The organism is Pseudomonas sp. RP-B7 (genome assembly GCF_059803535.1).
The window spans coordinates 1-56758 of the sequence record NZ_JAPFHC010000023.1 but is presented as its reverse complement, the minus strand read 5'-3'; the positions used below and the strand labels follow the sequence as shown (position 1 = coordinate 56758).

53 protein-coding genes (1 of these 53 cut by a window edge) are annotated in these 56758 nt (G+C 60.7%); 34 read left to right on the top strand and 19 right to left on the bottom strand.

The window, feature by feature from the left end:
- The 3 genes from OPU96_RS19970 to gcvH form a co-directional block, all read left to right on the top strand.
- On the top strand, positions 1-1120 hold the 3' portion of the coding sequence (locus tag OPU96_RS19970; RefSeq protein ID WP_226454613.1) for an ABC transporter permease. The gene continues 497 nt to the left of window position 1, outside the view; 1120 of the gene's 1617 nt are visible here — the last part of the coding sequence; the start codon falls outside the window, past its left edge; the stop codon is at positions 1118-1120.
- 156 nt (positions 1121-1276) lie between these two features.
- Positions 1277-2359, top strand: coding sequence for a glycine cleavage system aminomethyltransferase GcvT (gcvT, locus tag OPU96_RS19965; RefSeq protein ID WP_226454612.1), 1083 nt, complete (start codon positions 1277-1279; stop codon positions 2357-2359).
- Positions 2360-2412: 53 nt separating this feature from the next.
- On the top strand, positions 2413-2796 hold the full coding sequence (gcvH, locus tag OPU96_RS19960) for a glycine cleavage system protein GcvH (protein ID WP_192297917.1): 384 nt from the start codon (positions 2413-2415) through the stop codon (positions 2794-2796).
- 51 nt (positions 2797-2847) lie between these two features.
- On the opposite strand, the gene OPU96_RS19955 is transcribed toward gcvH, so the two are convergent.
- From OPU96_RS19955 to OPU96_RS19925, 7 genes are all read right to left on the bottom strand, one after another.
- Entirely contained in the window at positions 2848-3987 is a 1140-nt protein-coding gene (locus OPU96_RS19955) for a DegT/DnrJ/EryC1/StrS family aminotransferase (protein WP_226454611.1), read from the bottom strand.
- Positions 3988-4143: 156 nt separating this feature from the next.
- A complete protein-coding gene (locus OPU96_RS19950) occupies positions 4144-4626 on the bottom strand; it encodes an outer membrane protein (protein ID WP_498559546.1) in 483 nt (160 codons plus the stop codon).
- 142 nt (positions 4627-4768) lie between these two features.
- Positions 4769-5083: a DUF2388 domain-containing protein gene (locus OPU96_RS19945; protein ID WP_003176799.1), complete on the bottom strand. Its 315-nt coding sequence runs from the start codon at positions 5081-5083 to the stop codon at positions 4769-4771.
- 69 nt (positions 5084-5152) lie between these two features.
- Positions 5153-5599, bottom strand: coding sequence for an NfeD family protein (locus OPU96_RS19940; RefSeq protein WP_192297914.1), 447 nt, complete (start codon positions 5597-5599; stop codon positions 5153-5155).
- Positions 5600-5609: 10 nt separating this feature from the next.
- On the bottom strand, positions 5610-6530 hold the full coding sequence (locus OPU96_RS19935; protein WP_010207363.1) for an SPFH domain-containing protein: 921 nt from the start codon (positions 6528-6530) through the stop codon (positions 5610-5612).
- A 66-nt stretch (positions 6531-6596) separates the two neighbouring features.
- Positions 6597-8276 (bottom strand): GspE/PulE family protein, encoded by a 1680-nt coding sequence (locus tag OPU96_RS19930; RefSeq protein WP_498559545.1) that lies wholly within the window; start codon positions 8274-8276, stop codon positions 6597-6599.
- 86 nt (positions 8277-8362) lie between these two features.
- Positions 8363-8698, bottom strand: a complete 336-nt coding sequence (locus tag OPU96_RS19925; RefSeq protein ID WP_305391706.1) for an ACT-like domain-containing protein — start codon at positions 8696-8698, stop codon at positions 8363-8365.
- Between the two features lie 127 nt (positions 8699-8825).
- Here OPU96_RS19925 and OPU96_RS19920 point away from each other — a divergent pair, with 127 nt between their 5' ends.
- Positions 8826-9296, top strand: coding sequence for an Lrp/AsnC family transcriptional regulator (locus tag OPU96_RS19920; RefSeq protein WP_192297911.1), 471 nt, complete (start codon positions 8826-8828; stop codon positions 9294-9296).
- A gap of 114 nt (positions 9297-9410) precedes the next feature.
- Here OPU96_RS19920 and OPU96_RS19915 read toward each other — a convergent pair whose 3' ends face one another.
- On the bottom strand, positions 9411-10778 hold the full coding sequence (locus tag OPU96_RS19915) for a CYTH domain-containing protein (protein ID WP_192297910.1): 1368 nt from the start codon (positions 10776-10778) through the stop codon (positions 9411-9413).
- Between the two features lie 158 nt (positions 10779-10936).
- On the opposite strand from OPU96_RS19915, the gene argE reads away from it, so the two are divergent.
- The 10 genes from argE to OPU96_RS19865 all read left to right on the top strand — a co-directional run bounded on the left by argE (position 10937) and on the right by OPU96_RS19865 (position 21503).
- Positions 10937-12085 carry an acetylornithine deacetylase gene (gene argE, locus OPU96_RS19910; RefSeq protein WP_226454608.1) on the top strand — a complete coding sequence of 383 codons (1149 nt, stop codon included), beginning with the start codon at positions 10937-10939 and terminating at the stop codon, positions 12083-12085.
- Between the two features lie 135 nt (positions 12086-12220).
- Positions 12221-13522 (top strand): amino-acid N-acetyltransferase, encoded by a 1302-nt coding sequence (gene argA, locus OPU96_RS19905; RefSeq protein WP_192297908.1) that lies wholly within the window; start codon positions 12221-12223, stop codon positions 13520-13522.
- A 721-nt stretch (positions 13523-14243) separates the two neighbouring features.
- Positions 14244-15578 (top strand): OprD family porin, encoded by a 1335-nt coding sequence (locus OPU96_RS19900; protein ID WP_498559544.1) that lies wholly within the window; start codon positions 14244-14246, stop codon positions 15576-15578.
- 277 nt (positions 15579-15855) lie between these two features.
- Positions 15856-16494 carry a peroxiredoxin gene (locus OPU96_RS19895; protein WP_498559543.1) on the top strand — a complete coding sequence of 213 codons (639 nt, stop codon included), beginning with the start codon at positions 15856-15858 and terminating at the stop codon, positions 16492-16494.
- A gap of 331 nt (positions 16495-16825) precedes the next feature.
- Complete coding sequence (gene ssuE / locus OPU96_RS19890; RefSeq protein WP_159960795.1) at positions 16826-17419, top strand: NADPH-dependent FMN reductase; 594 nt, start codon at positions 16826-16828, stop codon at positions 17417-17419.
- Positions 17420-17516: 97 nt separating this feature from the next.
- On the top strand, positions 17517-18485 hold the full coding sequence (locus OPU96_RS19885) for a sulfonate ABC transporter substrate-binding protein (RefSeq protein WP_192297905.1): 969 nt from the start codon (positions 17517-17519) through the stop codon (positions 18483-18485).
- 25 nt (positions 18486-18510) lie between these two features.
- Positions 18511-19659 (top strand): FMNH2-dependent alkanesulfonate monooxygenase, encoded by a 1149-nt coding sequence (ssuD, locus tag OPU96_RS19880; RefSeq protein WP_192297904.1) that lies wholly within the window; start codon positions 18511-18513, stop codon positions 19657-19659.
- Between the two features lie 8 nt (positions 19660-19667).
- Positions 19668-20456, top strand: coding sequence for an aliphatic sulfonate ABC transporter permease SsuC (gene ssuC / locus OPU96_RS19875; RefSeq protein WP_192297903.1), 789 nt, complete (start codon positions 19668-19670; stop codon positions 20454-20456).
- Positions 20453-21259 carry an aliphatic sulfonates ABC transporter ATP-binding protein gene (ssuB, locus tag OPU96_RS19870; RefSeq protein ID WP_498559542.1) on the top strand — a complete coding sequence of 269 codons (807 nt, stop codon included), beginning with the start codon at positions 20453-20455 and terminating at the stop codon, positions 21257-21259. Before ssuC ends, ssuB begins: the two co-directional genes overlap by 4 nt.
- Before the next feature lie 28 nt (positions 21260-21287).
- Positions 21288-21503, top strand: coding sequence for a TOBE domain-containing protein (locus OPU96_RS19865; RefSeq protein WP_003176783.1), 216 nt, complete (start codon positions 21288-21290; stop codon positions 21501-21503).
- A gap of 120 nt (positions 21504-21623) precedes the next feature.
- On the opposite strand, the gene OPU96_RS19860 is transcribed toward OPU96_RS19865, so the two are convergent.
- Positions 21624-22253, bottom strand: coding sequence for a TetR/AcrR family transcriptional regulator (locus OPU96_RS19860; protein WP_226454606.1), 630 nt, complete (start codon positions 22251-22253; stop codon positions 21624-21626).
- A gap of 231 nt (positions 22254-22484) precedes the next feature.
- Entirely contained in the window at positions 22485-23861 is a 1377-nt protein-coding gene (locus tag OPU96_RS19855; protein ID WP_003213894.1) for a glutamine synthetase family protein, read from the bottom strand.
- Positions 23862-24469: 608 nt separating this feature from the next.
- Here OPU96_RS19855 and OPU96_RS19850 point away from each other — a divergent pair.
- The 7 genes from OPU96_RS19850 (at position 24470) to OPU96_RS19820 (ending at position 32798) form a co-directional block, all read left to right on the top strand.
- On the top strand, positions 24470-25828 hold the full coding sequence (locus OPU96_RS19850) for a glutamine synthetase family protein (RefSeq protein WP_226454605.1): 1359 nt from the start codon (positions 24470-24472) through the stop codon (positions 25826-25828).
- Between the two features lie 58 nt (positions 25829-25886).
- Complete coding sequence (locus tag OPU96_RS19845; protein WP_192297899.1) at positions 25887-27251, top strand: aspartate aminotransferase family protein; 1365 nt, start codon at positions 25887-25889, stop codon at positions 27249-27251.
- A 193-nt stretch (positions 27252-27444) separates the two neighbouring features.
- Positions 27445-28539 carry a polyamine ABC transporter substrate-binding protein gene (locus OPU96_RS19840; protein ID WP_192298238.1) on the top strand — a complete coding sequence of 365 codons (1095 nt, stop codon included), beginning with the start codon at positions 27445-27447 and terminating at the stop codon, positions 28537-28539.
- 156 nt (positions 28540-28695) lie between these two features.
- Positions 28696-29790 carry a polyamine ABC transporter substrate-binding protein gene (locus tag OPU96_RS19835; RefSeq protein ID WP_498559541.1) on the top strand — a complete coding sequence of 365 codons (1095 nt, stop codon included), beginning with the start codon at positions 28696-28698 and terminating at the stop codon, positions 29788-29790.
- Positions 29791-29857: 67 nt separating this feature from the next.
- Positions 29858-31000 carry an ABC transporter ATP-binding protein gene (locus OPU96_RS19830; RefSeq protein WP_192297897.1) on the top strand — a complete coding sequence of 381 codons (1143 nt, stop codon included), beginning with the start codon at positions 29858-29860 and terminating at the stop codon, positions 30998-31000.
- Entirely contained in the window at positions 30997-31917 is a 921-nt protein-coding gene (locus tag OPU96_RS19825) for an ABC transporter permease subunit (RefSeq protein WP_065902286.1), read from the top strand. The genes OPU96_RS19830 and OPU96_RS19825 overlap by 4 nt, the downstream gene beginning before the upstream one ends.
- Positions 31914-32798, top strand: coding sequence for an ABC transporter permease subunit (locus OPU96_RS19820; protein ID WP_056860728.1), 885 nt, complete (start codon positions 31914-31916; stop codon positions 32796-32798). Before OPU96_RS19825 ends, OPU96_RS19820 begins: the two co-directional genes overlap by 4 nt.
- 135 nt (positions 32799-32933) lie before the next feature.
- Here OPU96_RS19820 and OPU96_RS19815 read toward each other — a convergent pair whose 3' ends face one another.
- Positions 32934-33572, bottom strand: coding sequence for an HD domain-containing protein (locus OPU96_RS19815; RefSeq protein WP_226454604.1), 639 nt, complete (start codon positions 33570-33572; stop codon positions 32934-32936).
- Positions 33573-33840: 268 nt separating this feature from the next.
- Between OPU96_RS19815 and OPU96_RS19810 the strand changes: the two genes are divergently transcribed.
- Positions 33841-34806, top strand: a complete 966-nt coding sequence (locus OPU96_RS19810) for a GlxA family transcriptional regulator (RefSeq protein ID WP_226454603.1) — start codon at positions 33841-33843, stop codon at positions 34804-34806.
- Between the two features lie 144 nt (positions 34807-34950).
- Here the strand turns inward: OPU96_RS19810 and OPU96_RS19805 are convergent, their stop codons facing one another.
- On the bottom strand, positions 34951-37305 hold the full coding sequence (locus OPU96_RS19805) for a penicillin acylase family protein (RefSeq protein ID WP_498559540.1): 2355 nt from the start codon (positions 37303-37305) through the stop codon (positions 34951-34953).
- A 30-nt stretch (positions 37306-37335) separates the two neighbouring features.
- The gene (locus tag OPU96_RS19800; RefSeq protein WP_498559539.1) at positions 37336-37911 is read right to left on the bottom strand and encodes a DUF6436 domain-containing protein; all 576 of its coding nucleotides are present in this window, start codon (positions 37909-37911) and stop codon (positions 37336-37338) included.
- A gap of 99 nt (positions 37912-38010) precedes the next feature.
- Between OPU96_RS19800 and bipL the strand changes: the two genes are divergently transcribed.
- Complete coding sequence (gene bipL / locus OPU96_RS19795; protein WP_498559550.1) at positions 38011-38934, top strand: phospholipase BipL; 924 nt, start codon at positions 38011-38013, stop codon at positions 38932-38934.
- 120 nt (positions 38935-39054) lie between these two features.
- Here bipL and OPU96_RS19790 read toward each other — a convergent pair whose 3' ends face one another.
- Entirely contained in the window at positions 39055-39807 is a 753-nt protein-coding gene (locus OPU96_RS19790) for a DUF2059 domain-containing protein (RefSeq protein WP_192297892.1), read from the bottom strand.
- A 132-nt stretch (positions 39808-39939) separates the two neighbouring features.
- Here OPU96_RS19790 and OPU96_RS19785 point away from each other — a divergent pair, with 132 nt between their 5' ends.
- Both OPU96_RS19785 and OPU96_RS19780 read left to right on the top strand, forming a co-directional pair.
- Positions 39940-40572, top strand: a complete 633-nt coding sequence (locus OPU96_RS19785) for a 2OG-Fe(II) oxygenase (RefSeq protein WP_192298236.1) — start codon at positions 39940-39942, stop codon at positions 40570-40572.
- A 2-nt stretch (positions 40573-40574) separates the two neighbouring features.
- The gene (locus tag OPU96_RS19780; RefSeq protein WP_226454599.1) at positions 40575-41069 is read left to right on the top strand and encodes a 2-thiouracil desulfurase family protein; all 495 of its coding nucleotides are present in this window, start codon (positions 40575-40577) and stop codon (positions 41067-41069) included.
- A 1-nt stretch (position 41070) separates the two neighbouring features.
- On the opposite strand, the gene OPU96_RS19775 is transcribed toward OPU96_RS19780, so the two are convergent.
- A complete protein-coding gene (locus tag OPU96_RS19775) occupies positions 41071-41565 on the bottom strand; it encodes a transporter substrate-binding domain-containing protein (RefSeq protein WP_226454598.1) in 495 nt (164 codons plus the stop codon).
- A 135-nt stretch (positions 41566-41700) separates the two neighbouring features.
- Here OPU96_RS19775 and OPU96_RS19770 point away from each other — a divergent pair, with 135 nt between their 5' ends.
- On the top strand, positions 41701-42141 hold the full coding sequence (locus OPU96_RS19770; protein ID WP_192297889.1) for a DUF4399 domain-containing protein: 441 nt from the start codon (positions 41701-41703) through the stop codon (positions 42139-42141).
- A 64-nt stretch (positions 42142-42205) separates the two neighbouring features.
- On the opposite strand, the gene serA is transcribed toward OPU96_RS19770, so the two are convergent.
- Entirely contained in the window at positions 42206-43435 is a 1230-nt protein-coding gene (gene serA, locus OPU96_RS19765) for a phosphoglycerate dehydrogenase (RefSeq protein ID WP_192297888.1), read from the bottom strand.
- A gap of 204 nt (positions 43436-43639) precedes the next feature.
- Here serA and OPU96_RS19760 point away from each other — a divergent pair, with 204 nt between their 5' ends.
- The 4 genes from OPU96_RS19760 to OPU96_RS19745 all read left to right on the top strand — a co-directional run bounded on the left by OPU96_RS19760 (position 43640) and on the right by OPU96_RS19745 (position 47945).
- On the top strand, positions 43640-45034 hold the full coding sequence (locus OPU96_RS19760) for a D-2-hydroxyglutarate dehydrogenase (RefSeq protein ID WP_192297887.1): 1395 nt from the start codon (positions 43640-43642) through the stop codon (positions 45032-45034).
- Between the two features lie 22 nt (positions 45035-45056).
- The gene (locus OPU96_RS19755; protein WP_226454597.1) at positions 45057-45722 is read left to right on the top strand and encodes a fumarylacetoacetate hydrolase family protein; all 666 of its coding nucleotides are present in this window, start codon (positions 45057-45059) and stop codon (positions 45720-45722) included.
- A gap of 267 nt (positions 45723-45989) precedes the next feature.
- The gene (locus OPU96_RS19750; RefSeq protein ID WP_498559538.1) at positions 45990-46916 is read left to right on the top strand and encodes an SdiA-regulated domain-containing protein; all 927 of its coding nucleotides are present in this window, start codon (positions 45990-45992) and stop codon (positions 46914-46916) included.
- A gap of 120 nt (positions 46917-47036) precedes the next feature.
- Positions 47037-47945, top strand: coding sequence for an SdiA-regulated domain-containing protein (locus OPU96_RS19745; protein ID WP_192297884.1), 909 nt, complete (start codon positions 47037-47039; stop codon positions 47943-47945).
- On the opposite strand, the gene OPU96_RS19740 is transcribed toward OPU96_RS19745, so the two are convergent.
- Both OPU96_RS19740 and rpiA read right to left on the bottom strand, forming a co-directional pair.
- Positions 47946-49892: an autotransporter domain-containing protein gene (locus OPU96_RS19740; protein WP_498559537.1), complete on the bottom strand. Its 1947-nt coding sequence runs from the start codon at positions 49890-49892 to the stop codon at positions 47946-47948. It abuts the gene before it with no gap.
- 279 nt (positions 49893-50171) lie between these two features.
- The gene (rpiA, locus tag OPU96_RS19735; protein ID WP_017736692.1) at positions 50172-50843 is read right to left on the bottom strand and encodes a ribose-5-phosphate isomerase RpiA; all 672 of its coding nucleotides are present in this window, start codon (positions 50841-50843) and stop codon (positions 50172-50174) included.
- Positions 50844-50982: 139 nt separating this feature from the next.
- On the opposite strand from rpiA, the gene ilvA reads away from it, so the two are divergent.
- Together ilvA and OPU96_RS19725 are read left to right on the top strand one after the other, a co-directional pair.
- Positions 50983-52497 (top strand): threonine ammonia-lyase, biosynthetic, encoded by a 1515-nt coding sequence (gene ilvA, locus OPU96_RS19730; RefSeq protein WP_192297882.1) that lies wholly within the window; start codon positions 50983-50985, stop codon positions 52495-52497.
- Positions 52498-52538: 41 nt separating this feature from the next.
- Complete coding sequence (locus OPU96_RS19725; RefSeq protein WP_226454593.1) at positions 52539-52952, top strand: DUF2269 family protein; 414 nt, start codon at positions 52539-52541, stop codon at positions 52950-52952.
- A 113-nt stretch (positions 52953-53065) separates the two neighbouring features.
- Here OPU96_RS19725 and OPU96_RS19720 read toward each other — a convergent pair whose 3' ends face one another.
- Positions 53066-53722 carry a histidinol-phosphatase gene (locus OPU96_RS19720; protein ID WP_226454592.1) on the bottom strand — a complete coding sequence of 219 codons (657 nt, stop codon included), beginning with the start codon at positions 53720-53722 and terminating at the stop codon, positions 53066-53068.
- 143 nt (positions 53723-53865) lie between these two features.
- On the opposite strand from OPU96_RS19720, the gene OPU96_RS19715 reads away from it, so the two are divergent.
- On the top strand, positions 53866-54345 hold the full coding sequence (locus OPU96_RS19715) for an RNA pyrophosphohydrolase (protein ID WP_003176750.1): 480 nt from the start codon (positions 53866-53868) through the stop codon (positions 54343-54345).
- 22 nt (positions 54346-54367) lie between these two features.
- A complete protein-coding gene (ptsP, locus tag OPU96_RS19710) occupies positions 54368-56647 on the top strand; it encodes a phosphoenolpyruvate--protein phosphotransferase (protein ID WP_192297879.1) in 2280 nt (759 codons plus the stop codon).
- Positions 56648-56758 lie beyond the last annotated feature (111 nt).

The window sequence follows — 56758 nt, the reverse complement described above, 5'->3', positions numbered from 1 at the left end:
GATGGAAGCGGCGCGGGTGTTGGGGCAGTCACCGTGGCAAGCATTCTGGCGCGTGGCGTTGCCCATGGCGCGGCCGGCGATTGGTGCCGGCGTGGCGTTGGCGCTGATGGAGACGCTGGCGGATTTCGGCGCGGTCTCGGTGTTCAACTTCGATACCTTTACCACCGCCATCTACAAGACCTGGTACGGTTTTTTCAGCCTGTCGAGTGCGGCGCAACTGGCCAGCCTGTTGCTGTTGGTGGTGATGCTGGTGCTGTACGGCGAGCGCCGTGCCCGGGGCGCCAGCCGGCCGAGCAACGAGCGGCCACGGGGCAAGGCGCTGTATCACCTGCGTGGGCTCAAGGCGGCAGCAGCCAGCAGTTGGTGTGGGTTGGTGTTTGCCTGCGCGTTTGTCATCCCGATGCTGCAACTGGTCGCCTGGTTCTGGCAGCGCGGTCGCTTCGACTGGGATGAGCGTTATTCGGGCCTGATCGTGCATACGCTCTACCTGGGCGGTATCGCTGCGCTGATAACCGTCAGTGTGGCGCTGGTGCTGGCGTTCGCCAACCGGCTGGCACCTACCCGGGCGATTCGCTCCGGCATCAGCCTGGCCAACGTCGGCTACGCCTTGCCGGGCTCGGTGCTGGCGGTGTCGATCATGTTGGCGTTCAGCTACCTGGACCGTGAGCTGGTGGTGCCGCTGTCGGGCTGGCTGGGCGGTGCGGGCAAGCCGTTGCTGCTGGGCAGCCTGTCGGCGCTGGTGCTGGCGTATCTGGTGCGCTTTTTGGCGGTCGCCTACGGGCCGCTGGAAAACAGCCTGGCGCGAATCCGACCCTCGTTGCCGGAAGCGGCGCGCAGTCTTGGCGTGAGCGGGCCACGACTGTTTTGCAAAGTGTATCTGCCGTTGCTGCTACCGGGGACGTTGAGTGCGGCGTTGCTGGTGTTCGTCGATGTGCTCAAGGAAATGCCCGCGACCCTGCTGATGCGTCCGTTCGGCTGGGACACTCTGGCCGTTCGGATCTTTGAAATGACCAGCGAAGGCGAGTGGGCGCGGGCGTCATTGCCGGCCCTGACGTTGGTGTTGGTCGGCCTGTTGCCGGTGATCGGGCTGATCCGGCGCTCTGCTCGGCAAATCGGCTAGGTGCCAGTCCTACGGCTTGCAGCTACAATGCGCGGCATTCGGTGCGCTCCGCCTTTCTGGCCGGGTTGCTGTAGGTGGTTGCCGGCCTTGTAAATCAAGGCGTTCAGCACGTACGACAACGCTGCGCACCTTCGCCAAGCCCGGAAGGAGAAACCCATGGGACAGCGTACGCCTCTGTATGACCTGCATCTCGCCCTCGGCGCGAAAATGGTCGATTTTGGCGGTTGGGATATGCCTCTGCACTATGGTTCGCAAGTCGAAGAACACCATCAGGTGCGACGCGACTGCGGGGTGTTCGATGTATCTCATATGACCGTGATCGATGTCACCGGCCCCCAGGCCAAGGAATGGCTGCAGCACCTGCTGGCCAATGATGTCGAGCGCTTGCATGGCTGCGGCCGTGCGTTGTACAGCGCCATGCTCAACGAAAAGGGCGGCGTGGTGGACGACATGATCGTCTACCGCACCGAGAGCGGCTACCGGCTGGTGGTCAACGCCGCTACCCGCGACCAGGACATCGCCTGGATGCAGGCGCAACTGGGTGGCTATGGGGTGCAACTGCACGAGCGGTCCGAGTTGGCCATGCTCGCCATTCAGGGCCCCCATGCCCGGCAGAAGATCGCCGAGTTGGTCACCCAGTCCCGCGGCGCCCTGATTCATCAGCTCAAGCCGTTTGAAGGCCTGGCCGATGGCGACTGGTTTATCGCACGCACCGGTTATACCGGCGAGGACGGTTTGGAAATCGTGCTGCCCGCCGAACAGGCCCCGGGCTTTTTCAACGACCTGGTGGGCGCGGGCATTTCTCCCATTGGCCTTGGCGCCCGCGATACCTTGCGCCTTGAAGCGGGCATGAACCTGTATGGCCAGGATATTCACCAGGATGTTTCGCCGCTTGCGGCCAACATGGCCTGGAGCATTGCCTGGGAACCGGCCGAGCGCAATTTCATCGGCCGTACCGCGCTGGAAGCCGAGTTGGCGGCCGGTGTGCAATTCAAATTGGTCGGGTTGGTGCTGGAAGAACGAGGTGTTTTACGCGCTCACCAAGTAGTTCGTATCGCCAATGTTGGCGAAGGGGAGATCACCAGTGGTAGTTTCTCTCCTACGCTGAGCAAATCCATTGCCCTGGCACGTGTACCGACGGCGACAGCTGATCGTGCCGAAGTGGAAATCCGCGGCAAGTGGTATCCGGTTCGAGTGGTCAAGCCGACCTTCGTGCGCCATGGTAAAACCTTGATCTAACCTATTTCCGGCAGGCCAAAGGCCGCTGACACTACTTCTTGAGGACACAGACTATGAGCAATATCCCGGCCGACCTGCGTTTTGCCGAGAGTCATGAATGGGCCCGTCTGGAAGCTGACGGCACTGTGACCGTCGGTATCTCCGACCATGCCCAGGAAGCGTTGGGTGATGTGGTGTTTGTTGAGCTGGCGGAAGTCGGCGCGCAGTTCGAGGCTGAAGGCCAGGCGGGTGTGGTTGAGTCGGTGAAGGCGGCTTCGGATATTTATGCGCCCGTTGCTGGCGAAGTGATTGCCGTCAACGAGGAACTGAGCGGGAGCCCTGAGCTGTTGAACTCCGACCCGTACGGCGCCTGGATTTTCAAGCTCAAGCCAAGCAACCCGGCTGACCTGGAAAAACTGCTGGATGCTGCCGGCTACAAAGCCGCCATCGGCGAATAAGCACGGGTAAAAATCTGGGAGGGGGCAAGCCCCTCCCAGATTGGCGTCTACTCAGGGTTTGAGTACGGCTTTTACGGCCTCCACCGACCGCTCCACATCCGCTTCCGTCATCGCCGTGAACATCGGCAACGACACGATCAAACGTCCCACCTTTTCCGCGACCGGGAACATGCCTTCCTTGAACCCCTGTGCCCGATAAAGGCTCAACAGGTGGATAGGCGGGTAGTGATAGCCGATGCCGACGCCGCGGGCCTGCATCTGCTCCATGAAGGTGGCGCGAGCGGGCAGGCCGTCCTGGCGTTCCGGCAGCACCAGTTGGAACAGGTGCCAGTTGCTGTTCTCAAAATCCGCCGGCGGCAGCTGTGCACCGTATTTCTCTTCGAAGTCGCTGCCGAAGCATTTGAAGTAGTGCCGCGCCAGGTTCTGGCGGTGGGCAGTGATCTCTTCGATGTGGGCAAACTGGCCCAGGCCGATGGTGGCGGCGATGTCGGTCATGTTGAACTTGCCGCCGAGTACATCCACGTCCAAGCCGTCGAAACCGGTGCGTGTTACGCCTTGCAGGCGATACTTCTCTGCCAGGCGGGCTTCGTCGGCATTGTTCAATACCAGGCAGCCACCCTCGGAACAGGTGACATTCTTGTTCGCCTGGAAGCTGAACGATACGAAGTCACCAGTGGCGCCGATGCGCTCGCCATCCCAGCTGGAGCCCAGGGCCTGGGCGGCATCTTCGATGACGCGCAGGTTGTACTTGTTGGCCAGTGCGTAAAGCATCGGCATGTCCAGGGGCAGGCCGGCCAGGTACACCGGGATGATTGCCTTGGTACGTGGCGTGATCGCGGCTTCTACCTGGGCCAGGTCGAGGTTGCGGGTGACCGGGTCGATGTCGGCAAATACCGGCGTGGCGCCCACTTCCAGAATTACGTTGGCGGTGGCGACCCAAGAGATTGGCGTGGTGATGACTTCATCGCCCGCGCCGATCCCGGCGATGCGCAGCGCGATCTCCATGGTGCAGGTGCCCGAGTTGAATGTGCGCACCGGCCGGCCGCCAAAATATTCCGACAGCTGTGCTTCGAACGCCTGCACTTTCGGCCCGCTGGTGATCCAGCCCGAGCGCAGTACATCGCCAACCGCCGAGATGGTGGCTTCATCGATGATGGGTTTGGAGAACGGCAGAAAGGGCTGTTGGCTCATGACGACGAAGGCATCCGTTTCAAAGGGGTAATGAGTGAAAAATCGGTCAGTGCCGGCATAGTTGCACGGTCCGACTGAATATAGCCTGTCCTGCGTGAATGAATCGTCACCGTCGGGTTAAAAATGCCGCTTCAAAAGTGGCATTCTGTGAAGGCTTCAAAAAGAGTAGCGGGCTTCCAGAAACACATTCTGCTCCTTGAGCTTGCCTTTGATTTGTTCATCCCGGGCGTTCACACGGTTCGCAAAGGTGTTGTAGCCGGTTTCAACATCGCCCATTGCGATGTAACGGTAACCAGTGCCCAGTGTGATCTGGTCAGTGACCTTGGCTTCCAGCCCCATGCCTAGGCTATAGGCGAAGTTATGCTGGCGGTTATTGGCGAAACGACGGGTCACATTGGTTTGATAACCTTCGGCTTCAACACGTGCGACGCCCACCCCGGCTATCCCGTAGAACGACAACCATGGGTTGATCGAGATGTCTTTGTAGCCATTGAGCATCAAGCGTTGGCTCTGGACATGCAGGCTGTTGACGTTGGCATTAAAGGGTGCCCAGTAGGACTTGAATATCGAGTTGTTCGGCATCGTGTATTCCCCTTCTAGACGCCAGCCACTGTCGAGAATCCTTAGCTTGTTACCCACCCGGATGAGGCTCGACAGGACTTTGCTGTATTGGGCTGTGAAAGCAGGAGTGCTTGTGTAGTGCCCCGGTGAGATTGACTGTAGGAATGGAAGACAAAAAAAATGCCGCTGGTTAACAGCGGCATTTTTTATCGAGCACGAATCACTCGGTAACTGCGTTTTTCGCAAGGATGGCGTTGGCCAACTCCATGTCCGTGGCCTGTAGGCCAGGGTTGTCGGCGCGGACTTTCTGCATCGCAGCTTCCAGGTATGGGCCACGGATGCCACCGTCGCTGGCGACAAAGCTGCCTGCATCGTCTTGTGCAGCGACCACCAGTTTGTGGTCTTTGAATGTCAGGTACGTCGAGCCGGTAGTGGCGCCCGACGAGATGACATTGCGCCAGAAACTGTCGGCCATGGCTGAACCGACAGGAAGGGAAAGCACAGCAAGGGTTGCGACAGCATATTTGAGACGCATGATGGGTGACTCCGGGTGGGTTATCTGTTCTTTATGATTGTAGTTAGTCCAACCGAGTTCCCTCACTGACTAAACAGTTTCAACCCTCAACACTACGCCGTCCTGACCAACCACCCGGACTTGAGCGCCCACAGGGCTGTCCGGGCCGGTCACCATCCACACACCATCGCCGACTTTTACCTTGCCTCGTCCATCCACAATCGCCTGGTGCACCATGAAGGTGTGACCGATCAGCTCCGAGCCGCGCTCGTTGAGCCCGGGTTGGTCGCTCACCTTGGCACTGCTGCGCTGGCGCTTCCACCAATACACCGCTGTCAGTATGGACAGCAGCGCAAACAACAGGAGCTGCCACTCCAGCCCCAGGGGCGGCACCAGGAACTTGATCACGCCCACGGCAGCCGCGGCGATACCCATCCACAACAGGTAACCGCCAGCGCCGAAAACCTCGAGAATCAGCAGCACCGTACCCAGTGCCAGCCAATCCCAGAACGACAGATGCTGCAGGAAATCCCACATGGCGCTGGCCTCAGCCTTTCTTGTTGTCGAATGTAGCCTTGACGATCTCGCCGATCCCGCCGACCGCTCCGATCACCTGGCTGGCTTCCAGCGGCATCAGGATGACCTTGCTGTTGTTGGCGGAGGCCAGCTTGCCCAGTGCGTCGATGTATTTTTGCGCGACGAAGTAGTTGACCGCCTGCACGTTGCCCGACGCGATCGCTTCCGACACCACCTGGGTAGCGCGGGCTTCGGCTTCGGCCTGACGTTCACGGGCCTCGGACTCCAGGAACGCGGCCTGGCGGCTACCTTCGGCCTCCAGGATCTGCGCCTGCTTCTTGCCTTCGGCGGTCAGGATCGCCGACGCCCGCAGGCCTTCGGCTTCGAGGATTTGTGCGCGCTTGATCCGCTCGGCTTTCATCTGGCCCGACATGGCGGCCATCAGGTCGGCGGGCGGGCTGATGTCCTTGATCTCGATCCGGGTGATCTTGATGCCCCACGGCGCGGTGGCTTCGTCCACGGTTTTCAGCAGTTTTTCGTTGATGCCGTCACGCTGGCTGAGCATGGCATCCAGCTCCATGGAGCCGAGCACGGTACGGATGTTGGTCTGCAGCAGGTTGCGGATGGCGTGTTCGAGGTTGTTCACCTCATAGGCCGCCTGCGCGGTGTTGACCACCTGGAAGAAGCACACGGCGTCGATCTGCACGGTGGCGTTGTCGGCGGTGATGACTTCCTGGGGCGGGATGTCCAGCACGCTTTCCATCACGTTGATCTTGCGACCGATGCGGTCCATGACCGGGATGATGATGTTCAGGCCGGGCTTGAGGGTATTGGTGTAACGGCCGAAACGCTCGACCGTCCATTGGTAGCCCTGGGGGACGACCTTGAAGCCCATGAACAGGATGGCGATGGCCAATCCCACGAAAAGAAGCAGTACGGTTCCGATCTGCATAGCGATTCCCTATCCGATGTTTTCAGTGAGCGGATTGTAACGGTGTTGTCACCGTTAAGAACGGTTTCACACGGCAACAATCAACGGATTTGTTTCTGAATCCCCAGGCGTCACCCGCAATGCTTCGGCCATCGTCGTCAGGCCGGCGGCGACCTTGTCCGTGGCGGCCTTGCGCAAGCTACTCATGCCTTGGGCAATTGCGCGTTGACGCAAGGCCTGTACGTCGGCACCGGGCGTGATCAGCGCCCTGAGGTCATCATTGAGCACCATGATTTCGTAAACCCCGGCACGCCCCCGGTAACCACTGTTTCGGCATTGCGCGCAGCCAATGGCCTCGTAGGCATCACCCATCGCACGCTTGCAGTGCGGGCATAACAGTCGCACCAAGCGCTGGGCCATCACTCCTATAAGGGTAGCCTTGATCAAATAATGAGCAATGCCCAACTCCTGCAAACGACTGACCGCGCTGGGCGCGTCGTTGGTATGCAGGGTCGACAGCACGAGGTGCCCGGTCAATGCGGCCTGGATCGCCATTTCGGCGGTTTCCTGGTCGCGGATCTCGCCGATCATGATGATGTCCGGGTCCTGGCGCAGCAGCGCGCGGATGCCGCTGGCGAAGCTCAGGTCGATGTTGTGCTGTACCTGCATCTGGTTGAAGGCCGGTTCGACCATCTCGATGGGGTCTTCCACCGTGCACAGGTTGATCTCCCGTGTCGCCAGTTGCCTGAGGGTGGTGTACAGCGTGCTGGTCTTGCCTGATCCGGTCGGGCCGGTGACGAGGATGATGCCGTTGGTCTGGCGTGTCATGGCGTGCCAGCGCTGCTGGTCGTCACCTGACAAGCCCAATTGATCAAAGCCCTTGAGCAGCACCTGCGGGTCGAAAATCCGCAGTACCAGTTTCTCGCCAAACGCCGTCGGCAAGGTCGAGAGGCGCAGCTCGACCTCGGCCCCCGCCGGGCTTTTGGTCTTGACCCGGCCGTCCTGGGGTTTGCGTTTTTCCGCCACGTTCATTCGCCCCAGGCTTTTGAGGCGGCTGACCACCGCCATCGTGACCTGGGGTGGAAACTGATACACGTCGTGCAGCAGGCCGTCGATGCGAAAGCGCACGCGGCCTTGCTCACGGCAGGGTTCGATATGGATGTCACTGGCGCGCTGGCCGAAGGCGTACTGCAACAGCCAATCGACGATATTGACGATATGCGCGTCATTGGCGTCCGGCTCCTGGTCGCTGGCGCCCAGGTTGAGCAGATCGGCGTTGCCTGGCGCAGCGAGCTTTTGGTCGGCGCCGCTGACGGACGTGGCCAGGCGATAAAACTCACCGATACAGCGGCGGAGGTCCTCGGGGTTGGCCACCACGCGCTTGATCGTACGTTTGAGCACCTGCGCCAGGCCGGCCTCCCAGCGGGTCACGTAGGGCTGGGCGCTGGCGATGGTGACGGTCTGCGCGTCCACGGCCACCGCGAGAATGGTGTGGCGCTGGGCGAAGGCGTGGGACATCAATGGCACTACCTTCGCCACGTCGATGCTCAGCGGATCGATGCGCCAATACGCTTGCCCGGCCTGTTCGGCGAGCCACTGGGTGAGGGTTTCCAGAGGGACACCCTGGGCGGCGATGCATTCGAGGGGGTGTTGGGTAGGGCAGACCGGCAGTGCCAGCAGGCGTTTCGCCACCTCGGCGGTCACCAACCCAGCGGTGATCAAGGCCGGCAATAAGTGCTGCAATTCCAATCGCTGATCAACGGACATCGAGGTGTTCCTGGGTGACTTGGGGTGTCATCCCAGGCTAGTCAGCCCCTGAACCGCTCAGTGGCGAGGTGTATTGCAGGTTTTTACTAAGCACTCGCCATTGCCGCGGCAGGCCGCGCGGAATCAGCCGGCCACAGTTCCAGTGAACACACGCTGATCAGGTTTCGAATCTTTTCACCGATCACCTGGGCGCGATGCCAGCTCAGGCCATCCATCACGATGTCGAGGGTCAGCAGGTCCTGCTCGCGGCTCATCGTCACCTGTTGCGGCGTCAAAAATTGCAGCGCGAAATAGTTGAGTACCCGGCACAGCACGTCCGGCTCCGCTTCGGCGACGATCTGGTAATGCGCCTGGCAATGGCTGCTGTTGACGGCCCACGCATCGACGCGGGTGACAGGTTGGGTGGTTTCGACGGCGTGCATGGGACATCTCCACAAGTGATGGGAGAAATTTTTACATTCGCCAGCGGAGATTTCTTATCTAAAATGGGCATGATTTGCGAATAATCGAATCATACAATTCAAGATAAGCACCATAGAAGGTATTTATATGCACAGCGAGCTGGACGCCTACGACCGCCGCATCCTGGCCCTGCTGCAAGAGGACGCCTCGCTTTCCAGCGCGCAGATTGCCGAGCAGGTCGGCCTGTCCCAATCGCCGTGTTGGCGGCGCATCCAGCGGCTCAAGGAAGAGGGCGTGATCCGCGCGCAGGTGACCTTGCTGGACCGCAAGAAAATCGGCCTCAACACGCAGATTTTCGCCGAGGTCAAACTCAACGCCCACGGTCGCTCCAACTTCACCGAATTTACCGACGCGATTCGCGGGTTTCCGGAAGTGCTGGAGTGTTATGTGCTGATGGGGGCGGTGGATTTTCTGTTGCGCATCGTGACTGCGGATATTGAGGCGTACGAGCGGTTTTTCTTTGAGAAGCTGTCGATGGTGCCGGGGATTCAGGAGGTCAATTCGATTGTGGCGCTTTCGCAGATCAAATCCACTACCAGCCTGCCAGTGTTGCGCTGACCCTGTGGGAGCGGGCTTGCTCGCGAATGCGGTGTGCCAGTCAGAAATCAGCTAACTGACCCACCGCTTTCGCGAGCAAGCCCGCTCCCACACAAGCCCGCTCTCACATTTGGATTACAGACGCAGCAGAGTCTTCCACGCCCGGTTCTGATACACCGCAATCGCCTGATGCATCCGCGCATCCAGCGACTCATCGGTGATCGGCTGGTTGGCCAGTTGCGCCAACTTGTTCAGCTCGCCGTACAGGCGGTCCAGTTCCGGGATGTCCACCACCTGACGCGCATGGTGCAGCCAGGCCTGGATGCGTTCGATGCGCGGCAGTTGCTCGGCGAGGTCTTCCGGCTGTTGCTGGTAGCGCGGCAGTTGCAGGGCGACGGCGTCGTCGGCCAGCAGGCGCGGCAGCCAGTTGGTGATTTGCGCCGCGCCCTGGCGGTTGCCGCGCACGTTGCGGTCGGCGGTCCAGGTGCGGGCCAGCAGCCAGCGGGAGGCGTTGAGTGAGAACAGGCCCCAGCGCACGTCCTCCAGTTCCTCGGCGAATTGCTCCGGCGCGGCCTTGCGGATGTCTTCGTCGTCATCGCCGGCTTGCACCAGTGGGCGCCAGTCTTCCAGCAGGGCGTCCAGTGCACTGCGCAGTTCGCTGGTGGATTGACGCGGTGCGGCCTGGCCGAGGCTGCCGACCAGGGCGCGCATTTCGCCGAGGTTGTCGACCCAGTCTTGCAGCAGGCGCCAGTGGCCATTGAAACGGTATTGCTCGGCCAGGCGCTGGCTGCTGCCGAGCAGGTGCCACATGATCGCGGCGAAGGCATCGTCCAGAGGCATTTCGGCGTGGATCTGCGGCGCGGGCAGGCTCAGGGAGTAGCTGCTGGCGTCATACAGACGGTAGCCGCGTTCGGCCTTGCTGATGTCACACGGCATCAACGCCAGGGTCGCGGCCAGTTCGGCGGCCAGTTCCAGCAGGGCGGCCGGTTCACCTTCGCGCAGTTCCAGTTCCAGCTCGCAGATTTCTTCTTTCTGCTTGCCGACCACCACGTGGCCCAGGTCGAGTGCGGCTTCGATGACTACTTTGGCCTTGCCACGGCCCCAGGCGATTTCGGCGCGTTCCCGCACGAAGTCGGTGGTGAAGATCGGCTTGAGGGTCTTTTTGTCCAGTTCGGCCAGTTGCTCGGGCCAGCATTCGCCGTCGAGCTTTTTCACGTCGAGCTTGGCTTTGGGCAGGTCCCAGTTGTACTCGTTGCGTTCCGACAAGCCGGCGATGCTCTGACCGCGGGTCTTGAGGGTCTGGATGATCTCGTCACCGTCCTTGCGCAGGCGCAGGGCGACTTTGGCCTGGGCCAGGTCGCGCTCGGGGGTGTCGAAATACTGGTTCATCAACTCACGGCGTTCCCAGCCACTTTTGTTGCGTTTTTTCAGTAGCGGGTGCTCACGCAGCGCGGCGAGTGTTTCGCGGCTGACGCGGAGCTTGATTTCGGTTTCTTTCTGCATGGCCGGAAAATCCAGGATCGGGAGCGCAGCCGGGGAAAAGAGTGGCTGCCAAGGTCGTGCAGTGTACAGGACTGAGCCCGGCAACGCGCCGCAACGGTTTATTGTGTCGTACAGATGGCTCTATAGTGGGACTCATCCGGGAAGTTGAGAGGCCGCGCATGCCGTTACCGTCCATGAAAGAACAGTTCGCTGCGCTGATTGCCGCGCCGTCGGTCAGTTGCACCCAAGCGTCTCTGGACCAGAGCAACCGCCCGGTGATCGATTTGCTCGCCAGTTGGCTGGGGGATTTGGGTTTTGCCATCGACATCCAGCAAGTCAGCCCCGGCAAGTTCAACCTGCTCGCCAGCTTCGGCAGCGGCCCCGGTGGCCTGGTGCTGGCGGGGCATAGCGATACCGTGCCGTACGACGCGGCGTTGTGGAAGACCGATCCGCTGAAGCTGACGGAAGTCGACGGCCGCTGGGTAGGATTGGGCAGTTGCGACATGAAGGGTTTTTTCGCCCTGGCCATTGAAGCGGTGCTGCCACTGCTGGAGCAACCATTCAAGCAACCGCTGCTGATCCTCGCCACCTGCGATGAAGAAAGCTCCATGTCCGGCGCCCGTGCGCTGGCCGCAGCCGGACGCCCGCTGGGCCGTGCGGCGGTGATAGGCGAGCCGACGGGCCTCAAGCCGATCCGTCTGCACAAAGGCGTGATGATGGAACGCATCGACATCCTGGGCCGCAGCGGCCATTCGTCGGACCCGAGCCTGGGCCACAGCGCCCTTGAAGCCATGCACGACGCCATCGGCGAACTGCGCGGCCTGCGCCAGACCTGGCAGCGCGAGTACCGCAACGCGCAATTCAGTGTGCCGCAGCCGACGATGAACTTCGGCTGCATCCACGGTGGCGACAACCCCAACCGCATCTGCGGCCAATGTTCCCTGGAGTTCGACCTGCGCCCGCTGCCGGGCATGGACCCGCAGGTGCTGCGCGATGCCATCCGCCAGAAGCTCGAGCCCCTGGCCGAGCGCCATCAGGTGAAGATCGACTACGCGCCGCTGTTCCCCGAAGTGCCGCCGTTCGAGCAGCCCGAAGACGCCGAGCTGGTGCGCGTGGCGGAACGATTGACCGGTCATCGTGCCGAAGCAGTAGCGTTCGGCACCGAAGCACCTTATCTTCAGCGCCTTGGCTGTGAAACCCTGGTGCTCGGCCCTGGCGACATCGCCTGCGCCCATCAGCCGGGCGAGTACCTCGAAATGTCACGCTTGACGCCTACAGTGCGTCTATTGCGGGAACTGATCGAACATTACTGCCTGAAACCTGCATAAATTAACCCCTGTCTGTTCGTACATAGAAGGAGAGCGAGCGTGTCGCCAAGCCTGTTCCGACGATAACCATCAGCCTGCTGTGCGCTTTCACGATTGATCCTTTTTCGGCTGCTTTTTATTACAGGCCCAGGTGTTATGCCCGACTACGTTAATTGGCTTCGTCACGCGTCCCCTTACATCAACGCCCACCGCGACTGCACCTTTGTGGTCATGCTGCCCGGCGACGGTGTGGAACACCCCAACTTCGGCAATATCGTCCACGACCTGGTGCTGCTCCACAGCCTGGGCGTGCGGCTGGTGCTGGTGCACGGTTCGCGCCCGCAGATTGAAACCCGCCTTGAAGCCCGCGGCCTCACTCCGGCTTACCACGAAGGCTTGCGCATCACTGATGCCGCCACGCTGGAGTGTGTGATCGACGCGGTCGGCCACCTGCGTATCGCCATCGAAGCGCGCCTGTCGATGGACATGGCCTCTTCGCCAATGCAGGGCTCGCGCCTGCGGGTGGCCAGCGGCAACCTGGTAACCGCACGGCCGATCGGCGTGCTCGAAGGCGTGGACTACCACCACACCGGCGAAGTGCGCCGGGTCGACCGCAAGGGCATCAACCGCCTGCTCGACGAGCGCTCCATCGTGTTGCTGTCGCCGTTGGGTTATTCGCCCACCGGCGAGATCTTCAACCTGGCCTGCGAAGACGTCGCCACCCGCGCCGCCATCGACCTGGGCGCCGACAAGCTGCTGCTGTTTGGCGCCGACATGGGCCTGCTCGATGAAAACGGTCGCCTGGTGCGTGAACTGCGTCCGCAGCAAGTACCGGCGCACCTGCAACGCCTGGGCAGCAGCAACTATCAAGCCGAATTGCTCGATGCCGCCGCCGAAGCCTGCCGTGGCGGGGTAGGGCGCAGCCATATCGTCAGCTACGCCGAAGATGGCGCGTTGCTCACCGAACTCTTTACCCGCGACGGCGGCGGCACGCTGGTGGCCCAGGAGCAATTCGAGCTGGTGCGTGAAGCGGCGATTGAAGACGTGGGCGGCTTGCTGGATTTGATCAGCCCGCTGGAAGAGCAGGGCATTCTGGTACGCCGCTCGCGGGAGGTGCTGGAGCGTGAGATCGAGCAGTTCAGCGTGGTCGAGCGCGAAGGCATGATCATCGCGTGTGCGGCGCTGTATCAGATCGCTGATTCGGACGCGGGCGAGCTGGCCTGCCTGGCGGTGAACCCGGAGTACCGCCACGGCGCGCGCGGCGACGTATTGCTGGAGCGCATCCAGACCCGTGCGCGGGCGCAGGGTTTGAAGACCTTGTTCGTGCTGACGACCCGCACCGCCCACTGGTTCCGCGAGCGTGGGTTCGTGCCGAGCAGCGTGGATCGCCTGCCATCGGCGCGGGCGTCGCTGTACAACTATCAGCGCAATTCGAAGATCTTCGAAAAGGCGCTGTAAACCCGGCTTTCAAGCCAATGCAGAGGGGGCTTGCCCCCGATAGCGGAATGTCAGTCAGTCCATCTGATATTGATACTCCGCCATCGGGGGCAAGCCCCCTTTTGCATTTGCCTGGCTGGGTGCCCATGCCCCCTGCGACAACGTGACTGCCATTGCGGGCTATCCATGCTTCAGAAAGCTTGATTTGCGCCTATACGATGAGCGCGACGATGGATAGATTGCGCGAAGTGGCGACCGAGAAGATTTGAACCGAGGTTGCCGATAGGCAAATCGGCTGGCTTAGACAGCAGAAGAAATTATTAGTGACACTAAAACTGTAACAAATTGACGGGAGGATATGCGTTTGGCCATGATGGCGTCGCCTTTTTGATCGTGGGTGACGTAAGAAACGATACGGCCACACTAATCGGTCTAAAAAAGCGTCGAAAAATACCCTTTAGGAATTAGCTTGTGGAGCGGGTCGTCTACGCTGACCGGTCCATGTCGCGCAAATGCTTATTCCCAAATCGTATGAAAAAGAATGAAACAATTCTTTTTGGGTGTATGAAAAACTCATTACCCTGCAGGGACCAAATCAACTGCTGTTAGACGAAGGTAGTAGACACACAAGGTTACGATTGACTTGCCAGTCACTATCCGGTGCTAATCGCGCATCTGTGGATCAAGGGCGTCAGACCCGAGACCAAAGAAATACAAAAATTAGAAATGAGAGGAGCGGTACATGAAGAAGTCCACCTTGGCTTTGGCTGTAGCTTTGGGCGCAATCGCCCAGCAAGCAGGCGCTGCCGGTTTCATCGAAGACAGCAAGGCGAGCGTTACTGCCCGCAACTTCTACATCAACCAAGACAACCGTGACGGCACTGCCAAACCGAACAAGCAAGAAGAATGGGGCCAAGGCTTCATCTTCAACTTTGCTTCCGGCTACACCCAAGGCACCGTAGGTTTTGGTCTTGACGCAATTGGCCTGTACGGCGTGCGCCTGGATTCGGGTAAAGGCACTGCCTACAACAACAATAGCGCCAACAAGGGCGGCATTGTGTTCCCAAGCGACAGCGACGGTCGTGCGGTGAACGATTTCGGCAGCATCGGTCTGACCGGCAAGGTCAAGATCTCCAAGACTGAACTGAAGCTGGGTACCCTGCAGCCAAAACTGCCGGTTGTGACCTCCAACGACGGTCGTCTGCTGCCACAAACCTTTGAAGGTGGCCAGATCACCTCCAATGACATCGACAACCTGACCCTGGTTGGCGGTAAGTTGGAACACGCCAAAGGCCGTAACTCGTCGAACAACGACTCGCTGACCATCGCTGGCTCCAACGGCGCTACCCGCACCGCGACTGCCAACGCCCGCAGCAACGAGTTCTACTACGCCGGTGGTGACTACAAGATCACCAAGGACCTGACTGCCCAGTACTACTACGGCAACCTGTCCGACTTCTACAAGCAGCACTTCCTGGGCCTGTCCCACAACTGGGCATTGCCAGTGGGCGTGTTCAAGACCGACCTGCGTTACTTCAACAGTGACTCTGACGGCAAGAACGCTAGCCAAGAAGGCCGCATCGCTGGCTACAAAGCGTCTGGCTACCAGAACAACGGTGAAGTCGACAACCGCACCTGGAGCGCCAAGTTCACCTACGCCCTGCAAGGCCACGCGATCAGCGCCGGCTACCAGCGCGTGAACGGCACGAGCGACTTCCCGTTCCTCAACCAGGGTGACGGTGCTTCTTCGTACCTGATCACCGACGTGCAGATCGGCAAGTTCCAACGCGCCGGCGAGCGCACCTGGTTGGCCCAGTACGCCTATGACTTCGCTGCTGTAGGCCTGCCAGGTCTGACCACTTCCGTCATGTACCTCAAGGGCGACAACATCGCTGCTTCCACTGGCGAGAAAAGCGAGTGGGAACGCGACTTCAACCTGGGCTACGTAGTACCTGAAGGTACTTTCAAAGGCCTGGGCGTTGCCTGGAAAAACGCTTCGCTGCGTTCCGAAGTGACTACTCAGCGTAACCAGGACGAAAACCGTCTGATCGTCAGCTACACCCTGCCGATCCTGTAAGACTGTTTGTAAAACCTTGCCCGGCGCAACGCCGGGCAAGGTGTCTTGCCTTTCAAGTCGGGCCAAACCCCCGCAAGCCCTTCCTGAACCCCTCTTTGTACAGCGTCTCAAGGCCTTCTCGAACCTTGGAAACGATGGTGCGCCTCGCGCATGGCCGCGTCCAATGAACACATTTTTAATATTCCTTTATCGTCTAGATAAATTGATATTTATTCTTTTTAAATAATCTGCAACCCATGCACAGTAGGCTCCATAAGCACTCACCAGGAGCCATACCATGAGCCTAAGACTGGGCGACATCGCCCCCGACTTCGAACAGGATTCCAGCGCCGGCAAGATTCGTTTCCACGAATGGTTGGGCGATAGCTGGGGGGTGTTGTTTTCCCATCCGGCGGACTTCACTCCGGTGTGCACCACCGAGTTGGGCTTCACCGCCAAGCTCAAGGACGAGTTCGCCAAGCGCGGCGTCAAGGCCATCGCCCTGTCGGTCGACCCGGTGGATTCGCACCACAAGTGGATCGAAGACATCAACGAAACCCAGAACACCATCGTCAACTTTCCGATCCTGGCGGACGCCGACCGCAAGGTCTCGGACCTGTATGACCTGATCCACCCGAATGCCAGTGACACCCTCACCGTGCGTTCACTGTTCGTGATCGACCCGAACAAGAAGGTTCGCCTGACCATCACCTATCCGGCCAGCACCGGGCGTAACTTCCACGAGATCTTGCGGGTGATCGACTCGTTGCAGCTGACCGACAACTACAAAGTCGCCACGCCGGCCAACTGGCAGGACGGTGATGAAGTGGTGATCGTGCCGTCGCTCAAGGATGAAGAAGAGATCAAGAAGCGCTTTCCGAAGGGCTATCGCGCAGTGAAGCCTTACCTGCGCCTGACCCCTCAGCCCAACCGCTAACGCAGAACCAATGTGGGAGCGGGCTTGCTCGCGAATGCGGTCTGTCAGTCACAGATGTGTTGTCTGACCCACCGCTTTCGCGAGCAAGCCCGCTCCCACACAAGCCATCCTTCACATTTAAATCGTATTTCAAGGCTCACAAGCAGGGGTTTTCAGGCCGTTTTCACGGCCTTTTTTTTCGCCCGGCGTTTCATTGTCCATATATGCATTTAAAGAATAAACAAATGAAAAAATAAGATTTATAGATATATAAATCTGCTGATAAGGTCTGTTCCATCTTGGCGCCATCGCCACACAGCGAACCGCCGGCACTTGCTCAAGGAATTACTGCATGTTGGTCGTAACACTTGGAGGCAGTCCCAGCCAGCGTTCCCGCTCCGGGGTGTTGCTGGAAAAAACCCGTCAGTGGCTGCAAGACAAAGGTGTGGAAGTGGTGAGTTACCAGATTCGGGACTTCCCGGCTGAAGACTTGTTGCACGCCCGTTTCGATAGCCCCAAGGTCATCGACCTGCTGCAACAGGTCGCCAACGCAGACGGTCTGGTGATCGCCACGCCGGTGTACAAGGCCTCGTTCTCCGGGGCGCTGAAAACCGTGCTGGACCTGCTGCCCGAACGCGCCCTGGCCCACAAGATCGTCTTGCCAATGGCCACCGGCGGCAGCATCGCCCACATGCTGGCGGTGGACTACGCCTTGAAGCCGGTGCTGTCGGCGCTCAAGGCCCAGGAATTGCTCCACGGCATCTTTGCCGAGGACAGCCAGATTGCATACGCCGAAGGCAGTGCCCAGGCGCAGTTGGTGCCGGTACTCGAACAGCGTTTGCACGAAGCGCTGGAAACGCTCTACGGCGCCATGGCCCGTCGCCCGAAACCGCTGGACCCCCATGTGTTGAATGAACGTTTGTTGAGTGCTCGCTGGAGCATTTGAGCCTCACCGCACTAAAAAGATTTACTCACCTTACTCAGCCGCCAACGGCCAAGCAGGTGCAGCCAACCCCCTAAACGCATTATTTGGAGAGAGCGCCATGCGCACTGCCATCTTGCGTCGTGGCCTGGTCGCACTGTTTGCTGCGGCTGTGTCCTTCGGCGCCATTGTTCAAGCCCAAGCCGCCGAGACCCTGCGGATCGGTTATCAGAAATACGGCACGCTGGTGCTGCTCAAGGCCAAGGGCACGTTGGAAAAACGCCTCGCCGCCCAAGGCGTCAACGTGCAGTGGACCGAGTTCCCAGGCGGCCCGCAATTGCTCGAAGGCCTCAACGTCGGCTCCATCGACTTTGGCGTCACCGGCGAAACCCCTCCGGTGTTCGCCCAGGCCGCCGGTGCCGACCTGCTTTATGTCGCCTACGAGCCGCCAGCGCCGACCAGCGAAGCGATCCTGGTGCCGAAAGACTCGCCGATCAAATCCGTGGCCGAGCTCAAGGGCAAGAAAATCGTGCTCAACAAAGGCTCCAACGTGCACTACCTGCTGGTACGTGCGCTGGAAGACGCCGGCCTCAAATACACCGACGTGCAGACCGTATTCCTGCCGCCCGCCGATGCCCGCGCCGCGTTCGAGCGCGGCAGCGTGGACGCCTGGGTGATCTGGGACCCGTACCAGGCCGCCGCCGAGAAACAACTGCAAGCGCGCACCCTGCGTGACGGCACCGGCATCGCCGACAACCATCAGTTCTACCTGGCCACCAAGCCTTACGCCGAAAAACACCCGGAAGTGGTCAAGGCGCTGATCGAAGAAGTGCGCGCCGTGGGCGAGTGGTCCAAGGCCAACCCGCAGGAAGTCACTGAACAAGTCGCACCGCTGCTCGGCCTGCCGGCCGACATCACCCTGACCTCGGTGAAACGCCAGGGCTACGGCGCGCTGTTCCTGACGCCGGAAGTGGTCGCCGCCCAGCAAAAAATCGCCGACAGCTTCTACCAACTCAAATTGATCCCCAAACCCTTGAGCATCAAGGACGTGATCTGGACGCCACCCGCCGCCGTTGCCAAAGCGCCGTAATCCGACTACTTCAGGAGACAACTCCATGAGCCTCAATATTTTCTGGTTCCTGCCTACCCACGGCGACGGCCATTACCTTGGCACCGCCGAAGGCGCTCGCGCCGTTGATCACGGTTATTTGCAGCAAGTGGCCCAGGCCGCTGATCGCCTGGGCTTCGGCGGGGTGCTGATCCCCACCGGGCGTTCGTGCGAAGACTCGTGGCTGGTGGCCGCGTCGCTGATCCCGGTGACCCAGCGTTTGAAATTCCTTGTCGCCCTGCGCCCCGGGATCATCTCCCCGACGGTGGCGGCGCGTCAGGCCGCGACTCTGGACCGTCTGTCCGGCGGTCGCGCGTTGTTCAACCTGGTGACGGGCGGGGACCCGGAAGAATTGGCCGGTGATGGTTTGTTCCTGAGCCATGAGGAGCGTTACCAGGCCTCGGTGGAGTTCACCCGCATCTGGCGCCGCGTGCTGGAAGGCGAAACCGTGGACTATGACGGCGAGCACATCAGCGTCAAAGGCGCCAAATTGCTCTACCCGCCGATCCAGCAGCCGCGTCCGCCGCTGTACTTCGGTGGTTCCTCCGACGCGGCCCAGGATTTGGCGGCCGAACAGGTGGACATGGTGCTGACCTGGGGTGAGCCGCCTGCCGCCGTCGCGGAAAAAATCGCCCAGGTACGGGCCAAGGCCGAGAACCTTGGGCGCACCCTGCGCTTCGGCATCCGCTTGCATGTGATTGTGCGCGAAACCAACGAAGAGGCATGGAAAGCCGCCGACAAGCTGATCTCCCACGTCGACGACGACACCATCGCCCGCGCCCAGGCCTCGCTGTCGCGTTTTGACTCGGTGGGCCAGCAACGCATGGCCGCATTGCACGGAGGTAGCCGCGATAACCTCGAAGTCAGCCCCAACCTGTGGGCCGGCGTCGGCCTGGTGCGCGGCGGTGCGGGCACGGCGCTGGTGGGCGACGGCCCGACCGTCGCGGCGCGGGTCAAGGAATACGCGGACCTGGGTATCGACACCTTTATCTTCTCCGGTTACCCACACCTGGAAGAGTCGTACCGCGTCGCTGAATTGCTGTTCCCACATCTGGATGTCGAACGTCCCGAGCTGCCCAAAGGCGCCGGGTACGTCAGCCCGTTCGGCGAGATGGTCGCCAACGACATCCTTCCCAAAGCTGCGTCGGCGAGCTGAGGCGGCCCATGAACTATGAAAAATTGAGCCATCGCGTGGCGCCCTGGGTGCTGCCGATCCTGTTGCTGGCGATATGGCAGCTGTCGGTGTCGGCCGGTTGGTTGTCGACGCGCATTCTGCCGGCGCCGAGCGCAGTGATCGCAGCTGGTGTCCACTTGGTGGCCAGCGGCGAAATCTGGACGCACCTGGCCATCAGTGGCTGGCGTGCGGGCCTGGGGTTTGTGATCGGTGGCGGCATCGGTTTGGCCCTGGGCTTTATCACCGGCCTGTCGCAGTGGGGCGAGCGCCTGCTGGACAGCTCGGTGCAAATGATCCGCAACGTGCCGCACCTGGCGCTGATTCCACTGGTGATCCTGTGGTTCGGCATCGACGAGACCGCGAAGATTTTCCTGGTCGCCCTCGGCACGCTGTTCCCGATCTACCTGAACACCTACCACGGCATCCGCAACGTCGACCCGGCGCTGGTGGAAATGTCGCGCAGCTATGGCTTGTCCGGGTTCAGCCTGTTCCGTCAGGTGATCCTGCCGGGTGCGCTGCCTTCGATCCTGGTGGGGGTGCGCTTTGCCCTGGGCTTTATGTGGCTGACGTTGATCGTGGCGGAAACTATCTCCGCCAGCTCGGGCATCGGCTATCTGGCAATGAACGCCCGGGAGTTCCTGCAAACCGACGTGGTGGTGCTGGCCATCGTGATGTACGCGATCCTCGGCAAGCTCGCCGACCTCGCGGCGCGCGGCCTGGAGCGTGTGTGGCTGCGCTGGCATCCGGCGTATCAAGTAAATAAAGGAGGTGCGGCATGACTGCTCAACAACCTCCGCGCCTGCTCAAGGGGATCCCGCTGGCTGTGCGCAAGCTGCGCAAGGCCTTTGGTGCGCGGGAAGTGCTCAAGGACATCGACCTGCATATTCCGGCCGGTCAATTCGTAGCGGTGGTCGGTCGCAGCGGTTGCGGAAAAAGTACCCTGCTGCGCCTGCTCGCCGGCCTGGACAAGGCCAGCAGCGGTGAGCTGTTGGCTGGTTCCGCGCCGTTGAGCGAGGCGTTTGAAGACACGCGGCTGATGTTCCAGGAAGCACGCCTGCTGCCGTGGAAAAAGATCATCGACAACGTGGGCCTGGGCCTCAAGGGCAACTGGCGCCCCAAAGCGTTGGAAGCCCTGGAAGCGGTCGGCCTGGCCGAGCGTGCGAATGAATGGCCGGCGGCCCTGTCCGGCGGCCAGAAACAACGGGTGGCCCTGGCGCGCGCCTTGATCCACCAGCCGCGCCTGTTGCTGCTCGACGAACCGTTGGGCGCACTGGATGCACTGACCCGTATCGAGATGCAGCAACTGATCGAAAACCTCTGGCGCAAGCACGGCTTTACCGTGTTGTTGGTGACCCACGACGTGAGCGAAGCCGTGGCGATTGCCGACCGGGTGATTTTGATCGAAGACGGCGAAATTGGCCTGGACCTGATCGTCGACCTGCCACGCCCGCGCGCCCGGGGTTCCCATCGCCTGGCGGCGCTGGAAGCCGAAGTGCTCAACCGTGTGCTGTCGCTGCCCGGCACGCCGCCGGAACCCGAACCTGTTTCACCGCTGCCTACGCAATTGCGTTGGGCTCAATAACTCACGCGTCCCACGAAGAGAGAACTCCATGACTATTAAAGCCATCAACGTGCGCAACCAGTTCAAAGGCACCATCAAGGAAATCGTCGTAGGCGACGTGCTGTCGGAAATCGACGTGCAGACCGCGTCCGGCATCGTCACTTCCGTGATCACCACCCGCTCGGTCAAGGAGCTGGAACTGGTGATTGGCAGTGAGGTGATTGCCTTTGTTAAGTCGACTGAGGTGTCGATTGCCAAGTTGTGATTGGCAGCGTTCCTGAGGCCGCCATCGCAGGCAAGCCAGCTCCCCCATTTTGATTTGCAAACACCGTCAAATGTGGGAGCTGGCTTGCCTGCGAAGGGGCCCGCCCAACCACCACAAGACTCAACGCTTGGGCAGGTAGGCCGGCAAATACAGCCCTACATACGCATCAAACACCCGCATCCCTTCCTCCGCCATGCGCGGCGTGATCAGCCCATGCTGATGCATCGAGCGTGCATACACGCGGTCGCTCAGTTCCAGTGCCAGCGCAAACACATCCACGTCTTTGGGCAAGGTCGGCACTTCGAAGTGGCGGTTGAACACCGCGAGCATCAAGTCGCCCAATTCCAAGTCATGCTGACGGTCGGCCTGGGTCACTTCGGTCAGCCCGTGCTGCGCCAGGATCAACTGGCGTGCGGCGGCGTCGTGCTCATAGATGGTCAGCATGCGCTGTTCAACGATGTAGGACAGGTCCCGCCAGTGCTTGAGTGATTCATGCTCGATGGGCGCCTGGATTGCTGCACGGAAGGCCGCGTGCACATCCGCTGTCAACGCTTCCAGCAGTGCCGGTACGCTGGCGAAAAAGTGATACACCGACGATGGCGGGATCTGCGCGCGCTCGGCCACGCTATAGATCGACAAACCGGCCACCCCTTCGGCGGCCAGCAAGGTGCGGGCGGCGTCGAGGATCGCGTCGATCCGGGCCTGGCTACGGGCGCGGGGTTTGCGAGGGGCGGCGGGGCGGGGGGGCATGGAAGTCTCCTACAAGGCAGCGGGCATTGTATGAGCAGGAAACTGTGTTGTCTTCAAGGCCGCCATCGCAGGCAAGCCAGCTCCCACAGTTGCCCGAGTTCCAGCTTTGGAATGCAGTCAACTGTGGGAGCTGGCTTGCCTGCGATGAGGCCACCTCGGTTTCCCGAATTAAACCCATAAAAAAACGCCACAGACCAAAAGCCTGTGGCGTTCTTTTTATGCAGCCGCCGATTAGACGGTATGCAGGTACCAGTTGTACTCAAGGTCGGAGATGGAGTGCTCAAACTCCTCCAGCTCACTTTCCTTACAGGCGACGAAGATATCGATGTATTTAGGATCGATGTACTTGGCCATCACCTCGCTGTCGTCCAGCTCGCGCAGGGCATCACGCAGGTTGTTCGGCAGGCTCTGCTCGTTTTGCTCGTAGCTGTTGCCTTCCACTGGTGCGCCCGGTTCGATCTTGTTGGTCAGACCGTGGTGCACGCCTGCCAGGACCGAGGCCATCAGCAGGTACGGGTTGGCGTCGGCGCCGGCCACGCGGTGTTCGATACGTACGGCGTCGGACGAGCCGGTCGGTACGCGAATCGCCACGGTGCGGTTGTCCAGGCCCCAGCACGGCGAGTTCGGCACATAGAACTGTGCGCCGAAACGACGGTAGGAGTTGACGTTGGGGCACAGGAACGCCATTTGGGCGGGCAGGGTCTCCAGCACACCGCCGATTGCGTGACGCAATGCGGCGTTCTGCTCGGGATCCTCGCTGGCAAAGATGTTCTTGCCGTCCTTGTCCAGAATGGAGATGTGCACGTGCAGCCCGTTGCCTGCCTGGCCTGGGTAAGGCTTGGCCATGAAGGTGGTGTCCATTTCATGGTCGTAGGCGATGTTCTTGATCAGGCGCTTGAGCAGTACCGCGTAGTCGCATGCCTTGATCGGGTCGGCGACGTGGTGCAGGTTCACTTCGAACTGCGCCGGGGCACTTTCCTTGACGATGGCGTCGGCCGGGATGCCTTGCTCCTTGGCACCTTCCAGGATGTCCTGGAGGCAGTCGACGTATTCGTCGAGGTCGTCGATCAGGTAGACCTGTGTCGAGTGCGGGCGTTTGCCGGAGATCGGCGAGCGGGGCGGTTGTGGGCGGCCGTTCACGTTCTCCTGGTCGATCAGGTAGAACTCAAGCTCGAAGGCGGCGCAGATGGTCAGACCGAGGTCGTCGAATTTGCTTACAACTTGGCGGAGCACTTCGCGCGGGTCGGCGAAGAAAGGTTCACCTTCGAGTTCGTGCATGGTCATCAGCAGTTGCGCGGTTGGGCGCTTTTGCCAGGGCTCATTGCACAGGGTGTCGGGGATCGGATAACAGATTCGGTCAGCATCACCGATGTCCAGGCCCAGGCCGGTGCTTTCCACCGTCGAGCCGTTGATATCCAGGGCAAATAAAGAGGCAGGCAGGTTAATGCCCTTCTCGTAAACCTTGTGGAGGCTGGTGCGTTCGATGCGCTTGCCGCGCACCACACCATTCATATCCGCAATTAGAAGGTCTACGTACAGAACCTCAGGATGATCCTTAAGGAACGCGTTCGCTTCGTTAAGCTGAACGGCACGCGGGGGTACCGACATGATGCAACACCTTTGTTGTTAAAAATATCAATCATTGATCTTTTCTGGTTTCAGTCAACCCGAACGGCATGCCGAAGTCAAGCGAGGCCTTTTTTGCCCTAAAAAAGCGCTGCAATGGCTTTTTTGGGGCTTTTTGGGGCGATTTTTCCGCTTTGAATGGTGTGGGACTCGCGGGCTTGAGCGGGCCGTGTTGTATTTTTTACGGGGGAGTTGTGTAAAAAAATGAACAAGGCTAAGCTCGATTCAAACCCATAACAGCAATAATACCGGGGTGTTTCATGCGTCGCCTGTCTCCAACCGGCGTCTCTGCCTGCTTCAGGCAGGCCAGTTCCATCGCTCATTCTTCCTTTGCCCGTGTGGGGGTTCCGGTCAATATTCTTGACGGTTCAACCGCCTGCGTCTTTACCGCCTCGCGACTCCAATGCCTGTCTCAAGAAGCGCGCCTGCCAAGGTGCCGCTCATGATTCTGCACGGCTTTTGCTTTAGGAATGCAACACCACCACAAATGGCAGGTAAGCTCCTATCCGGAACGAAAAGACGACGCGGATGCTGCGTCAACCAACGCCTGGCCTTTAATGGATGCCAGGAAACCCAGCCCAGAGGCATTTATGAGTAACAACCTCGACCAGCTCACCGATTGGTTGAAAGACCACAAGATCACAGAAGTCGAATGCATGATTGGCGACCTGACCGGCATCACCCGGGGCAAGATCTCGCCGACCAACAAGTTCATCGCCGAAAAAGGCATGCGCCTGCCCGAGAGTGTTTTGTTGCAGACCGTGACCGGCGACTATGTCGAAGACGACATCTATTACGAATTGCTCGACCCGGCCGACATCGACATGATCTGCCGCCCCGACCAGAACGCCGTCTACCTGGTGCCCTGGGCCATCGAGCCGACCGCGCAGGTGATTCACGACACCTACGACAAGCAAGGCAACCCGATCGAGCTGTCGCCGCGCAACGTGCTCAAGAAAGTCCTCCAGCTCTACGCCGACAAAGGCTGGCAGCCCATCGTGGCACCGGAAATGGAGTTCTACCTGACCAAGCGCTGCGAAGACCCCGACTTCCCGCTGCAACCGCCGATCGGCCGTTCCGGTCGCCCGGAGACCGGTCGCCAGTCCTTCTCTATAGAAGCGGCCAACGAATTCGACCCGTTGTTCGAAGACGTCTACGACTGGTGCGAACTGCAGGAACTGGACCTCGACACCCTGATCCACGAAGACGGCACCGCGCAGATGGAAATCAACTTCCGTCACGGCGACGCGCTGTCCCTGGCCGACCAGATCCTGGTGTTCAAGCGCACCATGCGTGAAGCCGCACTCAAGCACGACGTGGCCGCCACCTTCATGGCCAAGCCCATGACCGGCGAGCCCGGCAGTGCGATGCACCTGCACCAGAGCATCATCGACATCGCCACTGGCAAGAACGTCTTCTCCAATGAAGACGGGACCATGAGCCAGCTGTTCCTCAACCACATTGGCGGCCTGCAGAAATTCATCCCCGAATTGCTGCCGCTGTTCGCCCCCAACGTGAACTCGTTCCGCCGCTTCCTGCCCGACACGTCGGCGCCGGTCAACGTGGAATGGGGTGAAGAAAACCGCACCGTCGGCCTGCGCGTACCGGATGCCGGCCCGCAGAACCGTCGTGTGGAAAACCGCCTGCCGGGCGCCGACGCCAACCCGTACCTGGCGATTGCCGCCAGCCTGCTGTGCGGCTACATCGGCATGGTCGAAGGCCATAACCCGAGCGCACCTGTGGTCGGCCGTGGTTACGAGCGACGCAACCTGCGCCTGCCGTTGACCATCGAAGACGCCCTGGAGCGCATGGAAAACAGCAAGACCATCGAGAAATACCTGGGTCAGAAATTCATCACAGGCTACGTCGCGGTCAAGCGGGCCGAGCATGAAAACTTCAAGCGCGTGATCAGTTCGTGGGAGCGGGAATTCCTGCTCTTCGCCGTCTGATGCGCCGGGCGCACGGGGTAACCCGCGCGCCCTTCACTGAAAAGTCTAGGAGATTGGTATGTCCAGCAACAACCCGCAAACCCGTGAATGGCAAGCCTTGAGCAGTGAGCATCACTTGGCGCCGTTCAGTGACTTCAAGCAATTGAAAGAGAAAGGCCCACGGATCATCACCAAAGCCCACGGCGTTTACCTGTGGGACAGCGAAGGCAACAAGATCCTCGACGGCATGGCCGGCCTGTGGTGCGTGGCGATCGGATACGGTCGCGATGAACTGGCTGACGCCGCCGCCAAGCAGATGAAAGAACTGCCGTACTACAACCTGTTCTTCCAGACCGCTCACCCGCCGGTGCTGGAACTGGCGAAGGCCATTTCCGACATCGCGCCCGCCGGCATGAACCACGTGTTCTTCACGGGTTCCGGCTCCGAAGGCAACGACACTATGTTGCGCATGGTCCGCCACTACTGGGCGATCAAGGGCCAGCCGAACAAAAAAACCATCATCAGCCGCAAGAATGGCTACCACGGTTCCACCGTAGCCGGCGCCAGCCTGGGCGGCATGACCTATATGCACGAGCAGGGCGACTTGCCGATCCCGGGTATCGTCCATATCGCCCAGCCGTACTGGTTTGGCGAAGGCGGCGACATGAGCCCGGAAGAATTCGGTGTGTGGGCCGCCAACCAGTTGGAAGAGAAGATCCTGGAACTGGGCGTGGACAACGTGGGCGCCTTTATTGCCGAGCCGATCCAGGGCGCCGGCGGCGTGATCGTGCCGCCTGAGACCTACTGGCCGCGCATCAAGGAAATCCTCGCCAAGTACGACATCCTGTTTGTGGCCGACGAAGTGATCTGCGGTTTCGGCCGTACCGGTGAGTGGTTCGGTAGCGATTTCTACGGCCTGAAACCACACATGATGACCATCGCCAAGGGCCTGACCTCGGGTTACATCCCCATGGGCGGCTTGATCGTGCGCGATGAAGTGGTGGACGTGCTCAACGAAGGCGGCGATTTCAACCACGGTTTCACCTACTCCGGCCACCCGGTGGCAGCGGCGGTGGCCCTGGAAAACATCCGCATCATGCGCGATGAAAAAATCGTCAGCCGCGTGCACGAGGAAACGGCACCGTATTTGCAGAAACGTCTGAGGGAACTGGCCGATCACCCGTTGGTGGGTGAAGTTCGCGGTGTGGGCATGCTCGGTGCGATTGAGCTGGTGCAAGACAAGGCCACGCGCAAACGCTACGAAGGCAAGGGTGTGGGCATGATCTGCCGCACGTTCTGCTTCGAGAATGGCCTGATCATGCGCGCCGTGGGCGACACCATGATCATTTCGCCGCCGCTGGTGATCAGCAAGGCAGAGATCGACGAGCTGGTGACCAAGGCTCGCCATTGCCTGGACCTGACTTTGGCGGCATTGCAGGGCTAAGTGCTAGGCTCAGCACGCAGGCTTTCGAGCGCTGCGTGCTGAGCAGTTATAGATGAGGCTTTGGTTGAAAGCCGGCCTCTGAACTTGCCAGACTGTCGCCCTGTTTTGTCGCCCTTTGGAAGGGTCGCAAAACCTTGTAAGAACGTGGCCCAAAAAAGAAAAATTGGAGCATCACCAAATGAAGGCATTAGGTTTGAAGAACGCTGGCAAGACCCTCCTCGCCTTGTCCCTGATGGGCGCAATGGCGGGCGCGGCCCAGGCGGACGATAAAGTCCTGCACGTCTACAACTGGTCCGACTACATTGCACCGGACACCATCGCCAACTTTGAGAAAGAGTCGGGCATCAAAGTGGTGTATGACGTTTTCGACAGTAACGAAACCCTGGAAGCCAAGTTGCTGGCAGGCAAGTCCGGTTATGACATCGTCGTACCGTCGAACAACTTCCTCGCCAAGCAGATCAAGGCCGGTGTCTACCAGGAACTGGACAAGTCCAAACTGGTGAACTACGACAACCTGAACAAATCCCTGCTTAAAGCCGTGTCGGTCAGCGACCCGGACAACAAGCATGCCTTCCCGTACATGTGGGGCTCGATCGGCATCGGCTACAACCCGGAGAAGGTCAAGGCTGCGCTGGGCGTGGACAAGATCGATTCGTGGGACGTGCTGCTCAAGCCTGAAAACATCGCCAAGCTCAAGAGCTGCGGCGTGAGCTTCCTCGATTCGCCAACCGAAATGTTGCCAATCGCCCTGCATTACCTCGGTCTGCCGACCGACAGCCAGAAGAAGCCAGACCTCAAGCAAGCCGAAGACCTGTTCCTCAAGATCCGTCCTTCGATCGGCTACTTCCACTCGTCCAAGTACATTTCCGACCTGGCCAACGGCAACATCTGCGTGGCCGTGGGCTACTCGGGTGACATCCAACAGGCCAAGTCCCGCGCGGCTGAAGCCGGTGGCAAGGTCAAGGTGGCCTACGACATTCCGAAAGAAGGCGCTGGCAGCTTCTTCGACATGGTCGCCATCCCTAAAGATGCCGAAAACGTCGACGCCGCCTACAAGTTCATGAACTACCTGCTCAAGCCGGAAGTCATGGCGGCGATCACCAACAGCGTGCGTTTCCCGAACGGTAACGAGAAAGCCACCGCCCTGGTGGATAAAGACATCACCAGCGACCCGGGCATCTACCCGCCGGCGGACGTGCAAGCCAAGCTCTACGCGATTGCCGACCTGCCAGCCGCTACTCAGCGTGAAATGACACGCAGCTGGACCAAGATCAAGTCCGGCAAGTAAGCCTTGAAACCTGTGGGAGGAGGCCAAGCAGTGAGCCCCCTCCCACAAATTAAATGACAGAAAGTTTTGCCGGATCGGTTTATCGAGGGTAAGTTGCGCGCCGGTTTTGTTGCCGGGCAACAACTTCAAGGCCCAACTATTTAAGAGGACCTCCACTTGCCAATTTCTTTATTTCGCAAAGCCATGCTGGTGGGTGCAGGTATCACGCTGACGTTGAGCGTGCAGGCCGCATCGACGGTGCATATTTATAACTGGTCGGACTACATCGGCACCGACACCCTGGCCAACTTCGAACAAGCCAGCGGCATCAAGCCCGTGTATGACGTGTTTGATTCCAACGAAACCCTGGAAGGCAAGTTGCTGGCCGGGCGTACCGGCTACGACGTGGTCGTGCCGTCCAACCACTTCCTGGGCAAGCAGATCAAGGCGGGCGCATTCCAGAAGATCGACAAGTCGCAGTTGAGCAACTACGCCAACCTCGATCCGATGCTGCTCAAGCGCCTGGAAAAGAACGACCCGGGCAACCAATACGCGGTGCCGTACCTGTGGGGCACCAACGGCATTGGTTACAACGTCGATAAGGTCAAGCAAGTGCTGGGCATCGACAAGATCGACTCCTGGGCGGTGCTGTTCGAACCGCAGAACATGAAGAAGCTCGCCACGTGCGGCGTATCGTTCATGGATTCGGCGGATGAAATGCTGCCGGCGGTGCTCAACTACATGGGCCTGGACCCGAACAGCACCAACCCGGACGACTACAAGAAGGCCGAGGAAAAGCTGCTTAAAGTGCGGCCCTACGTGACCTACTTCCACTCTTCCAAATACATCTCCGACCTGGCCAACGGCAACATCTGTGTGGCCGCGGGTTTCTCTGGTGATGTGTTCCAGGCCAGGGCCCGCGCGACCGAGGCGGGCAAAGGCGTGAACATCGCCTACGCGATTCCGAAAGAAGGCGGCAACCTGTGGTTTGACGTGCTGGCGATCCCCAAGGATGCCACCAACGTCAAAGAGGCCCACGCCTTCATCAACTATTTGCTGCAACCTGAGGTGATCGCTCAGGTCAGTGATTACGTCGGTTATGCCAACCCTAATCAGGGGGCGGACAAACTGATGAAGCAATCGATACGCACCGACGAAGCGGTTTACCCACCGCAGGCGGTTCTCGACAGGACGTTCGTCAACTTCGAGCTACCCCCGAAAGTGCAGCGTGTAATGACCCGTATCTGGACCAAGGTCAAGACGGGCAAGTAAGGCTCAAACTATCCAGGGTTCGCTTGCACAGAGCGAACAGCACCGTTTTTTTTTGGGAGTTTCGTAAATGGCAGTTGCCTCCGGCGCCTATAAGAAAGCCCTCGAAGGGGACCAGACACCGAAGAAGGTGCTGGTCAAAATCGACCGGGTCACGAAGAAGTTCGACGAGACGATTGCCGTGGACGATGTGTCCCTGGAAATCAAGAAAGGCGAGATCTTCGCCCTGCTCGGCGGTTCGGGTTCGGGCAAGTCCACCTTGCTGCGCATGCTCGCAGGTTTCGAGCGCCCGACTGAAGGTCGCATCTACCTCGACGGTGTGGACATCACCGACATGCCGCCCTACGAGCGGCCGATCAACATGATGTTCCAGTCCTACGCCTTGTTCCCGCACATGACCGTGGCGCAGAACATCGCGTTCGGCCTGCAACAGGACAAGATCCCCAAGGCCGAGATCGACGCCCGCGTGGCCGAGATGCTCAAGCTGGTGCAGATGAGCCAGTACGCCAAGCGCAAGCCGCACCAGCTGTCCGGTGGCCAGCGCCAGCGTGTGGCCCTGGCCCGTTCCCTGGCCAAGCGCCCGAAACTGCTGCTACTCGACGAGCCCATGGGCGCCCTCGACAAGAAGCTGCGCTCGCAGATGCAGCTTGAACTGGTTGAAATCATCGAACGCGTTGGCGTGACCTGCGTGATGGTGACCCACGACCAGGAAGAAGCCATGACCATGGCCGAGCGCATCGCGATCATGCACCTGGGCTGGATCGCCCAGATCGGCAGCCCGATCGACATCTACGAGACGCCAACCAGCCGCCTGGTGTGCGAGTTCATCGGCAACGTCAACATCTTCGAAACCCAGGTGGTCGATGACGCCGAAGGCCACGCGGTGCTCAAGTGCCCGGACCTGGACCGCGACATCTACGTGGGCTACGGCATCGCCACGGCGGTGGAAGACAAGTCGGTGACCTACGCCATCCGTCCGGAAAAGCTGCTGGTCACCTCCGAAATGCCGACCTGCGAGCACAACTGGTCCAGCGGCAAGGTGCACGACATCGCCTACCTCGGCGGCCACTCGGTGTTCTACGTGGAACTGCCGAGCGGCAAGCTGGTGCAGTCGTTCGTCGCCAACGCCGAACGCCGTGGGCAGCGTCCGACCTGGGGTGACCAGGTCTACGTGTGGTGGGAAGACGACAGCGGCGTGGTACTGCGCTCATGAACATGAAGAAGCTCAAGCGCCGCCTGCAACGAATAACCCCCAGTGGCCGGCATGCGGTCATTGGTATTCCCTTCCTGTGGCTGTTCCTGTTCTTCATGCTGCCGTTCTTCATCGTCCTGAAGATCAGCTTTGCCGAAGCCGACGTGGCGATCCCGCCTTACACCGAGATCTACACCTTTGTTGAGCAGAAACTGCAGTTGGTGCTGAACCTGGCCAACTACGCGATGCTCGGCGACGACGAGCTGTACATCGCCGCGTACCTGGGTTCGCTGAAAATGGCGTTCTTCAGCACGCTGCTGTGTCTGCTGATCGGCTACCCGATGGCCTACGCCATTGCCAGTGCGCGCAAAGAGATGCAGACCGTGCTGGTGCTGCTGATCATGATGCCGACCTGGACCGCGATCCTGATCCGCGTGTATGCGTGGATGGGCATCCTCAGCAACAACGGCTTGCTCAACGGTTTTTTGATGTCCATCGGGCTGATCAACGAACCGTTGCAGATCCTCAACACCAACATCGCGGTGTATATCGGCGTGGTCTATTCGTACCTGCCGTTCATGATCCTGCCGCTGTACGCCAACCTGGTGAAACACGACCAGAGCCTGCTGGAAGCCGCATCCGACCTGGGTTCGAGTACCTTCAACAGTTTCTGGAAGATCACCGTGCCGCTGTCCAAGAACGGCATCATCGCCGGCTGCATGCTGGTGTTTATCCCGGTAGTGGGCGAGTTCGTGATCCCGGAACTGCTCGGTGGCCCGGAAACCCTGATGATCGGTAAAGTGCTGTGGCAAGAATTCTTCAACAACCGTGACTGGCCGGTGGCCTCCGCCCTGGCGGTGGTGATGCTGGCGATCCTGATCGTACCGATCATCCTGTTCAACCGCAGCCAAGCCAAAGAGATGGAGGGCAAGATATGAAGCGCTTCAGTTTCTCCAGCTTTATGCTGGTGGCGGGGTTGTTGTTCATCTACCTGCCGATGCTGATCCTGGTGATCTACTCGTTCAACGAATCCAAACTGGTGACGGTGTGGGGCGGTTGGTCGATCAAGTGGTACGTGGGCCTTTTGGACAACACCCAGTTGATGGGCTCGGTGGCGCGTTCCCTGGAAATCGCCTGCTACACGGCGGTGGCCGCCGTGGCGCTGGGCACGTTGGCGGCATTCGTGCTGACCCGTATCAGCCACTTCAAGGGCCGCACGCTGTTCGGCGGCCTGGTGACCGCGCCGCTGGTGATGCCGGAAGTGATCACCGGTCTGTCGCTGTTGCTGCTGTTCGTGGCAATGGCGCAGATGATCGGCTGGCCCCAGGAGCGCGGCATTGTCACCATCTGGATCGCCCACACGACGTTCTGTGCGGCGTATGTGGCGGTGGTGGTGTCGGCACGCTTGCGTGAGCTGGACCTGTCGATCGAAGAAGCGGCGATGGACCTGGGCGCGCGGCCGTGGAAGGTGTTCTTCCTGATCACCATCCCGATGATCGCGCCATCGTTGGCGGCGGGCGGCATGATGTCGTTCGCGCTGTCCCTCGACGACCTGGTACTTGCCAGCTTCGTGTCGGGGCCGGGTTCGACCACCTTGCCGATGGAAGTGTTCTCGGCGGTGCGTCTTGGGGTCAAACCCGAGATCAACGCCGTGGCCAGCCTGATTCTGTTGGCGGTGTCGCTGGTGACCTTCCTGGTGTGGTTCTTCAGCCGTCGTGCCGAAGAGATGCGCAAGAAGGCCATCCAGCAAGCGATCGAAGAAGCGGCGGCGGATGGCTGGCAGCAGCCGGACAAGCGTAGAGCACCCGCACCGGTCTAAAGGTCGGAACGGGGGTCAAAATGTGGGAGCGGGCTTGCTCGCGAATGCGGTGGATCAGTCGGTAAATCTGGTGACTGACACTCCGCCTTCGCGAGCAAGCCCGCTCTCACATTTGATTGCATTTCAAGGCAGCGATTATGCGGCCCAAGGGGATTTGCGAATCACCTCGACAAAATTCATCGGCCTGAACCCCGGCTCCTGATCCACCAGCACATCGGTCTTCACGTTGCCAAACGTGGTCTGCGGACGATGGCGCAAGCCGTCGGCGAACGCGCAGATGATGCACTCCTTGAACCCTTCACCGCGTGGATGCGCATGCACCACCGCTTCGCGCTGGGTGTCGCTGAAGGCGGCGTAGTCCATGCCCAGCACGTCCATCTCGACGCCGGCAGTCACCAGCGCGACGGTCGGGCGCAGATGTTGCGGTACGCCCGGGGTGGTGTGCAGGGCGATGGACAGCCACACCTGTTCGATGTCGTCCTCGCTCAGGCCATAGGGCTTGAGGAAAGCTGCCGCCGCGTTGGCGCCGTCCACTTCAAAACGTTCGTTGTCACTGCGATGGCCGGCCACCAGGCCCAGGTCGTGGAACATCGCGCCCACGTACAACAACTCCGGGTTGTAGGCCAGTCTCTTGCGCTCACCGCTCAAGGCGCCAAACAAAAACACCCGGCGCGAGTGGTGGTAGAGCAGGTCGGATTCGACGTCGCGGATGTATTCGGTGGTGGCCTTGGCGAGGGCGCTGTCGGGGATCGGGATGCCGGCGATGGTGGTCATGGTGGTTCTCCTGTGGGAAGAATTCCAGTCTGATCGCGCGCCCCTGGCGGAGCCATCGCCGCGAGGGCGCGATCCCGGCCAATGTGCCGCCACTTCATGCCAAGACGAATAGTCTCTTGAGGCCTGAGATGATCAAATGTGGGAGCGGGCTTGCTCGCGAAAGCGGTCTATCGGTTAATGCATGCGCCGACTGAACGACCGCCTTCGCGAGCAAGCCCGCTCCCACAGGGTTTTGTATGTATTCAGTTAGAAAAAGGTGCCTGCGCGCATGAGCAAAACCGTCGCCATCCTGATCTTCCCCGGCGTCCAGTCACTGGACGTGAGCGGTCCGATGGACGTGTTCTGCGAGGCCAACCGCTTCCTGCCAACCCAGGACCACTACCAGTTGGACGTCATCGGCCTCGGCCACGGCAACATGACCGCCTCCAATGGCTTGTCATTGCAGGCCCATCGGCATTACAGCGAAGCCCTTGAGCCCTATGACCTCTTGTTGGTTGCCGGCGGCCCACGGTTGCCTTTCGAAGATTTCGGCGCCGGGTTCGACGCCTGGCTGCGCGCCGCCGCCGCCCGTGCCCAGCGCTTCGGTTCGATCTGCAACGGCGCGTTCATGCTGGCTCGCGCCGGGTTGCTGGAGGGCAAAACCGTCACCACCCACTGGAATGACGCCGCCGACCTGGCGCGCCTGTGCCCGTCGGCCAGGGTCGAAGCCGACCGTCTCTACGTGCAGGACGGCAATCTCTACACCTCGGCCGGGGTTACGGCGGGCATCGACTTGTCGCTGTATTTGCTGGCCCGGGACCACGGCCCGGAAGTCGCGCTGAGCGTGGCCAAGCGATTGGTGGTGTTCACCCAGCGAGCGGGCGGGCAGTCGCAGTTCAGTCCGTTCCTGACGCCCCACGCCGAAACCACCTCGGCGGTGGCGTTGGTGCAGCTCTACGTGCTGGCCAACCTGACTGGTGACCTGGGCATCGCCGACCTGGCCAAGGCGGCCAATATGAGTGCGCGCAACTTCTCCCGGGTGTTTGCCCGTGAAGCGCGGATCACCCCGGCGGAGTTTGTCGAGCGGGCAAGGGTGGATGCGGCGCGGGTGATGCTTGAAAGCAGCCACGCGCCGCTCAAGACCGTGGCTTATCGGTGTGGCTTTCGTGATGCCCAGCATATGCGCAGTGTGTTCAACCGCCGGTTGGGCGTGACACCACAACAGTTCCGGCTCAACTTTGCCGCACCGATCTGAAGCAGTACTCGGACCCACTGTGGGAGCTGGCTTTTGTGGGAGCGGGCTTGCTCGCGAATACGGTGTGTCAGTTACAGATGTTTCTACTGATCCACCGCATTCGCGAGCAAGCCCGCTCCCACATTTTGACCGGATTCCAAGTCGTTATCGGGCTGGCAGCAGTTTCAACGTGCCACGGGTATTGGCCGTGACTTCTTCATCGGTGAAATGCGCCTGTTCGTAGCCACCCTCGATATAAGTCTCCGCCTGATCCCCATAGTGCCGATCAAAAGGCACCCCGCTTTGTCCCACCGGGTTGATGGTCAGGGCGTGGGCTACGTCGGCAAAGTCGATCAGGCGTCGGGTAGATGGGCCATAGGTCACCGGCCATGGCGCCGGGCCGATAGCGGCGGACTGGTTGTTCGGCACTTCATGGGTGCCCGGCGCCGGGAATGGGCCGACGTTGAACACGCTGTCCAACGGCTTCTGCAGACCCAGCGGATGGCCGTGGGTCAGGGTGTGGGCCTTGCCCCATTGCCACTGGCTCGGGTCATCGCCCAAGGTGGCCTTGAGGTGCGCGAGGCTGTTGTCCCAGGCGCGCTTGACGGTCTCGGTACGCTGGCCATTCCACCAGGGTGAATCCGCCGATGCGGCCAGACGCGGCAGCGCGGCGTCGATCACACGGGTGCCGAGCAGGGTCTTGAACATGCCGTCGCCGAGCTTGGGGTGGAACGCCGCGTCGGCGAGGTTGAACAGGAACTGGTTGAACAGCGTGGCGCTGGTGGAGTCCAGCGGGTAGTCGCCTTTCCAGCTGGCCAGTTGCTCCAGCAGTGGCAGCTGCGCCGGGTCCTTGACCACCTCGCGCAGCACCGGCAATAGCGGCGCCAGCAGGCGCGGGCCGAAGGCGGTGGTGGTGCCCAGTTGCAGGGCCTGGCTGTTGTTCACGTCCCATTTCACGCTCTTGTCGCTCAATTGCGCATTCAACTGCTGGCCGCGATCAGCGAGGTTGTAATAGCCCGGGATCTCCATGCCGGTGGGCGAGACCGGCTGGGCATTGGCCGACACCACGTAACCGCGTGCCGGGTTTTCTTCCTGGGGGTTGGCGCTGAAGGGGTAGAAGCCCAGCTTGTCAGCCTGGGCTGTGCTGCCGTCGAGGATAAACCCGGCGTTGACCCCGGCCGGGCGGATCGGCAGCTGGGCCGAGGCCCACCAGCCAATATCGCCCTTGGCGTTGGCCCAGACGATGTTCAAACCCGGCGCCGACACCTTGGCCGCCGCCGCGCGGGCCTTGGCCAGGGTGTCGGCACGGTTGAGCTGGTAGAAACCTTCGAGGATCGGGTTCTGCGTGTCGAGGAATGCCCACCACATGGCAATCGGCGTCTTGCCGGCATTTTCCCCGAGCACGTCATTGATGATCGGCCCGTGGGGCGATTGGCGCAGGGTGAGGCTGACCGGCGCCTGGCCCTTGACCTTGATCTGTTGCTCGGTGCGGGTCATGTCCACCCATTGGTCGTGGTACCAGACCTGGTTGGGGTTGTCCGGGTTGACCTTCTCGGCGATCAGGTCGAGGTCATCGTTCTGGAACATGGTCAGGCTCCAGCCGAAGTCCAGGTTGTGCCCCAGGAACGCCACCGGCACCAGCGCGTTGTGATAGCCATACAGCTCAAAGCCCGGCGCCGACAGCTGCGCCTCGTACCACACCGACGGCACCGAGAAGCGGATATGCGGGTCGCCCGCCAGCAACGGCTTGCCGCTCTTGGTACGGTTGCCGCTGATGGCCCAGGCGTTGCTGCCTTCGAATTGCGGCAAACCGTTGTCGGCCAGTGCCTGCTCGCTCAGGGAGGCAAGGGCGCCGAGGGTTTGCCAATCGCTGGCGGCGAGGTTGAGGGCGCCCTTGGGTTGCCAGTCGAGGTCGAAGACTTTCAGGTAGTCGCTGCCCAACTGGTCGCGTACGTAAGTCAGCAAAGGTTCGGTACGAAACGCGGCGGCAAAGCTGTAGGCCATGTACCCGGCGACGCTGATGGTGTCCTCGGCGGTAAACGCGCGCTTGGGGATGCCCAGCACGTCGAACTCTACCGGGCTGGCGTGGCTGTCCTGATACTGATTGATGCCGTCCAGATAGGCTTGCAGGGCTTTCCAGTGCGCGGACTCATGGTCCAACTGCGCCACATAGGTGGTGGCACGCTCGCGAATGCGCAGGCTGCGGAACAGCTTGTCGGTCTCCAGCACCTTGGGCCCGAGCACTTCGGCCAGTTCGCCGCGGGCCAGGCGCCGCATGATTTCCATCTGGAACAGCCGGTCCTGGGCATGGACATAGCCCAGGGCGCGGTACAGATCGGTCTCGTTTTCGGCGCGGATATGCGGCACGCCACGGTCGTCGTAGCGCACCGTGACCGAGCCTTGCAGGTTGCTCAGCATCACCGTGCCCTGGCGGGTCGGTTGCTTGCTGTAGATGTACAGGCCTGCGCCGAGGGCGACCAACACCAGCAGAACCGCGAGAACCTGCAAGACGCGCTTCATGAACTTTCCTTGGCAAGAATGGGGGACGGACTACTGATCCTTAGGCCACAGACAATAGCAGCCCACCGCCAGGGTGTGCGTGGCATTCACTTCGCGTCCGCTCTCCAGTGCCATGAGGATCGGCTCGATAAAACTGTTGCTGGAGTTGCACGTCAGCCCTTCGCTGTAGGGCCCGAAATACGCGAGCTTGCCGCTGCGATCCCAGATGCCCACGGCGGGGCTGGCGGGCACCTGGTCGGCGCCGGGCAGGGCGTTGAGGATTTTCATCTGGCGCAGGTTTTCCGGCAGTTGGCCGTGGCTGCCGGGTTTTTGCAGGGCGTAGAACTCGACGCCCTGGGGCGCGTAGCGCTCGATCAGCTCGCCCAGGTGTTGCTGGTTGCCGACGTTGCACGGGCAGGCCGGGTCCCAGAAATGCACCAGGCGGATCGGGCCGGGGCCGGCGAGGTCGGCAGGCAGTGTCAACGGATCGCCGGAAAACACCGCCGTGTGTTCGCTGAAAGCACGCAGATAGCGGCCCTGGAACCAGTCATACGCCGCCCACAGCACACCGGCGCAGATGACCAGGAGCAGGCTGGCGAACAGGGCGGAACGGTAGGACGGTCGCATTCAGATGTATCCTCGAAGGTCGCGTAGCTTGCCATGCTTGTCCTGACAGATGAATATCGCAGCTCGATATTCATCTGCGCCGCCAGTCTGGAAGCCTTTATGCCCGTCACCTTTGACCCCGATCATCTGCGCGAAAGCTTGCGGCCCCTGGTGGAGGCACAACCGCTCAGCGCCGAGGCGCGGGTCTACCAGCGTTTCTACGGGCTCGATCAGGCCGTCAGTCGCCTGGGGCGTTTCGAGGTGGCCGGGTTCGAGGTTGTTGCGCAAGTGTGGTGGCCGGCCCAGCCTGTGGCGACGATGTTCATGTATCACGGCTTCTACGACCACATGGGGCTGTATCGTCACGTGGTGAAGTGGGCGTTGGAGCAGGGCTTTGTGGTGATTGCCTGCGATTTGCCGGGCCACGGCCTGTCCAGCGGCGAGCGGGCGAGCATTGATGATTTTGCGGTGTACCAGCAGGTGCTGCAGGCGCTATTTGCCGAGGCCCTGACGCTGCAATTGCCGCAGCCGTGGCACCTGTTCGGGCAAAGCACCGGCGGTGCGGTGGTGGTGGATCACTTGCTCAACCATGGCGCCGACAGCCCGGCCCAGGGTAAGACGTTCCTGTTGTCGCCATTGGTGCGACCGCGTGCGTGGGGCTGGTCGCAGGTCAGTTATTACCTGCTGCGGCCGTTCGTCAAAGGCATCGCGCGGCGGTTCAGCGATAACACCAACGACCCCGCGTTCAAGCCGTTCCTCGAAGCCGACCCGCTGCAACCACGGCAACTGCCGACAGCGTGGGTGGGCGCGTTGGCCCGCTGGATCAAGCGCATCGAAGCCGCCCCGCGTAGCTCACGACGGCCGGTGATTGTGCAGGGCGAGGAAGATATGACGGTGGACTGGCGGCACAATTTGCAGGTGCTGCGGGGTAAGTTCGATCAGCCCGAAGTGTTGATGCTGGCGCGGGGGAGGCATCACTTGGCGAATGAGATTGCGGAGATTCGCCAGGAGTACTTCAGTTTCCTCACGGACCAACTGAAGTAACACCGTTCAAAATGTGGGAGCGGGCTTGCTCGCGAATACGGTATGTCAGTCACAGATATTTTGACTGAGCCGCCGCTTTCGCGAGCAAGCCCGCTCCCACATAAGCCCATTCCACACTGATTACTGCGTCAGGCTTGAAGTGCTTTGGCCCACAGCAAGCCCTGCGCGAATCGCCGCCAGCGCCGCCTGGTAATACGCCTTACCCTCTGGTGATTCGGCAAACGTGGCGAATTCTTCCAGCTCCGGGTCAGACAAATCCCGATAGACGTACAGCAACGTATTGTTCAGATCATTGCCAATCTGCTGCATCAACCGCTCACGCTGGCCATTCAGCATGCCTTGCGCCTGACCACCGCCGAGCAGGCCGGGAATCATCTGGCTCAGGCTGTCGGCCGCCACGCCGGCAATCGCCAGGCTGACTTCCGCACCGGCTTCACGGGCGGGCAGTGCTTGCGCCAGGTGACCGATGATCAGGCTGCGAGTGGCGTCGGCTTCGATTTTCGGCAGGCCCTGGGCGTTTTTCGCCAACTGGTCGCGGCGCGTGGCCAGCAACTCGGCGGCCACAATTTTGCGGCCTAAGGGCGACTGGAAGAACGCCAGCGCGGGTGCCGGGTCGGCCAAATTCTTGCGCAACTGCGCCTCGGCACGCTGGTCCATGGCCTGGGCGGCGAAGCGTTTATTGCTGTTGTCTACCAGCGCTTGGTAAACCGCCGGCGGCAGGCTGTTGCGGTAGCGTTGCTGGGCGGCACTGAGGGCGTCATTGAAATGCGCACGTTGTTCGGCCCAGCCGGCGACCTTGTACAACTGGTCATGGCCGTCTGCCCAGGCGGGCATTACGCAGAACATCAGCAAGGATAAAAACAAACGACGCATTAGGGACTCCTGTCAGTCGGCCACTATTGTCCGTGTCGGGCGTAGGATTTGTCGAGAAGTCCTATCAGTCGCCTGACTAAAGTGTATTCAGATGCTCGGCGGCTCTGTCGGATTCACAGGCGTATGGATACTATGCGCGCCATGCAAATACCCCTCGATCACCCGCTGTTGCAACGTATTGTCGACGACCTGGCTGAAAAGGGCTGGTCGCGGCAGGACGGCTTCGTGCCCCAGGCTCTGACCCTGGAACTGGCGGCTGAGTGCCGTAAACGTGCGGCTGAAGGTGAATTGGCACCGGCGGCTGTAGGACGTGGTCCGACCCAGGAGGTCCGTGAGGGTATCCGTGGTGACCATATCCAGTGGCTGGAGGAGGGTGACTCGCCCGTCTGCGATACCTACATGGCGTTGATGGACAGCCTGCGTCTGGCGATGAACCGCAGCCTGTTCCTTGGCCTGGAAGACTTCGAAAGCCACTTCGCGATGTACCCGCCGGGGGCGTTTTACCTCAAGCACCTCGACCGCTTTCGCGACGATGACCGGCGCACGGTCTCGGCGGTGATCTACTTGAACGAGGCCTGGCTGTCCGAGCAGGGCGGCCAGTTGCGCATGTACCTCAAGGACGGTGTCGAATACGACGTGGACCCTGCGGGGGGAAGCCTGGTGGTGTTCCTGTCTGGCGAAGTGCCCCATGAAGTGCTGCCCGCCACGCGCGAACGCCTGTCCTTGACCGGTTGGTTTCGCCGGCGCGGCAACGAGCCGTTTTAAGCATGGAAAAGATTCTGATCAGCCGCTGTTTGCTCGGGCACAAGGTGCGCTACGACGGTGGCGCCAGTGGGCCGTTCGATCAATTGGCGGCGTGGCAGGCCGAAGGGCGGGTGGTGGCGATCTGCCCGGAAGTCTCCGGTGGCTTGCCCACGCCGCGCCCGCCCGCCGAGATTCCCGGCGGGCAAGGTGTGGATGTGTGGGAAGGGCGAGCCCAGGTGTTGACGGCTGAGGGTGAAGATTTCAGCGAAGCCTTCCTCGACGGTGCTCGCCAGGCGTTGGCGTTGGTGCAGCGGCATGGCATTCGTATCGCCGTGCTCAAGGCCAATAGCCCGTCTTGTGGAAACTTGCTGACATATGACGGCACCTTCTCGGGTGTGAAGGTGAGCGGCGAAGGCGTGACGACAGCGCTGCTCAGACAGCACGGGGTGCAGGTGTTCAGTGAGCTGGAGTTGCCCGAGGCGGCAGCGGCCTTGGCCCATCTCTCAGAAAGTGTCTAGTTCAATGTGGCTGGACTACCGGCGGCTCGTTCTCCAGCCACTTCTGCGCCAACGCCTTCAACCGCCCATCCGCCTTCACCCGCTGCAGCGCGCTATCCAAACTTGCCTTGAACGCCGGGTTGCCCTTCTGGAACGGGATCGCCAGCTCAGGCTTCTCGCGATACGCCTCACTGAAATCGAACCGATCCTGCAAGGCGGCAGTCATAGCGATATGGTTGATGGCCACGTCGTACTTGCCGGTTTCCACGCCTGGCAGTAAATCGGCGTCGTCGGTGGTGATAAACGAAGGGCGCACGTCCATCTCCTTGGCCAGTTGCTCGCCGAGTTCCACTTCAAAACCGGTGAGTTTGTCGCCTTCCTTGAAGTTGAACGGCGGGGTGTTGGCTTCAAGGGCGATGCGCAGTTCGCCACGGTCAAACACATCATCGACCAGTTCGGCGTGAGCCAACGGGCTCATGAGGGGCAGCAACAGTAACAGGCCAGGCGAAAAGCGCATGGTCACTCCTAGAGAATTTTTTATGTGCGAGGCGCCGTTCAGCATCGCTTTGCTATGGTGTTGAGTGCCTTGGACAGCAATTTGTCGCGAAGTTGTCACAACCCTACAGATTTCCTGGAAAAACTGGAGAAGCGAATGAAAGCCCTTTTGTCCCGTGCAACGATTGCCAGCCTGTTGCTGGGTGCCTCGATGTTGGCCAATGCCGCCGATGTGCCTCGTACCCCTGCACCGAAGGGTGCCGAGGTGTTTATCGTCTCGCCCAAAGACGGCGCGACGGTCGACAAAACCTTCACCGTCAAATTCGGCGTCAAGGGCCTGGACCTGGAGCCGATCGACAAGCAAGTGCAGGGCGCCGGCCACCATCACCTGTTGGTCGACCGGGACGTGCAGTCGCTCAAAGCCGACGAAGCCATTCCAGCCGATGCCACCTCGATCCACTTCGGCAAGGCACAAACCGAAACCGAACTGACCCTGACCCCGGGCAAACACACGCTGCAACTGGTGGCCGGCGACAACGTACACCGCCAGTTCGAGCCCACTGTAGCCTCGAAAGTGATCACGGTTAACGTCAAGTAAGATTTGTTCAGATGCAAAAAAGGGAGCCCCGAGGGGCTCCCTTTTTCATGGTGCGGTTGAAACCTTAGAACAACACGCGGCTACGGATAGTGCCGTTGATGTGCTGCAGTTTCTCTTGCGCCAGGTCCGAGTACTCGGCGTCGACGTCGATCACCACGTAGCCGACCTTTTCGTTGGTCTGCAGGAATTGACCGGAGATGTTGATGCCGTTTTCCGCGAAGACCTTGTTGATCTCCATCATCACGCCAGGGATGTTCTGGTGGATGTGCAGCAGACGGTGCTTGCCAGGGTGAGCCGGCAGGGCCACCTCCGGGAAGTTCACCGAGGATACCGACGTACCGTTGTCGCTGTACTTGACCAGCTTCTCCGACACTTCCAGGCCGATGTTGGCTTGGGCTTCGGCAGTGGAACCGCCGATGTGCGGGGTCAGGATCACGTTGTCCAGGCCACGCAGCGGGCTTTCGAAGATGTCGTCGTTGGAGCGTGGCTCCACCGGGAACACGTCGATGGCGGCGCCGATCAGGTGCTTGTCCTTGATCGCGTCGGCCAAGGCGTCCAGCTCGACCACGGTGCCGCGTGCAGCGTTGATCAGGATGCCGCCTTTCTTGATGGCGCGGATTTCCTTCTCGCCGATCATCCACTGGGTCTCAGCGGTTTCCGGAACGTGCAGGGTCACGATGTCGGACATGCCCAGCAGTTCGGTCAGGCTGGCCACTTGGGTGGCGTTGCCCAATGGCAGCTTGGTCAGGGTGTCGTAGAAGAACACCTGCATGCCCAGGCCTTCGGCCAGGACCGACAGTTGAGTACCGATCGAGCCGTAACCGATGATGCCCAGCTTCTTGCCGCGGATTTCGAAGGAGTTGGCTGCGCTCTTGATCCAGCCGCCACGGTGGCAGGAAGCGTTCTTCTCAGGAATGCCGCGCAACAGCAGGATCGCCTCGGCCAGCACCAGCTCCGCCACGGAACGGGTGTTGGAGTACGGTGCGTTGAACACCGCGATGCCGCGCTCGCGCGCTGCGTTGAGGTCGACCTGGTTGGTGCCGATGCAGAAACAGCCGACCGCCACGAGTTTCTTGGCGTGATCGAAGATTTCTTCGGTCAGCTGAGTGCGGGAGCGAATGCCGATGAAGTGCGCGTCGGCGATCTTTTCCTTGAGCTGGGCTTCCGGCAGAGAACTGGTGATGTACTCAATGCTGGTGTACCCGGCGGCTTTCAGAACGTCGACAGCCGATGGGTGGACGCCTTCCAGAAGAAGGAACTTGATCTTGCTCTTATCGAGAGAAGTCTTGCTCATCTGCGTAAACCTGTATCCCGGAGAAAAATGGCAGGGAATCGGATCGCTTAAGCTGACCCGGACGGCAGGAAAGCCGTCACCGCAGAAACGCCCTTGGGCTCTGTCCTGCGGGGGCGGTATGCTAGCATACGCGCCCCGCAAACACTCATTCCTGCGACGTGAAGCGTTCTCAGGATGACCATGAATTGTTCGAGAGTTCTGTCGATGACCCATCCTGCCCTGATTGATGAGCTAAAGACCCTGGTTGAGCCTGGCAAAGTGCTGACCGATGCAGACTCCCTGGAGGCTTACGGCAAGGATTGGACCAAGCACTTCGCACCCGCGCCGACCGCCATTGTCTTCCCCAAGACCATCGAGCAGGTCCAGGCCATCGTGCGTTGGGCCAATAACCATAAGGTCGCGCTGGTGCCATCCGGTGGTCGTACAGGCCTGTCGGCCGCTGCCGTGGCGGCGAATGGTGAAGTGGTCGTGTCCTTCGACTATATGAACCAGATCCTCGACGTGAACCTCACCGACCGCACCGCCGTGTGCCAGCCGGGCGTGGTCACCAAGCAACTGCAGAACGTTGCCGAAGAAAACGGCCTGTACTACCCGGTGGACTTCGCATCCTCCGGTTCCAGCCAGATTGGCGGCAATATCGGCACCAATGCCGGCGGGATCAAGGTGATTCGCTACGGCATGACCCGCAACTGGGTGGCCGGCATGAAGGTCGTCACCGGCAAGGGCGACGTACTGGAGCTGAACCGCGATCTGATCAAGAACGCCACCGGCTACGACATGCGCCAGCTGTTCATCGGCGCCGAAGGGACGTTGGGTTTTGTGGTCGAAGCCACCATGCGCCTGGACCGTGCGCCGAAAAACCTTACCGCCATGGTGTTGGGCACGACTGATTTCGACTCGATCATGCCGGTGCTGCACGCGTTCCAAAGCAAGCTTGACCTGACAGCCTTTGAGTTTTTCTCCGACAAGGCCCTGGCCAAAGTCCTCGGCCGTGGCGACGTGCCGGCACCGTTCGAAACCGAGTGCCCGTTCTACGCGCTGCTGGAATTCGAAGCGACCACCGAAGAAGTTGCCAACCACGCGCTGGAAACCTTCGAACACTGCGTGGAGCAGGGCTGGGTGCTGGACGGCGTGATGAGCCAGAGCGAAACCCAACTGCACAACCTGTGGAAACTGCGCGAGTACATCTCCGAGACCATTTCCCACTGGACTCCGTACAAGAACGACATCTCGGTAACCGTGTCGAAAGTGCCGGCGTTCTTGAAGGAAATCGACGCGATCGTCGGCGAACACTACCCGGACTTCGAAATCGTCTGGTTCGGCCACATCGGCGACGGCAACCTGCACCTGAACATCCTCAAGCCGGAAAACCTGAGCAAGGATGAGTTCTTCGCCAAGTGCGCCACTGTTAACAAGTGGGTGTTCGAAACCGTCGAGAAGTACAACGGTTCGATCTCCGCCGAACACGGAGTGGGCATGACCAAGCGCGATTACCTGACCTACAGCCGTTCGCCAGTCGAGATCGAATACATGAAAGCCGTCAAAGCGGTGTTCGACCCGAACGGGATCATGAACCCTGGCAAGATCTTCGCTGTTTAATCGCCCCTGAAGGAGTCGTTCCATGAGCTACCAGCACAAGTATGTCGACGGCACCAACATCCACTTTCCGGTAGGGAAAGTGGTGTGCATTGGGCGTAACTACGCCGAACATGCCAAGGAACTGGATAATCCGGTGCCAACCGAGCCGTTGCTGTTCATCAAGCCAGGCAGCTGCGTGGTGGCGTTGGAAGGAGGGTTTGCCATCCCTACCGAGCGCGGTTCGGTGCACTACGAAGCGGAAATCGCAGTGTTGATCGGCAAACCACTGTCGACCAAGCCCAGTCGCGAAGAAGTGCTGGACGCGATCTCTGGTTTCGCCCCGGCGCTGGACCTGACCCTGCGCGACAAGCAGGCCGAGCTGAAAGCCAAGGGCCTGCCGTGGGAAATCGCCAAGTCCTTCGACGGCGCGGCAGTGATCGCGCCGTTCGTGGTGAGCAGCACCTTCCCTGACCTGACCGACATCGGCATCCGCCTGACCATCAATGGCGAAGTGCGCCAGGACGGCAACAGCGCAATCATGCTCAACCCGATCGTGCCGATGATCCAGTACATGGCGGGCTGCTTCTCGCTGCAGGCTGGCGACGTGATCCTCACCGGCACCCCGGCCGGCGTGGGCCCGCTGAATGTGGGCGATGAGCTGGTGCTGGAGTTGTCGGGTGTGAATCGCTTCGAAAGCGTGGTTCGCTAGGTACTGACGAAACGCGATTAAAAATGTGGGAGCGGGCTTGCTCGCGAATACGGTGGTTCAGTTGGAACATCTTTGACTGACACACCGCTTTCGCGAGCAAGCCCGCTCCCACACAAGCCCATTCCCACATTGGTTTTGTGTGTGCCCGCAAAATCCAGTTCTTTGCATTTTTTTCACACGCCATCCGGATAATCCTCAGCCTCTTGCGCGCGGGCTTCTAGATCCTGTGCTATCACCTAACGCTGACTTTCCGGAAAAAGCGCCCCCATGGCCGTTACCCTGCCCAGCAGTACCTCCAAGCCGCGTTCGCGTTTTGCCCTGCGCTGGTATTCCTGGCTGCTATTGGTCGGCGTGATTACCTATGGCCTCGCCTGGGCGATGCACTGGGATGATCGCGGCATGCTGTGGGTCAAGGAACGCTTCGAGAACCCTGCCGAACGCCAGCAGAGCGTGTGGCTGCCGGATTATCAGGTGGTGATCGATGGCAAACTTTTGCCAGGCATGGAGAAGGATGAGGCTTCGGACGTCTCCTACAACCCCCGCACCAAAACCCTGTTTTCCGTCATGGGCAAAAACCCGTTCCTGGTTGAACTGACCCTGCAAGGCGATGTGCTGCGCAAGATGCCACTCAACGGCTGGAGCAACCCGGAAGGCGTGACGGTGCTGGAAAACGACCTGCTGGCCGTGGTCGACGAGCGTGACCACACCTTGACCATCGTCAAGGTCGACGCCGGCACGACCCAGCTGAACAAGGCCGACTTCCACAGCTACGACCTGGGCCCGTCGAAGAACCAGAACAAAGCCTTTGAGGGCGTCACCTGGGACAAGCGCAACCAGCAGATCATCCTTGGCGAAGAACGCCCGCCTGCGCTGTTCACCTGGAAAAGCGACGGCAGCCAGACCCTGGCTGGCGACAAGCAAAAACTGAGTAGCACCGAATTGGACATGCGCAACCTCTCGGCCCTGGCCGTGGACCCACGCACCGGTCACTGGCTGGTGCTTTCGGCCGATTCCCACCTGCTGCTGGAGCTGGATGAAAAGGGCGAGCAAGTCAGCTTCATGACCCTGCTTGGCGGTTTCAATGGGCTCAAAGACACCATTCCACGTGCGGAAGGGGTGACCATGGACGAGGACGGCAACCTGTACATGGTCAGCGAGCCGAACCTGTTCTATCGCTTCGAAAAGCACAAATAGCACCTCGGTTACGTCGGATAGTTCTCTAAGAACGGCATCCACCAGACACCAGGGCGCGTTTAAGTTTAAATTCAGACGGGCGTGATATTCATGCGCCACCTTTGACTTTGAGCCCGCCCGATGCGCCGACTTGTCCGCCCCACACCTATCCTCCTGCTACTTGCGCTGATCGCCCTGATCAGCGCTGCAGTGGTTGCGCAAGAATTTCGCCTGTTCGAGCGTGGCTGGTTCAACTTCCTGGCGTGGCGCCAGCCGGCCAATGAGCATTCCATCGGTCTGGCCGATTACCGTGTGACCCTTGAGGCCCAGGTCATCGAAGGCCTGGACAGTGATGTGTCGGCCCTGACTTACGACCCGGTGCGCAAGAGCCTGTTTACTGTCACCAATAGAAACCCGGAGCTGATCGAACTGTCGCTGGAAGGCAAGATCCTGCGGCGCATCCCCCTGGTGGGGTTTGGGGATGCCGAGGCGGTGGAATTCATCAGCGAGAGCATCTACGTCATCAGCGACGAGCGCCAGCAGCGGCTGATCAAGGTGCATGTGGATGACGACACGCAGTTTCTCGATGCCGCCGACGCCGAGCAAATGGTCCTGGGCCTGCACATGGGTGGCAACAAGGGCTTTGAAGGGCTGGCCTATGACTCGCTGGGCAAGCGTCTGTTCGTGGCCAAGGAGCGCGACCCGATGCTGATCTACGAGATTCACGGCTTTCCCCATTTCAAGCCGGAAAAAACCTACTCGGTGCATGTGATCAACAACCCCAAGCGCGATGCCGGGCTGTTTGTGCGTGACCTGTCGAGCCTGCAATACGATGAGCGCAGCGGCCATTTGCTGGCGCTGTCTGATGAGTCGTTTCTGGTGTTGGAGCTGGATGTCGACGGTCGCCCGTTGAGCAGTTTGTCGCTGCTCAACGGGCGCCATGGCCTGAAAAAACGCGTGCCTCAGGCCGAAGGGATCGCCATGGACGATGACGGTACGTTGTACCTGACCAGTGAGCCCAACCTGTTCTACGTGTTCAAGAAGCCCTGATCAGAACATCCATTGCACCCCCAGCGAGTAGCCGGTCTGGCTGCCTTCGCTGTGGCCCAGGCGGCCGTTGACCTCGGCAAATACTCCCAGCTGCGGGGTGATCGCCAATTGGCTGCCGACTTGCGCGCGACCAAAGCTCTTGTCCGCTGAACCCAGCTTGGCGGTGCGCGCCTGGCCGTCGGCGCGGGCGGTCAGTTGCAGGTCGTCCAGGCGGCCGTCAGCCATCTCCTTGACCCAAGCGATGTCGCCGTAAGGCAGCAGGTTGAGGCCGTAGGGCAGGGCGACAGCGCCTCGCACGCGCCAGCCGAGGCTGGCTTCCAGGGAGTCGAAAGACTGTTCCTCGTAGGTCAGGGCCGTGCGCAGGTCCTGCTTTTCGCGGAATTTATCGATACGCGAGTGGCTGTAGTCCAGGCCTGCAAAAGGCCCGCTCTTGATGGCGCCGAAGTCAAAGTCATAGCCACCCAGCACGCGCGCGCCCAGGGTCAGGGCGTCGGTGTTGCCGGTCAATTGCTGGTTGAGCAGGATCGGCCCGCCATTCGCCTGGATCAGCAGGTTGCGCTTGGACTCGAAGCGGCTGTGGCCGATGCTCAGGTCGCCGGCCAGCCAGCTCGGCCCGCCATCGTTGAGCAGCGCATAGGCCGCGGCTTGCCAAGTGTCGCTGTCGAGTTTGCCACGGTGCTCAAGCGTGTCACGGCCGTTGAGGTAGCTTAGGCTGGCGCCGATGTTCAGGCTCGGGGTCAGTTGATAGTCGCCCAGCGCATGCAGGCCCACGCGTCGCGCTTCGGGGTTGGGGGCAGTATCGAAGCCGCTGTCCGGGTTGTATTCGCCGTCCACGCCGATCTCGCCATCAAAGCTGCCAACCTCGCGGCTGGCCGACTGCAAGGTCAGCCAGCGCCGGTCATGCAGGCGCACCATGGCCTGGTGCTGGCGTTGCAGGTTGTCCTGCATATTGCGCGCAACGGCGCCGCCCGAGGCGGTGGAGGCCATCAGGTCGGCGTTGGTCAACTCCAGCACGAGGCGGCTGAGCAGGCGCGAATAGTCGCGCAGGCGTTGATCGATGCGCGCCTGGCCGAAGGCGTCGGTGAGCACGGCCTTGTTGTCTTCGGCGGGGTCGTGCCAGGTCGAGCCGCCGGGGATCTTCGGGTTGTCGGTCTGGGTGTAACCGTCGAGGTCGCCCAGTTCCCAGTTGGTGGCTTCTATATACAGAATCGGGATGTTCAGCGGTTCGAAGGGCTCGCCATCGCTGCAGCAGCCGGTGCCTTTGGGGTATTGCGGGTCCAGGCCGGGGTTGGTGAACAGCGGGATGTTCAATTCCTTGGCGATCTCAAAGGTGTGCTCGCGCAACGACGCCAAGGCCGGGTTGGCGGTGCTGTTCTGGCCGGCGTGGGCGTACATCATGTCGCCGGTGATCAGGCTGTCGAGGTTGATCATCGCCAGCATGTTCGCGCGCTGGCTGGCGCTCAGCGACGCGACAAACGCCCGCGAACCGCGCAGGCCTTCCTCTTCGGCGCCAAAGCCGACGATCTGCAAGCCGTTTTCCAGTTGCAGGCCGCTAAGGTTCTTCGCCACTTCCGTCAGCACGCTGGCGCCGGAGCCGTTGTCGTCCAGGCCTTGCAGGGTCGGGCGGCCGAAGAAGGTGTCGAAGTGTGCGCCAATCACCACGTACTGCGGTTTGGTGCCGGCGGCGTAGGCCACCACGTTTTGCGACGCGCGACTGCCGTTGTTCCAGGTGAAGTCCTGGCGGCTGATGCTGTAGGCCGTGCCCATCTGGCTCTGCATCCAATCGGCGGCCCCGGCGAAGTTGGCCGTGCCGCGATAACGGCCGGGGTAGTCGTTGATCAGTTTTTCCAGGGTGGTGTTGGCGTGCTCGCCGTAGTCGTAGGCCAGGAGGTGGGTCGGCAGCAGGGCGCAGGCCGCGCTGATAGCAAGGGCTAGGGGCTTTATCACAAGGTCTTCCTTGAGGTGATGGGGATGTTCAAGCCCAGACCTTTGCACAATGTGCGCCTCATTCCCTGGGCGATTGTGATTTGGCGCATTGTTAAACGGGTGAGTCGCCTGGCTGTAATTTGTAACGGATTTGATACCAGTGGCGGTGTTGAGTGTCGTGACGTGGCGCACGATTTTGGCGAGGGGGGCTGCGAAAAGTAGCGTTTTTGTTACATGGGTGCTGTGAGCGAGGGGATCAAATGTGGGAGCTGGCTCCCACATAAAGCGAGGCAGTGAGCCTTAGGCCTTGAGGGTTTTCACACCTTCAGCGGTGCCCAGCAGCAGTACATCAGCCGGGCGCGCAGCGAACAAACCATTGGTGACCACGCCGACGATGGCATTGATCTGGGTTTCCAGCTCCACCGGGTTGGTGATCTGCATATTGAACACATCCAGGATGATGTTGCCGTTATCGGTCAACACGCCCTCACGGTAAACCGGGTCGCCGCCCAGTTTTACCAGCTCGCGGGCCACGTGGCTGCGGGCCATCGGGATCACTTCCACCGGCAGCGGGAACGCGCCGAGCACCGGTACCAGCTTGCTGGCGTCGGCGATGCAGATGAAGGTCTTGGCCACGGCCGCGACGATCTTCTCGCGGGTCAGGGCTGCGCCGCCGCCTTTGATCAGGTTCAGGTGCGCGTCGCTTTCATCGGCGCCATCGACGTAGAACTCCAGGTCGCTCACGGTGTTGAGCTCGTACACCGGAATGCCATGGCCCTTGAGGCGTGCAGCGGTGGCTTCGGAGCTGGCCACGGCGCCGTCGAATGCGCCCTTGTGCTGGGCCAGCGCATCGATAAAGCAGTTGGCGGTGGAGCCGGTGCCGACACCGACGATGCTCTTGTCGTCGAGTTTGGGAAGGATTAAATCGACAGCGGCTTGGGCCACTGCCTGTTTGAGTTGATCCTGGGTCATGCGGGCTCCGGAACGGGCGGGGGAGTTATCGAGGGGCGCGAGTATAACCCAACAAAACCTCTGGATTCGTGTGGTCGCCCGGCCAAAAGCCGGGTTAGACTCCTTGGCCCTGCCAAACCGTGAAAGTAGATGCCCGCCGATGCTTGAACAGTACGTCAAAAAGATCCTCACCTCCCGCGTCTACGACGTTGCCGTAGAAACCCCGCTGCAGACCGCCCGCCAGCTCTCCGAGCGGCTGGGCAACAAGGTCTGGCTCAAGCGTGAAGACTTGCAGCCGGTGTTCTCGTTCAAGATTCGCGGCGCCTACAACAAGCTGACCCAATTGAGCAGCGAGGAGCGTGCGCGCGGTGTGGTCACGGCCTCGGCGGGCAACCATGCCCAGGGCCTGGCCCTGGCCGCCAAGGTGCTGGGGGTCAAGGCCACCATCGTGATGCCCAAGACCACCCCCGAGATCAAGGTTGAAGGTGTGCGCTCCCGTGGTGGCAAGGTGGTGTTGCACGGTGATTCCTTCCCGGAAGCCCTGGCCTACTCGCTGAAACTGGTCGACGAAAAGGGCTACGTCTACATTCACCCCTACGATGATCCGCACACCATTGCCGGGCAGGGCACCGTGGCGATGGAAATCCTGCGCCAGCACCCGGGGCCGTTGGACGCGATCTTCGTACCCGTGGGCGGCGGCGGGCTGATCGCCGGTATCGCGGCGTACGTGAAATACCTGCGGCCGGACATCAAGGTCATCGGCGTTGAGCCGGACGACTCCAACTGCCTGCAAGCCGCGCTGGCCGCAGGTGAGCGCGTGGTACTGCCGACCGTCGGGCTATTTGCCGATGGCGTGGCGGTGGCGCAGATCGGCCAGCACACCTTCGACATCTGCAAGGACTATGTGGATGAAGTGATCACCGTGAGCACCGATGAAATCTGTGCGGCGATCAAGGACATCTACGACGACACCCGTTCCATCACCGAGCCGGCAGGCGCGCTGGGTGTGGCGGGCATCAAGAAGTACGTCGAGACCCGTGGCGTCACCGGGCAAACCCTGGTGGCCATCGACTCCGGTGCCAACGTCAACTTCGACCGCCTGCGCCACGTAGCCGAGCGCGCCGAGCTGGGCGAAGGCCGTGAAGCGATTATCGCCGTGACCATCCCCGAGAAGCCGGGCAGCTTCAAGGCGTTCTGCGAGGCCGTGGGCAAGCGCCAGATCACCGAATTCAACTACCGCTTCCACTCTGGCAGCGAGGCGCACATCTTTGTCGGTGTGCAGACCCACCCGGAAAACGACCCGCGCAGTGCCTTGATCGCCAGCCTTACCGGCCAGGGTTTCCCGGTGCTGGACCTGACCGAGAACGAACTGGCCAAGTTGCACATCCGCCATATGGTCGGCGGGCATGCGGCGCACGTCAGCAATGAAGTGGTGTTTCGCTTCGAATTCCCGGAGCGCCCGGGAGCCTTGTTCAACTTTCTTAACAAATTAGGCGGGCGCTGGAACATCTCGATGTTCCACTATCGCAACCACGGCGCAGCTGACGGCCGTGTGGTCGCAGGCCTGCAAGTGCCGGCGAACGAGCGTCACCTGGTACCGGCAGCCCTGGAAGCCATCGGCTACCCGTACTGGGATGAAAGCGATAACCCGGCCTACAAACTGTTCCTCGGTTGAGCGACTACGCTGATTGGGGCGGCCTTTGAGAGATTCGAGATATGCAAACCCTGATCACCCTGAAAGTTATCCACATCGCGGCCACCGTGTTGCTGCTGCTCAGCGGCCTCGGCCTGGCGCTGTTGGCCTGGCGCAAACGCAGTGCCGGCCCGGCGGTCACCGTGCAGCGGCCGTGGGCCTTCGTCTGGTTGCTGATGGGGATCTGCGTAGTCAGCATGCCGTTCACCGGCTGGTGGCTGGTGCATTTGGTCGGCTGGCCGCTGGGGCAGACCTGGATCCTGGGCTCCAGCATCCTCTATACCGTAGCGGCGCTGGCCTGGTTCTGGCTGGTGGCGCGGCTTAATCGCCTGCGTAAAGGCGAGGGCGGCAGCCTGAATTTCACCCTGGTGCTGGCGGTGGTCAGCCTGGTGGGGTTCGTGGCGATTGCGGGGCTCATGGGCGCTAAGCCGGTTTAAGGCGCAAGACCGAGTCGCCTGCATTCGCGAGCAAGCCCGCTCCCACACTCGACCGAGTTCCAACATGAGAATACGGTCAAAATGTGGGAGCGGGCTTGCTCGCGAAGGGGCTATCAGCTACGCAGCGTAATCACCGGCCACCCGCGCTTCTCAGCCTCAGCCCGCAAATTCGGGTCCGGATCCACCGCCACCGCGTGCGTCACTTGCTCCAGCAACGGCAGGTCATTCATCGAATCGCTATAGAAATAGCTGCCTTCCAGGCTGAATCCGGTTTCTTCCAACCACCGATTCAAACGCGTCACCTTGCCTTCCCGGAAGCACGGCACATCGGTGCTGCGCCCGGTGTAGCGGCCATCTTCCATCTCGCATTCGGTGGCAATCAGGGTTTCCACGCCCAGGCGTGCGGCAATCGGCGCGGTGACGAAACGGTTGGTGGCGGTGATGATCACCAGCGTGTCGCCGGCGGCGCGGTGCTTGGCCAGCAGTTCCACGGCGCCGGGCAGCATCAGTGGCTCGACGCAGTCGCGCATGAAATCGCGGTGCCACTCGTCGAGTTGGGCCATCTCGGTACGGCCGAGGATTTCCAGGCTGAAGTTCAGGTAGGCGGCGTTGTCCAGCTTGCCGGCCAGGTAATCCTGGTAGAACTCGTCGTTGCGGGCCTTGTAGGCGATCGGGTCGAGAATCCCGCGTTCACAGAGATAATCGCCCCAGGCGTGATCGCTGTCGCCGCCGAGAAGGGTGTTGTCCAAGTCGAATAAAGCCAGGCGCATTGCAGTTACTCGCTGAAATGTCTGTAAAAAGGCGTCCAGAATACGGTCTTTTCACAAGAGTGCACATAAGCTAAGAAGCCTCGTTGCCGCTGCAACAACCTTTGTGGAACAATGCGGCGACATGCGTTTGCGAGGTTGTTGCCGTGATCGACCCCGATGGTTTCCGTCCTAATGTCGGGATTATTCTTACGAATGATGCCGGACAGGTGCTATGGGCTCGCCGAATCAACCAAGATGCCTGGCAGTTTCCTCAAGGTGGAATCAACCCCGACGAAACCCCTGAAGACGCCTTGTACCGTGAGTTGAACGAAGAAGTCGGCCTTGAGCGCGAAGATGTGCAGATTCTGGCCTGTACCCGTGGCTGGTTGCGTTATCGTTTGCCGCAACGCCTGGTGCGTACCCACAGCCAACCGCTGTGTATCGGCCAGAAGCAGAAATGGTTTCTCCTGCGCCTGATCTCCAACGAGCAGCGGGTGCGGATGGATTTGACCGGTAAACCGGAGTTCGATGGCTGGCGTTGGGTCAGCTATTGGTATCCGTTGGGCCAGGTGGTGACATTCAAGCGCGAGGTTTATCGTCGCGCTCTCAAAGAGCTTGCCCCGCGCCTTTTAGCGCGCGACTGACGACGGAGTTCGACCCCGAGCCATGCTCAATACGCTGCGCAAGATCGTCCAGGAAGTTAACTCCGCCAAGGATCTCAAGGCGGCGTTGGGGATTATTGTGTTGCGCGTCAAGGAAGCCATGGGCAGCCAGGTCTGCTCGGTTTACCTGCTGGACCCCGAGACCAACCGTTTTGTGCTGATGGCCACCGAGGGCTTGAACAAGCGCTCCATCGGTAAGGTCAGCATGGCGCCCAATGAAGGTCTGGTGGGCCTGGTGGGGACGCGTGAAGAACCCCTGAACCTCGAAAACGCGGCTGATCACCCGCGTTACCGCTACTTTGCCGAAACCGGCGAGGAGCGCTACGCCTCGTTCCTCGGCGCGCCGATCATTCACCACCGCCGCGTCGTCGGCGTGTTGGTCATCCAGCAAAAAGAACGCCGCCAGTTCGACGAAGGTGAAGAAGCCTTCCTCGTGACCATGAGCGCGCAGCTCGCCGGGGTAATCGCCCACGCCGAGGCCACTGGCTCGATTCGCGGCCTGGGCCGTGAGGGCAAGGGCATCCAGGAAGCCAAGTTCGTCGGCGTGCCGGGTTCGCCGGGCGCGGCGGTCGGTACGGCGGTGGTCATGCTGCCGCCGGCGGACCTGGATGTAGTGCCGGACAAGACCGTCAACGACATTGACGCTGAAATCAAACTGTTCAAGACCGCCCTCGAAGGCGTGCGCGCCGACATGCGCAACCTGTCGAACAAGCTGGCCACCCAGCTGCGCCCCGAAGAGCGTGCGCTGTTCGACGTGTACCAGATGATGCTCGACGACGCGTCCCTGGGTAACGAAGTCAAGACCGTGATCAAGACCGGCCAGTGGGCCCAGGGCGCGCTGCGCCAGGTGGTCACCGATCACGTCAACCGCTTCGAAATGATGGACGACGACTACCTGCGCGAGCGCGCCTCGGATGTACGCGACCTCGGTCGCCGTCTGCTGGCGTACCTGCAGGAAGATCGCACCACCAATATGGTCTTCCCCGACAAGACCATCCTGGTCAGTGAAGAACTGACCGCGACCCAACTGGGCGAAGTGCCGGAAGGCAAGCTGGTGGGCCTGGTCTCGGTACTCGGTTCGGGCAACTCCCACGTCGCGATCCTGGCCCGGGCCATGGGCATCCCGACGGTGATGGGCCTGGTGGACCTGCCGTATGCCAAGGTCGACGGCATCGACATGATTGTCGATGGCCATCGCGGCGAGGTGTTCACCAACCCCGGCGAAGTGCTGCGCAAGCAATACGCCGAGGTGGTTGAAGAAGAGAAACAACTGGCGCTGGGCCTCGATTCCTTGCGCGAACTGCCGTGCGTGACCACCGACGGCCATCGCGTGCCGCTGCTGGTCAACACTGGCCTGCTGGCCGATGTGGCCCGCGCGCAACAGCGTGGCGCCGAAGGGGTGGGGCTGTACCGCACCGAAGTGCCGTTCATGATCAACCAGCGTTTCCCGAGCGAGAAGGAGCAGCTGGCGATTTATCGCGAGCAATTGCAGGCCTTCCACCCGTTGCCGGTGACCATGCGCAGCCTGGACATTGGCGGCGACAAGTCACTGTCGTATTTCCCGATCAAGGAAGACAACCCCTTCCTCGGCTGGCGTGGGATTCGTGTCACGCTCGACCATCCTGAAATTTTCCTCGTCCAGACCCGCGCCATGCTCAAGGCCAGCGAAGGCCTGAACAACCTGCGCATCCTGTTGCCGATGATCTCCGGCACCCATGAGCTGGAAGAGGCGCTGCACCTGATCCACCGTGCCTGGGGCGAAGTGCGCGACGAAGGCGCCGACGTACCGATGCCGCCGATTGGCGTGATGATCGAAATCCCGGCGGCGGTGTACCAGGCCAAGGAGCTGGCGCGGCAGGTGGACTTCCTGTCGGTGGGTTCCAACGACCTGACCCAATACCTGCTCGCCGTGGACCGTAACAACCCACGGGTGGCCGACCTCTACGACTACCTGCACCCGGCGGTGCTGCAAGCCCTGCAACATGTGGTGCGCGACGCCCATGCCGAAGGCAAGCCGGTGAGTATCTGCGGCGAAATGGCCGGTGACCCGGCGGCGGCAGTGCTGTTGATGGCGATGGGCTTTGACAGCCTGTCGATGAACGCCACCAACCTGCCAAAGGTGAAGTGGATGCTGCGCCAGGTGGATCTGGGCATGGCCAAGGAGCTGCTGGCGGAATTGATGACCATCGACAACCCGCAAGTTATCCACAGCTCGCTGCAGTTGGCGCTGAAGAATCTGGGGCTGACGCGGATGATCAATCCGGCTTCTGCGAAGACCCTCTGACTTCAGCTGATGGCCCTTGTAGTGAGCGGGCTTGCCCCGCGCTGGGTGGCGAAGCCGCCCCAAACCGGCCGCCGCGGTGTTTCAGGAAGATCGCGGTGTCTGGGTTTAGGG

Coding starts and splice junctions, on each gene's coding strand:
- gcvT (WP_226454612.1), top strand. CDS start 1,277: ATGGGACAGCGTACGCCTCTGTATGACCTGCATCTCGCCCTCGGCGCG.
- gcvH (WP_192297917.1), top strand. CDS start 2,413: ATGAGCAATATCCCGGCCGACCTGCGTTTTGCCGAGAGTCATGAATGG.
- OPU96_RS19955 (WP_226454611.1), bottom strand. CDS start 3,987: ATGAGCCAACAGCCCTTTCTGCCGTTCTCCAAACCCATCATCGATGAA.
- OPU96_RS19945 (WP_003176799.1), bottom strand. CDS start 5,083: ATGCGTCTCAAATATGCTGTCGCAACCCTTGCTGTGCTTTCCCTTCCT.
- OPU96_RS19940 (WP_192297914.1), bottom strand. CDS start 5,599: ATGTGGGATTTCCTGCAGCATCTGTCGTTCTGGGATTGGCTGGCACTG.
- OPU96_RS19935 (WP_010207363.1), bottom strand. CDS start 6,530: ATGCAGATCGGAACCGTACTGCTTCTTTTCGTGGGATTGGCCATCGCC.
- OPU96_RS19930 (WP_498559545.1), bottom strand. CDS start 8,276: ATGTCCGTTGATCAGCGATTGGAATTGCAGCACTTATTGCCGGCCTTG.
- OPU96_RS19925 (WP_305391706.1), bottom strand. CDS start 8,698: ATGCACGCCGTCGAAACCACCCAACCTGTCACCCGCGTCGATGCGTGG.
- OPU96_RS19920 (WP_192297911.1), top strand. CDS start 8,826: ATGCACAGCGAGCTGGACGCCTACGACCGCCGCATCCTGGCCCTGCTG.
- OPU96_RS19915 (WP_192297910.1), bottom strand. CDS start 10,778: ATGCAGAAAGAAACCGAAATCAAGCTCCGCGTCAGCCGCGAAACACTC.
- argE (WP_226454608.1), top strand. CDS start 10,937: ATGCCGTTACCGTCCATGAAAGAACAGTTCGCTGCGCTGATTGCCGCG.
- argA (WP_192297908.1), top strand. CDS start 12,221: ATGCCCGACTACGTTAATTGGCTTCGTCACGCGTCCCCTTACATCAAC.
- OPU96_RS19900 (WP_498559544.1), top strand. CDS start 14,244: ATGAAGAAGTCCACCTTGGCTTTGGCTGTAGCTTTGGGCGCAATCGCC.
- OPU96_RS19895 (WP_498559543.1), top strand. CDS start 15,856: ATGAGCCTAAGACTGGGCGACATCGCCCCCGACTTCGAACAGGATTCC.
- ssuE (WP_159960795.1), top strand. CDS start 16,826: ATGTTGGTCGTAACACTTGGAGGCAGTCCCAGCCAGCGTTCCCGCTCC.
- OPU96_RS19885 (WP_192297905.1), top strand. CDS start 17,517: ATGCGCACTGCCATCTTGCGTCGTGGCCTGGTCGCACTGTTTGCTGCG.
- ssuD (WP_192297904.1), top strand. CDS start 18,511: ATGAGCCTCAATATTTTCTGGTTCCTGCCTACCCACGGCGACGGCCAT.
- ssuC (WP_192297903.1), top strand. CDS start 19,668: ATGAACTATGAAAAATTGAGCCATCGCGTGGCGCCCTGGGTGCTGCCG.
- ssuB (WP_498559542.1), top strand. CDS start 20,453: ATGACTGCTCAACAACCTCCGCGCCTGCTCAAGGGGATCCCGCTGGCT.
- OPU96_RS19865 (WP_003176783.1), top strand. CDS start 21,288: ATGACTATTAAAGCCATCAACGTGCGCAACCAGTTCAAAGGCACCATC.
- OPU96_RS19860 (WP_226454606.1), bottom strand. CDS start 22,253: ATGCCCCCCCGCCCCGCCGCCCCTCGCAAACCCCGCGCCCGTAGCCAG.
- OPU96_RS19855 (WP_003213894.1), bottom strand. CDS start 23,861: ATGTCGGTACCCCCGCGTGCCGTTCAGCTTAACGAAGCGAACGCGTTC.
- OPU96_RS19850 (WP_226454605.1), top strand. CDS start 24,470: ATGAGTAACAACCTCGACCAGCTCACCGATTGGTTGAAAGACCACAAG.
- OPU96_RS19845 (WP_192297899.1), top strand. CDS start 25,887: ATGTCCAGCAACAACCCGCAAACCCGTGAATGGCAAGCCTTGAGCAGT.
- OPU96_RS19830 (WP_192297897.1), top strand. CDS start 29,858: ATGGCAGTTGCCTCCGGCGCCTATAAGAAAGCCCTCGAAGGGGACCAG.
- OPU96_RS19825 (WP_065902286.1), top strand. CDS start 30,997: ATGAACATGAAGAAGCTCAAGCGCCGCCTGCAACGAATAACCCCCAGT.
- OPU96_RS19820 (WP_056860728.1), top strand. CDS start 31,914: ATGAAGCGCTTCAGTTTCTCCAGCTTTATGCTGGTGGCGGGGTTGTTG.
- OPU96_RS19815 (WP_226454604.1), bottom strand. CDS start 33,572: ATGACCACCATCGCCGGCATCCCGATCCCCGACAGCGCCCTCGCCAAG.
- OPU96_RS19810 (WP_226454603.1), top strand. CDS start 33,841: ATGAGCAAAACCGTCGCCATCCTGATCTTCCCCGGCGTCCAGTCACTG.
- OPU96_RS19805 (WP_498559540.1), bottom strand. CDS start 37,305: ATGAAGCGCGTCTTGCAGGTTCTCGCGGTTCTGCTGGTGTTGGTCGCC.
- OPU96_RS19800 (WP_498559539.1), bottom strand. CDS start 37,911: ATGCGACCGTCCTACCGTTCCGCCCTGTTCGCCAGCCTGCTCCTGGTC.
- bipL (WP_498559550.1), top strand. CDS start 38,011: ATGCCCGTCACCTTTGACCCCGATCATCTGCGCGAAAGCTTGCGGCCC.
- OPU96_RS19790 (WP_192297892.1), bottom strand. CDS start 39,807: ATGCGTCGTTTGTTTTTATCCTTGCTGATGTTCTGCGTAATGCCCGCC.
- OPU96_RS19785 (WP_192298236.1), top strand. CDS start 39,940: ATGCGCGCCATGCAAATACCCCTCGATCACCCGCTGTTGCAACGTATT.
- OPU96_RS19780 (WP_226454599.1), top strand. CDS start 40,575: ATGGAAAAGATTCTGATCAGCCGCTGTTTGCTCGGGCACAAGGTGCGC.
- OPU96_RS19775 (WP_226454598.1), bottom strand. CDS start 41,565: ATGCGCTTTTCGCCTGGCCTGTTACTGTTGCTGCCCCTCATGAGCCCG.
- OPU96_RS19770 (WP_192297889.1), top strand. CDS start 41,701: ATGAAAGCCCTTTTGTCCCGTGCAACGATTGCCAGCCTGTTGCTGGGT.
- serA (WP_192297888.1), bottom strand. CDS start 43,435: ATGAGCAAGACTTCTCTCGATAAGAGCAAGATCAAGTTCCTTCTTCTG.
- OPU96_RS19760 (WP_192297887.1), top strand. CDS start 43,640: ATGACCCATCCTGCCCTGATTGATGAGCTAAAGACCCTGGTTGAGCCT.
- OPU96_RS19755 (WP_226454597.1), top strand. CDS start 45,057: ATGAGCTACCAGCACAAGTATGTCGACGGCACCAACATCCACTTTCCG.
- OPU96_RS19750 (WP_498559538.1), top strand. CDS start 45,990: ATGGCCGTTACCCTGCCCAGCAGTACCTCCAAGCCGCGTTCGCGTTTT.
- OPU96_RS19745 (WP_192297884.1), top strand. CDS start 47,037: ATGCGCCGACTTGTCCGCCCCACACCTATCCTCCTGCTACTTGCGCTG.
- rpiA (WP_017736692.1), bottom strand. CDS start 50,843: ATGACCCAGGATCAACTCAAACAGGCAGTGGCCCAAGCCGCTGTCGAT.
- ilvA (WP_192297882.1), top strand. CDS start 50,983: ATGCTTGAACAGTACGTCAAAAAGATCCTCACCTCCCGCGTCTACGAC.
- OPU96_RS19725 (WP_226454593.1), top strand. CDS start 52,539: ATGCAAACCCTGATCACCCTGAAAGTTATCCACATCGCGGCCACCGTG.
- OPU96_RS19720 (WP_226454592.1), bottom strand. CDS start 53,722: ATGCGCCTGGCTTTATTCGACTTGGACAACACCCTTCTCGGCGGCGAC.
- ptsP (WP_192297879.1), top strand. CDS start 54,368: ATGCTCAATACGCTGCGCAAGATCGTCCAGGAAGTTAACTCCGCCAAG.